Origin of the sequence: Corallococcus sp. AS-1-12, from assembly GCF_020036995.1 — a bacterium.
Classification (GTDB): Bacteria; Myxococcota; Myxococcia; order Myxococcales; family Myxococcaceae; genus Corallococcus.
Map to the genome: position 1 here is coordinate 1 of NZ_JAIQDD010000025.1, position 54907 is coordinate 54907.

General features: G+C 69.6%; 62 protein-coding genes and 2 pseudogenes (1 of these 64 cut by a window edge). 50 read left to right on the forward strand and 14 right to left on the reverse strand.

Features of this window, described 5'->3' with window-relative positions:
* The 31 genes and pseudogenes from tuf to rplQ form a co-directional block, all read left to right on the forward strand.
* Positions 1-135 (forward strand): annotated as a pseudogene (gene tuf / locus K8556_RS29505) (elongation factor Tu); the annotation flags it as partial.
* 195 nt (positions 136-330) lie between these two features.
* Positions 331-639: a 30S ribosomal protein S10 gene (gene rpsJ / locus K8556_RS29510; protein WP_002633608.1), complete on the forward strand. Its 309-nt coding sequence runs from the start codon at positions 331-333 to the stop codon at positions 637-639.
* Between the two features lie 51 nt (positions 640-690).
* The gene (gene rplD / locus K8556_RS29515; protein ID WP_120523549.1) at positions 691-1314 is read left to right on the forward strand and encodes a 50S ribosomal protein L4; all 624 of its coding nucleotides are present in this window, start codon (positions 691-693) and stop codon (positions 1312-1314) included.
* Positions 1311-1604 carry a 50S ribosomal protein L23 gene (locus K8556_RS29520; protein ID WP_120523548.1) on the forward strand — a complete coding sequence of 98 codons (294 nt, stop codon included), beginning with the start codon at positions 1311-1313 and terminating at the stop codon, positions 1602-1604. Before rplD ends, K8556_RS29520 begins: the two co-directional genes overlap by 4 nt.
* Before the next feature lie 38 nt (positions 1605-1642).
* On the forward strand, positions 1643-2488 hold the full coding sequence (rplB, locus tag K8556_RS29525; RefSeq protein WP_120621648.1) for a 50S ribosomal protein L2: 846 nt from the start codon (positions 1643-1645) through the stop codon (positions 2486-2488).
* Between the two features lie 13 nt (positions 2489-2501).
* Positions 2502-2789, forward strand: coding sequence for a 30S ribosomal protein S19 (gene rpsS / locus K8556_RS29530; protein WP_014395864.1), 288 nt, complete (start codon positions 2502-2504; stop codon positions 2787-2789).
* A 35-nt stretch (positions 2790-2824) separates the two neighbouring features.
* A complete protein-coding gene (gene rplV, locus K8556_RS29535; RefSeq protein ID WP_223645251.1) occupies positions 2825-3169 on the forward strand; it encodes a 50S ribosomal protein L22 in 345 nt (114 codons plus the stop codon).
* A gap of 41 nt (positions 3170-3210) precedes the next feature.
* Positions 3211-3873 carry a 30S ribosomal protein S3 gene (gene rpsC / locus K8556_RS29540; protein WP_014395866.1) on the forward strand — a complete coding sequence of 221 codons (663 nt, stop codon included), beginning with the start codon at positions 3211-3213 and terminating at the stop codon, positions 3871-3873.
* 64 nt (positions 3874-3937) lie between these two features.
* A complete protein-coding gene (gene rplP / locus K8556_RS29545; RefSeq protein ID WP_014395867.1) occupies positions 3938-4357 on the forward strand; it encodes a 50S ribosomal protein L16 in 420 nt (139 codons plus the stop codon).
* Between the two features lie 74 nt (positions 4358-4431).
* Complete coding sequence (gene rpmC, locus K8556_RS29550; RefSeq protein ID WP_120523545.1) at positions 4432-4638, forward strand: 50S ribosomal protein L29; 207 nt, start codon at positions 4432-4434, stop codon at positions 4636-4638.
* 83 nt (positions 4639-4721) lie between these two features.
* Complete coding sequence (gene rpsQ, locus K8556_RS29555; protein ID WP_169821648.1) at positions 4722-5048, forward strand: 30S ribosomal protein S17; 327 nt, start codon at positions 4722-4724, stop codon at positions 5046-5048.
* Between the two features lie 65 nt (positions 5049-5113).
* On the forward strand, positions 5114-5482 hold the full coding sequence (gene rplN / locus K8556_RS29560) for a 50S ribosomal protein L14 (RefSeq protein ID WP_014395870.1): 369 nt from the start codon (positions 5114-5116) through the stop codon (positions 5480-5482).
* A gap of 42 nt (positions 5483-5524) precedes the next feature.
* Positions 5525-5854 (forward strand): 50S ribosomal protein L24, encoded by a 330-nt coding sequence (gene rplX, locus K8556_RS29565; protein WP_223743461.1) that lies wholly within the window; start codon positions 5525-5527, stop codon positions 5852-5854.
* A 175-nt stretch (positions 5855-6029) separates the two neighbouring features.
* A complete protein-coding gene (gene rplE / locus K8556_RS29570) occupies positions 6030-6683 on the forward strand; it encodes a 50S ribosomal protein L5 (protein ID WP_120552132.1) in 654 nt (217 codons plus the stop codon).
* A 24-nt stretch (positions 6684-6707) separates the two neighbouring features.
* On the forward strand, positions 6708-6893 hold the full coding sequence (locus K8556_RS29575; RefSeq protein WP_014395873.1) for a type Z 30S ribosomal protein S14: 186 nt from the start codon (positions 6708-6710) through the stop codon (positions 6891-6893).
* Positions 6894-7061: 168 nt separating this feature from the next.
* Entirely contained in the window at positions 7062-7460 is a 399-nt protein-coding gene (gene rpsH, locus K8556_RS29580; RefSeq protein ID WP_014395874.1) for a 30S ribosomal protein S8, read from the forward strand.
* A 64-nt stretch (positions 7461-7524) separates the two neighbouring features.
* Positions 7525-8091 (forward strand): 50S ribosomal protein L6, encoded by a 567-nt coding sequence (rplF, locus tag K8556_RS29585; protein ID WP_223743462.1) that lies wholly within the window; start codon positions 7525-7527, stop codon positions 8089-8091.
* 108 nt (positions 8092-8199) lie between these two features.
* Positions 8200-8556, forward strand: coding sequence for a 50S ribosomal protein L18 (gene rplR, locus K8556_RS29590; protein WP_014395876.1), 357 nt, complete (start codon positions 8200-8202; stop codon positions 8554-8556).
* A gap of 22 nt (positions 8557-8578) precedes the next feature.
* Positions 8579-9100 carry a 30S ribosomal protein S5 gene (rpsE, locus tag K8556_RS29595; protein ID WP_014395877.1) on the forward strand — a complete coding sequence of 174 codons (522 nt, stop codon included), beginning with the start codon at positions 8579-8581 and terminating at the stop codon, positions 9098-9100.
* A gap of 2 nt (positions 9101-9102) precedes the next feature.
* Positions 9103-9372 carry a 50S ribosomal protein L30 gene (gene rpmD / locus K8556_RS29600; RefSeq protein WP_120586475.1) on the forward strand — a complete coding sequence of 90 codons (270 nt, stop codon included), beginning with the start codon at positions 9103-9105 and terminating at the stop codon, positions 9370-9372.
* Between the two features lie 16 nt (positions 9373-9388).
* The gene (gene rplO / locus K8556_RS29605; protein WP_223743463.1) at positions 9389-9916 is read left to right on the forward strand and encodes a 50S ribosomal protein L15; all 528 of its coding nucleotides are present in this window, start codon (positions 9389-9391) and stop codon (positions 9914-9916) included.
* A gap of 131 nt (positions 9917-10047) precedes the next feature.
* On the forward strand, positions 10048-11394 hold the full coding sequence (secY, locus tag K8556_RS29610) for a preprotein translocase subunit SecY (RefSeq protein WP_121778770.1): 1347 nt from the start codon (positions 10048-10050) through the stop codon (positions 11392-11394).
* A 90-nt stretch (positions 11395-11484) separates the two neighbouring features.
* Positions 11485-12135 carry an adenylate kinase gene (locus K8556_RS29615; RefSeq protein WP_223743464.1) on the forward strand — a complete coding sequence of 217 codons (651 nt, stop codon included), beginning with the start codon at positions 11485-11487 and terminating at the stop codon, positions 12133-12135.
* A 101-nt stretch (positions 12136-12236) separates the two neighbouring features.
* A complete protein-coding gene (map, locus tag K8556_RS29620; RefSeq protein WP_223743465.1) occupies positions 12237-12995 on the forward strand; it encodes a type I methionyl aminopeptidase in 759 nt (252 codons plus the stop codon).
* Positions 12996-13145: 150 nt separating this feature from the next.
* Positions 13146-13364, forward strand: a complete 219-nt coding sequence (gene infA / locus K8556_RS29625; RefSeq protein ID WP_002614803.1) for a translation initiation factor IF-1 — start codon at positions 13146-13148, stop codon at positions 13362-13364.
* A 67-nt stretch (positions 13365-13431) separates the two neighbouring features.
* Positions 13432-13548: a 50S ribosomal protein L36 gene (gene rpmJ / locus K8556_RS29630; RefSeq protein WP_002633586.1), complete on the forward strand. Its 117-nt coding sequence runs from the start codon at positions 13432-13434 to the stop codon at positions 13546-13548.
* A 54-nt stretch (positions 13549-13602) separates the two neighbouring features.
* The gene (gene rpsM / locus K8556_RS29635; RefSeq protein WP_014395883.1) at positions 13603-13986 is read left to right on the forward strand and encodes a 30S ribosomal protein S13; all 384 of its coding nucleotides are present in this window, start codon (positions 13603-13605) and stop codon (positions 13984-13986) included.
* A gap of 75 nt (positions 13987-14061) precedes the next feature.
* On the forward strand, positions 14062-14502 hold the full coding sequence (gene rpsK / locus K8556_RS29640) for a 30S ribosomal protein S11 (protein ID WP_014395884.1): 441 nt from the start codon (positions 14062-14064) through the stop codon (positions 14500-14502).
* Positions 14503-14571: 69 nt separating this feature from the next.
* Entirely contained in the window at positions 14572-15198 is a 627-nt protein-coding gene (gene rpsD / locus K8556_RS29645; RefSeq protein ID WP_014395885.1) for a 30S ribosomal protein S4, read from the forward strand.
* 219 nt (positions 15199-15417) lie between these two features.
* Positions 15418-16440 carry a DNA-directed RNA polymerase subunit alpha gene (locus tag K8556_RS29650; RefSeq protein ID WP_014395886.1) on the forward strand — a complete coding sequence of 341 codons (1023 nt, stop codon included), beginning with the start codon at positions 15418-15420 and terminating at the stop codon, positions 16438-16440.
* A 192-nt stretch (positions 16441-16632) separates the two neighbouring features.
* A complete protein-coding gene (gene rplQ, locus K8556_RS29655; RefSeq protein WP_223743466.1) occupies positions 16633-17052 on the forward strand; it encodes a 50S ribosomal protein L17 in 420 nt (139 codons plus the stop codon).
* 134 nt (positions 17053-17186) lie between these two features.
* Here the strand turns inward: rplQ and K8556_RS29660 are convergent, their stop codons facing one another.
* From K8556_RS29660 to K8556_RS29670, 3 genes are read right to left on the reverse strand one after another with little or no spacing between them, the layout of a single operon-like run.
* Entirely contained in the window at positions 17187-17843 is a 657-nt protein-coding gene (locus tag K8556_RS29660; protein ID WP_223743467.1) for a hypothetical protein, read from the reverse strand.
* Between the two features lie 36 nt (positions 17844-17879).
* On the reverse strand, positions 17880-19262 hold the full coding sequence (locus K8556_RS29665; RefSeq protein WP_223743468.1) for a tetratricopeptide repeat protein: 1383 nt from the start codon (positions 19260-19262) through the stop codon (positions 17880-17882).
* A 7-nt stretch (positions 19263-19269) separates the two neighbouring features.
* On the reverse strand, positions 19270-20070 hold the full coding sequence (locus tag K8556_RS29670; protein WP_223743469.1) for a 1-acyl-sn-glycerol-3-phosphate acyltransferase: 801 nt from the start codon (positions 20068-20070) through the stop codon (positions 19270-19272).
* Between the two features lie 211 nt (positions 20071-20281).
* On the opposite strand from K8556_RS29670, the gene K8556_RS29675 reads away from it, so the two are divergent.
* The 3 genes from K8556_RS29675 (at position 20282) to K8556_RS29685 (ending at position 23871) form a co-directional block, all read left to right on the forward strand.
* The gene (locus K8556_RS29675; RefSeq protein WP_223743470.1) at positions 20282-20896 is read left to right on the forward strand and encodes a deoxynucleoside kinase; all 615 of its coding nucleotides are present in this window, start codon (positions 20282-20284) and stop codon (positions 20894-20896) included.
* The gene (locus tag K8556_RS29680; RefSeq protein WP_223743471.1) at positions 20893-22068 is read left to right on the forward strand and encodes a DUF2314 domain-containing protein; all 1176 of its coding nucleotides are present in this window, start codon (positions 20893-20895) and stop codon (positions 22066-22068) included. The genes K8556_RS29675 and K8556_RS29680 overlap by 4 nt, the downstream gene beginning before the upstream one ends.
* Positions 22069-22134: 66 nt before the next feature.
* Positions 22135-23871, forward strand: coding sequence for an FHA domain-containing protein (locus K8556_RS29685; RefSeq protein WP_223743472.1), 1737 nt, complete (start codon positions 22135-22137; stop codon positions 23869-23871).
* A 6-nt stretch (positions 23872-23877) separates the two neighbouring features.
* Here the strand turns inward: K8556_RS29685 and K8556_RS29690 are convergent, their stop codons facing one another.
* Positions 23878-24804 (reverse strand): EamA family transporter, encoded by a 927-nt coding sequence (locus K8556_RS29690; protein ID WP_223743473.1) that lies wholly within the window; start codon positions 24802-24804, stop codon positions 23878-23880.
* Between the two features lie 191 nt (positions 24805-24995).
* Between K8556_RS29690 and K8556_RS29695 the strand changes: the two genes are divergently transcribed.
* Positions 24996-25913, forward strand: coding sequence for a pseudouridine-5'-phosphate glycosidase (locus K8556_RS29695; protein WP_223743474.1), 918 nt, complete (start codon positions 24996-24998; stop codon positions 25911-25913).
* Positions 25914-25929: 16 nt separating this feature from the next.
* Here K8556_RS29695 and K8556_RS29700 read toward each other — a convergent pair whose 3' ends face one another.
* Positions 25930-26424 carry a GAF domain-containing protein gene (locus K8556_RS29700; RefSeq protein ID WP_223743475.1) on the reverse strand — a complete coding sequence of 165 codons (495 nt, stop codon included), beginning with the start codon at positions 26422-26424 and terminating at the stop codon, positions 25930-25932.
* Positions 26425-26499: 75 nt separating this feature from the next.
* On the opposite strand from K8556_RS29700, the gene K8556_RS29705 reads away from it, so the two are divergent.
* Positions 26500-27231 carry an NAD-dependent deacylase gene (locus tag K8556_RS29705; RefSeq protein ID WP_223743476.1) on the forward strand — a complete coding sequence of 244 codons (732 nt, stop codon included), beginning with the start codon at positions 26500-26502 and terminating at the stop codon, positions 27229-27231.
* A gap of 9 nt (positions 27232-27240) precedes the next feature.
* Here the strand turns inward: K8556_RS29705 and K8556_RS29710 are convergent, their stop codons facing one another.
* On the reverse strand, positions 27241-28722 hold the full coding sequence (locus K8556_RS29710; protein ID WP_223743477.1) for a two-component regulator propeller domain-containing protein: 1482 nt from the start codon (positions 28720-28722) through the stop codon (positions 27241-27243).
* A gap of 144 nt (positions 28723-28866) precedes the next feature.
* Here K8556_RS29710 and K8556_RS29715 point away from each other — a divergent pair, with 144 nt between their 5' ends.
* Positions 28867-31887 (forward strand): poly(A) polymerase, encoded by a 3021-nt coding sequence (locus K8556_RS29715; RefSeq protein ID WP_223743478.1) that lies wholly within the window; start codon positions 28867-28869, stop codon positions 31885-31887.
* Between the two features lie 56 nt (positions 31888-31943).
* Here K8556_RS29715 and K8556_RS29720 read toward each other — a convergent pair whose 3' ends face one another.
* Positions 31944-33125: a DUF6068 family protein gene (locus K8556_RS29720; RefSeq protein WP_223743479.1), complete on the reverse strand. Its 1182-nt coding sequence runs from the start codon at positions 33123-33125 to the stop codon at positions 31944-31946.
* Between the two features lie 375 nt (positions 33126-33500).
* Here K8556_RS29720 and K8556_RS29725 point away from each other — a divergent pair, with 375 nt between their 5' ends.
* Both K8556_RS29725 and K8556_RS29730 read left to right on the forward strand, forming a co-directional pair.
* Entirely contained in the window at positions 33501-34274 is a 774-nt protein-coding gene (locus K8556_RS29725; protein WP_223743480.1) for a zinc-dependent metalloprotease, read from the forward strand.
* A 3-nt stretch (positions 34275-34277) separates the two neighbouring features.
* Positions 34278-35078, forward strand: coding sequence for a serine protease (locus K8556_RS29730; protein ID WP_223743481.1), 801 nt, complete (start codon positions 34278-34280; stop codon positions 35076-35078).
* Between the two features lie 54 nt (positions 35079-35132).
* Here the strand turns inward: K8556_RS29730 and K8556_RS29735 are convergent, their stop codons facing one another.
* Complete coding sequence (locus tag K8556_RS29735; RefSeq protein WP_223743482.1) at positions 35133-35783, reverse strand: TetR/AcrR family transcriptional regulator; 651 nt, start codon at positions 35781-35783, stop codon at positions 35133-35135.
* Between the two features lie 96 nt (positions 35784-35879).
* Between K8556_RS29735 and K8556_RS29740 the strand changes: the two genes are divergently transcribed.
* From K8556_RS29740 to K8556_RS29770, 7 genes are read left to right on the forward strand one after another with little or no spacing between them, the layout of a single operon-like run.
* Positions 35880-37574, forward strand: a complete 1695-nt coding sequence (locus K8556_RS29740) for an acyclic terpene utilization AtuA family protein (protein WP_223743483.1) — start codon at positions 35880-35882, stop codon at positions 37572-37574.
* A gap of 36 nt (positions 37575-37610) precedes the next feature.
* Positions 37611-38777, forward strand: coding sequence for an acyl-CoA dehydrogenase family protein (locus tag K8556_RS29745; protein ID WP_223743484.1), 1167 nt, complete (start codon positions 37611-37613; stop codon positions 38775-38777).
* Between the two features lie 11 nt (positions 38778-38788).
* On the forward strand, positions 38789-39667 hold the full coding sequence (locus K8556_RS29750) for an SDR family oxidoreductase (protein ID WP_223743485.1): 879 nt from the start codon (positions 38789-38791) through the stop codon (positions 39665-39667).
* Between the two features lies 1 nt (position 39668).
* Positions 39669-41285, forward strand: a complete 1617-nt coding sequence (locus K8556_RS29755; protein ID WP_223743486.1) for a carboxyl transferase domain-containing protein — start codon at positions 39669-39671, stop codon at positions 41283-41285.
* An 11-nt stretch (positions 41286-41296) separates the two neighbouring features.
* The gene (locus tag K8556_RS29760) at positions 41297-43309 is read left to right on the forward strand and encodes an acetyl-CoA carboxylase biotin carboxylase subunit (protein WP_223743487.1); all 2013 of its coding nucleotides are present in this window, start codon (positions 41297-41299) and stop codon (positions 43307-43309) included.
* Entirely contained in the window at positions 43306-44079 is a 774-nt protein-coding gene (locus K8556_RS29765; RefSeq protein ID WP_223743488.1) for an enoyl-CoA hydratase family protein, read from the forward strand. Before K8556_RS29760 ends, K8556_RS29765 begins: the two co-directional genes overlap by 4 nt.
* Positions 44080-44131: 52 nt before the next feature.
* Positions 44132-45745: an AMP-binding protein gene (locus K8556_RS29770; protein ID WP_223743489.1), complete on the forward strand. Its 1614-nt coding sequence runs from the start codon at positions 44132-44134 to the stop codon at positions 45743-45745.
* A 6-nt stretch (positions 45746-45751) separates the two neighbouring features.
* Here the strand turns inward: K8556_RS29770 and K8556_RS29775 are convergent, their stop codons facing one another.
* On the reverse strand, positions 45752-47179 hold the full coding sequence (locus K8556_RS29775; protein WP_223743490.1) for a hypothetical protein: 1428 nt from the start codon (positions 47177-47179) through the stop codon (positions 45752-45754).
* Between the two features lie 153 nt (positions 47180-47332).
* On the opposite strand from K8556_RS29775, the gene K8556_RS29780 reads away from it, so the two are divergent.
* Positions 47333-47869, forward strand: a complete 537-nt coding sequence (locus K8556_RS29780; RefSeq protein WP_223743491.1) for a DUF3592 domain-containing protein — start codon at positions 47333-47335, stop codon at positions 47867-47869.
* Positions 47870-47935: 66 nt separating this feature from the next.
* Here the strand turns inward: K8556_RS29780 and K8556_RS29785 are convergent, their stop codons facing one another.
* Entirely contained in the window at positions 47936-48136 is a 201-nt protein-coding gene (locus K8556_RS29785; RefSeq protein ID WP_223743492.1) for a hypothetical protein, read from the reverse strand.
* A gap of 114 nt (positions 48137-48250) precedes the next feature.
* On the opposite strand from K8556_RS29785, the gene K8556_RS29790 reads away from it, so the two are divergent.
* A complete protein-coding gene (locus tag K8556_RS29790; protein WP_223743493.1) occupies positions 48251-50917 on the forward strand; it encodes a DEAD/DEAH box helicase in 2667 nt (888 codons plus the stop codon).
* Between the two features lie 45 nt (positions 50918-50962).
* Here K8556_RS29790 and K8556_RS29795 read toward each other — a convergent pair whose 3' ends face one another.
* Positions 50963-51817 (reverse strand): haloalkane dehalogenase, encoded by an 855-nt coding sequence (locus tag K8556_RS29795; RefSeq protein ID WP_223743494.1) that lies wholly within the window; start codon positions 51815-51817, stop codon positions 50963-50965.
* 85 nt (positions 51818-51902) lie between these two features.
* Between K8556_RS29795 and K8556_RS29800 the strand changes: the two genes are divergently transcribed.
* On the forward strand, positions 51903-52814 hold the full coding sequence (locus tag K8556_RS29800; RefSeq protein ID WP_223743495.1) for a LysR family transcriptional regulator: 912 nt from the start codon (positions 51903-51905) through the stop codon (positions 52812-52814).
* A gap of 45 nt (positions 52815-52859) precedes the next feature.
* Positions 52860-54329, forward strand: coding sequence for an endo alpha-1,4 polygalactosaminidase (locus tag K8556_RS29805; RefSeq protein ID WP_223743496.1), 1470 nt, complete (start codon positions 52860-52862; stop codon positions 54327-54329).
* A gap of 41 nt (positions 54330-54370) precedes the next feature.
* Here the strand turns inward: K8556_RS29805 and K8556_RS29810 are convergent.
* The 3 genes and pseudogenes from K8556_RS29810 to K8556_RS29820 form a co-directional block, all read right to left on the reverse strand.
* A pseudogene (locus K8556_RS29810) lies at positions 54371-54637 on the reverse strand (endonuclease/exonuclease/phosphatase family protein); the annotation flags it as partial.
* A 21-nt stretch (positions 54638-54658) separates the two neighbouring features.
* Entirely contained in the window at positions 54659-54892 is a 234-nt protein-coding gene (locus K8556_RS29815; RefSeq protein ID WP_223743498.1) for a hypothetical protein, read from the reverse strand.
* A gap of 13 nt (positions 54893-54905) precedes the next feature.
* A protein-coding gene (locus K8556_RS29820; protein ID WP_223743499.1) for a bestrophin family protein crosses the window boundary here: on the reverse strand, positions 54906-54907 show a 2-nt sliver of it. 934 nt of this gene lie beyond the right edge of the window; only 2 of the gene's 936 nt are visible here; its start codon lies off the right edge, out of view; the stop codon is cut by the window's right edge — 2 of its three bases fall inside, at positions 54906-54907.

Here is a 54907-nt window from a genome sequence, read left to right on the forward strand (position 1 = left end):
GTCATGCCGGGCGACAACATCGCCATCGAGGTGGAGCTCATCACCCCGGTCGCGATGGAGAAGGAGCTCCGGTTCGCGGTTCGTGAAGGTGGTCGTACGGTGGGCGCGGGCGTCGTGGCGGAAATCATCGCGTAGTTCCCACGCCACCAGCTCTCCGGTACGCCCCTGGTGGGCCGTTCCGGGGAGCCGGTGGAAATCCAGTTGCAACCCATGGGGTGTGGTGGTACACACCGCGCCCCTTCGTTCCGAAGAAACGGTTCTCTGAAATCCAGGCGTTGACGGGCGTACCGCCTCACGGTTCCCAGAGGTCGTTCAAAGAGGTTCTTGCGAATGGCGACACAGAAGATCCGCATCCGGCTGAAGGCGTACGACTCGAAGCTCCTGGACCAGAGTGCTGGGGAGATCGTCGAGACGGCCAAGCGCACGGGCGCCAAGGTGGCCGGTCCGATCCCCCTGCCGACGCGCATCAACAAGTTCACCGTGTTGCGTTCGCCGCACGTGGACAAGAAGAGCCGCGAGCAGTTCGAGATCCGCACGCACAAGCGCCTGCTCGATATCCTCGAGCCGACCCAGCAGACGCTGGACGCGCTGATGAAGCTGGATCTGTCTGCCGGCGTTGACGTCGAGATCAAGTCCTAGGAAGCGGGATGGCGTCGGAGTGGTTTCACTCTGACCCCCGAGGAAAGTGCCATGGCGAAGTTTGACGTAGTCGACCTGGATTTGAAGAAGGTGTCGGAGATCGAGCTCTCCGACGAGATCTTCGGCGCCGAGCCGAACACCCACCTGTTCTACGAGGTGGCGAAGATGCAGCAGATCAACCGGCGCCGCGGCACGGTCGGGGTGAAGAACACCTCGCTCGTCAGCGGCGGCGGCAAGAAGCCCTGGAAGCAGAAGGGCACCGGCCGCGCCCGCCAGGGCTCGATCCGCGCCTCCCACTGGGTGGGCGGCGGCAAGGCGATGGCCCCCAAGGCCCGTGACTACTTCTACCGGCCTCCCCGCAAGGTCCGCCGCGGTGCCCTGCGCGCCGTGCTGTCCCTGCGCGCCCGGGAGAAGCAGCTCATCATCCTGGACGGCTTCAAGCTGGACGCCCCGAAGTCCAAGCAGGCCTTCGAGGTGCTCACGCGCCGGATGAAGCTCCAGAACGCGCTGGTCATCGACGAGCGTGGCAACACCAACCTGCACCGCAGCGTGCGCAACCTGGCGAAGTTCGACGTGCTGCCGCCCGAGGGTCTCAACCTCGAGTCCGTGCTCAAGCACTCGCACATCGTCCTGACTTCCGCCGCCGCGAAGGCGCTCGAGGGGTCCCTGTCATGAACCTGAACGACGTCATCAAGGGCCCGCTCATCACGGAGAAGCTGGACAAGGCCCGGGAGAAGTTCCGCCAGTACTCGTTCATCGTGGACCGCAAGGCCACGAAGCACGACGTGTCCCGCGCGGTCCAGTCCCTGTTCAAGGTCACGGTGGAGGGTGTTCGCACCAACATCGTGCGTGGCAAGACGAAGCGGGTGGGCAAGAGCATCGGCCAGCGCCCCAACTTCAAGAAGGCGGTCGTCACCCTCAAGGAGGGTGACAAGATCGAACTCTTCGAAGGGGGAGCGGTCTGACGCCACTGGCGTCCGGATCCGCCTGAGAGGAACACACCATGGGCATCAAGAAGTACAAGCCGACCAGCGCCGCCCGCCGTCTGATGACGGTGTCCGACTTCGCGGACATCACCAAGGACTCCCCGGAGAAGTCGCTCACCGAGCCCATCAAGCGCTCCGGTGGCCGCAACGTCCACGGGCACATCACCCGCCGCCACCAGGGTGGCGGTCACAAGCGCCGCTACCGCGTCATCGACTTCAAGCGTCGGGACAAGGACGGCGTGCCGGCCAAGGTCGTCGCGGTCGAGTACGACCCGAACCGCACCGCCAACATCGCCCTCCTGCACTACGCGGACGGTGACAAGCGCTACATCCTGGCCCCCGTGGGCCTGAGCGTGGGCGACACCGTGTTCGCCGGCTCCACCGCCGACATCCGGCCGGGCAACAGCCTGCCGCTGCAGAACATCCCGGTGGGCACCATCATCCACAACGTGGAGCTGAAGCCGGGCCGTGGCGCCCAGGTCATCCGCTCCGCGGGGACCTCTGGCCAGCTCATGGCCAAGGAAGACCGTTACGCCCAGGTCCGCATGCCTTCCGGCGCCGTGCGCAAGGTGCTCATCGAGTGCCGCGCCACCGTCGGCCAGGTGGGCAACATCGAGCACGAAATCATTCGCATCGGTAAGGCGGGTAAGAGCCGTTGGCTGGGCATCCGGCCCACCGTCCGCGGTCTGGCCATGAACCCTGTCGACCACCCGCACGGTGGTGGTGAGGGTAAGTCCGGCCAGGGTAATCCGCACCCGGTGTCTCCGTGGGGCAAGAAGACCAAGGGCCTCACCACGCGCACCAACAAGCGCACCGACAAGTTCATCGTGAGCGGCCGCCGCCAGGGCGCGCGCAGCCAGTAAGAGGATTTGAAACATGGCTCGTTCGATCAAGAAGGGTCCGTTCGTCGACGATCACCTCCTCAAGAAGATCGAGGGGATGATTGCCGCGAACAAGAAGGCGGTCGTCAAGACCTGGTCCCGGCGCTCCACGATTCTCCCTGAGTTCGTGGGTCACACCTTCGCCGTGCACAACGGCAAGAAGTTCATTCCGGTGTTCGTGACGGAGAACATGGTGGGCCACAAGCTCGGCGAGTTCGCTCCCACGCGCACCTTCGGCGGGCACTCGGCGGAGAAGAAGGTCGCCAAGGCCCCGGGCAAGTAGCCCGTACCTACGCCTGAGAGCCTGAGGAGATGACCATGGAGTCGACTGCACATCTGCGTCACCTGCGCATGAGCCCGCGCAAGCTGTCCCTCGTCGCGGCGCTCGTCCGGGGCAAGCCTGTCGAGGCCGCCCTGAACATCCTGAAGTTCACCCCGCGCGCCGCCGCGCGGCCGGTGGAGAAGCTCATCAAGAGCGCCGTCGCGAACGCGACGGACCTGTCCAAGGGTCAGGTCGACGTGGATACCCTCTACGTCAAGACCATCTCCGTGGACCAGGCCGCCACCCAGCGCCGCTTCATGCCGCGCGCCATGGGGCGCGCGACGCCCATCCAGAAGAAGTCTGCCCACGTCCACGTCGTGCTGGCCGAGGCCAAGAAGTAGGACCCGTCGGGCCCCGCCCGGACGCACCAAGGAGATTCAGTTTGGGACAGAAAGTACATCCGATCGGGTTCCGGCTCGGCGTCATCAAGACCTGGGACTCCAAGTGGTTCGAGCACAAGAACTACGCCCAGTGGCTCCACGAGGACATCCGCATCCGCGAGTTCGTGAAGAAGTCGCTGAACCACGCGGGCGTGTCCAAGGTGGAGATTGAGCGCGCCGCCAACAAGGTGAAGGTCAACGTCCACACCGCGCGTCCGGGCATCGTCATCGGCAAGCGCGGCGCTGGCATCGAGACCGTCAAGAAGGACCTCCAGCAGTTCACCAAGAACGAGGTCTTCCTGAACATCGTCGAGGTCCGCAAGGCCGAGACCGACGCGCAGCTCGTGGCGGAGAACATCGCCACGCAGCTCGAGCGCCGCATCGCCTTCCGCCGCGCCATGAAGAAGGCGCTGCAGACCGCGATGAAGTTCGGGGCCAAGGGCATCCGCGTGGCCTGCTCGGGCCGCCTGGGTGGCGCCGAGATGGCCCGCTACGAGTGGTACCGCGAGGGCCGCGTGCCCCTGCACACCCTCCGTGCGGACATCGACTTCGGCTTCGCCGAGGCCAAGACGACCTACGGCAAGATTGGCTGCAAGGTCTGGATCTGCAAGGGCGAGGTCCTCCCCGGCAAGGGTGGCCAGGCCCCCCAGGCCACCAACCGGTAAGACGCCCCTGTGGGGCGGGCCCTAAGAAGCCCGCCCTGCACGCGAGGCACGAAGGACATCGACCATGCTTCAGCCTGCTCGAACCAAGTACCGCAAGATGCAGAAGGGCCGCATGTTCGGCTCGGCCCACCGCGGCAGCGACCTCACCTACGGTGAGTTCGGCCTGGTGAGCCTCCAGCCGGGATGGATCACCTCGCGCCAGATCGAGGCGGCCCGTATCGCGATGACCCGCCACGTGAAGCGCGGCGGCAAGATCTGGATCCGGATCTTCCCGGACAAGCCCATCACGAAGAAGCCCGCCGAAACCCGTATGGGTACCGGTAAGGGTGGCGTGGAGTACTACGTCGCGGTCGTCAAGCCGGGACGCGTTCTCTACGAGATGGAGGGCATGACGCAGGAGATCGCCACCGGTGCGCTGAAGCTGGCGCAGGCGAAGCTGCCGGTGCTCACCAAGATCGTGCGCCGCAGCGAGCTCTCGCTGTAGTCACGCACCGCCGGGACGGGCGCTCCACCTGGTGACAGGGGAGGGCGCCCGCATCCCGCGCCGAGGAGACCAAGATGGCGACTGCGAAGGAACTGAAGGACCTGTCGACGGACGACCTGCAGAACCGCGCGAAGGAACTGCGCGACACGCTGGTCCAGGATCGGCTCAAGCGTCGGACCGGCTCGCTGGACAGCCCCGCTGAGGGTGTGCAGCACCGCCGTGATCTGGCCCGCATCCTCACCGTCCTGGGCCAGAAGGCCCGGGCCGCGAAGGCGGGGTAGTAGTAGCAGTGCATCTGCGGGCATCCGGGCTCACCCGGGTGTCCGTGGCCATCCGGGCAGAGGGCCCGGGTGCATGACAGACAGTGAGAACCAACATGGCTGAAGCGACCGAAACGCCCGCTGCCGAGACCTCCACCCGGGGTCGTCCCAAGACCCGCGTGGGCATCGTCACCTCCAACAAGATGCAGAAGACGGTGGTCGTCACCGTCCAGCGTCGTGCTCCCCACCCGAAGTACGGGAAGATCATGAGCCTGCGCGAGAAGTACAAGGCGCACGTCGAGGATCACGACTACCCGAAGAAGGTCACCATCAACGAGGGTGACCGGGTGCGCATCGCCGAGACCAAGCCCGCTTCGAAGGACAAGCGTTGGCGCGTGGTCGAGGTGTTGGAGAAGAGCAAGAACGTCTAGGTAGGCCACACCACGTCCGTGCGCCATGAAGCGCGTGGACGGGTTCGAGCAAGAGGAGACTTCACATGATTCAGATGCAGAGTGTGCTCGATGTGGCCGACAACTCGGGCGCCAAGAAGGTGTTTTGCATCAAGGTTCTCGGCGGCTCCAAGCGCAAGTACGCCTCCATCGGCGACGTCATCGTCGTGTCGATCCGCGAGGCCCTGCCCAACTCCAAGGTGAAGAAGGGTGACGTGGCCAAGGCCGTCATCGTCCGCACCCGTCGCGAGGTGGGTCGTGCGGATGGCAGCTACATCAAGTTCGACGGCAACTCGGCGGTCCTCATCAACAAGGACCTGGAGCCCATCGGGACGCGCATCTTTGGGCCGGTCGCCCGTGAGCTGCGTGCCCGCAAGTTCATGAAGATCATCTCGCTGGCGCCCGAGGTCCTCTAAGAGGACGCAGGCCTGACGGCGAACAGCCAGAGTGAGGAAGCCATGCAGAAGCTGAAAGTCGGTGACACCATCCAGGTCATCTCCGGGTCCGAGCGCTCGGAGAAGACGCCGGCGACCAAGCGCGGCAAGGTGCTGAAGGTTGACCGGGAGGCGGGCCGCGTGACGGTCGAGGGCCTGCGCCTGGTCAAGCGCCACCTGCGCAAGACGCCGCAGTCCCCCGAGGGCGGCATCATCGAGAAGCCGGGTACCATCGCGCTCTCGAACGTCCAGGTGGTCTGCGCCAAGTGCGACAAGCCGACCCGCGTCGGCATCCGCAAGGAGGGGGAGACCTCCAAGCGGTTCTGCAAGCAGTGTGACGCCCTGATTGACTAGGGGTCGTTGTTCGGGCATGTATGCGCGCCCCTTGCCTCACCCGGTGGTGAGGCAAGCGGGCGTGCACGTCCAGAGGGCTGAAATCGTTGTGCCTTCTGGGTGTTTCCACGTTCTAGACGCAGGACTGATCGGGCGCGCTGGGTCATGACGGCGTTCCGAAGCAGAGGACTGAAAGATGGCTGACGAGAAGAAGGCCGACTCGAAGGAAAAGAAGAGCAAGAAGCGCGGCAAGGAAGAAGCCAAGAAGGTCGGCTTCGCCGCGAACATCGAGGAGGGCCTGAAGGCGCGCTCGGCGCGGCTCAAGGACCGCTTCCGCGCGGAAGGCGTTCCTTCGCTGATGAAGGAGCTGGGGCTCAAGAACCCCATGGAAGTGCCGCGGCTGGAGAAGATCGTCGTCAACATGGGTCTGGGCGAGGCGCTCGCCAACAACAAGATCCTGGAGTCGGCGGTGGACCAGTTGGCGGCCATCACCGGTCAGAAGCCGGTCGTGACCCGCGCGCGCAAGTCCATCGCGAACTTCAAGCTGCGCCAGGGCCAGGCCATCGGTGCCGCCGTCACGCTGCGCGGCGACCGCATGTTCGAGTTCATGGACCGCCTCATCACCGTCGCGCTGCCGCGCGTGCGTGACTTCAAGGGCGTGTCCCCGAAGGCCTTCGACGGGAAGGGCAACTACACGCTCGGCGTGCGCGAGCAGATCATCTTCCCGGAAATCAACTACGATCAGATCGAAAAGGTGAAGGGGCTCAACATCAGCTTCGTCACCACCGCCCGGAACGACGAGCAGGGCCTCGCGCTGATGCGTCACTTCGGCATGCCGTTCCGTCAGTAACCGAGCCCAGGACTCCCATCGATCATGGCCAAGCTCTCCAAGATTGCCCAGGCGAAGCGCAAGCTGAAGTTCCCCGTGCGTCAGTACAACCGCTGCGGTCTCTGCGGTCGTCCTCGCGCCTTCCTGCGCAAGTTCAAGATGTGCCGTATCTGCCTGCGTCACCGCGCCCTGCGCGGTGAGATCACCGGCGTCACCAAGTCGTCCTGGTAGGCGCTGGACCCGGAACATCGTCCCTGCCCTGAAGAGGGCAGGGCGGTGCCCGGTTGAAGTAGAAGGGAAGTGGCGGTCGTCGCGAACCCCCGGGATGGGCCCGGCAGGCGCGGTGGCCGCAAATGCGGTGAGTCCCCAGGGGACCGCTGCTTTGCTTGAAGGTGCTTCATGCCGGTCAATGATCCCGTCGGCGACATGCTGACCCGCCTGCGCAACGCCTCGCGTGCGCGGCACGACAAGGTCGTCATCCCCCACTCGAAGCTCAAGGTGGAGATCGTCAAGGTCCTCAAGGACGAGGGCTACATCGGGGATTTCACCATCCACGAGGTCGCGCCGCAGAACGAGATCACCGTCCAGTTGAAGTACGGCCCGGATCGCAGCCCGGCCATCACCGGCATCCGCCGCGTGTCCAAGCCTGGCCTGCGCCGCTATGTCGCGGTGCGCGACATCCAGCCGGTGCTCGGCGGCATGGGCATCTCCATCCTCTCCACCTCGCGCGGCATCCTGGTGGACACCGAGGCCCGGAAGCAGAAGGTCGGCGGCGAGCTGCTCTGCACGGTCTACTAGCCAGGAGCCTGGGTGAGGCGCCCCGCGAGGAGCGCGCCCCGGGCGACGACAGCACGAGGCAATCATGAGTCGGATTGGAAAACTGGCGATCAAGCTCGGCGACAAGACGAAGGTCAACGTCGCCAACCAGCAGGTCAACTTCGAAGGCCCCAAGGGCAAGCTGTCCGTCAAGCTCCCCGCCAAGGTGAAGGTGGAGGTGAAGGACGGCCAGGTGACGGTGCAGCGCGCGGATGACTCGCGCGAGGCCCGCAGCCTGCACGGCCTGACGCGGACGATCCTCGCCAACGCGGCGAAGGGCGTGTCCACGGGCTTCGAGAAGCGTTTGGACATCCGCGGCGTCGGTTTCCGCGCGGAAGTGAAGGGCAAGGCCATCCACTTCTCGCTCGGCTACTCCCACCCGGTGGTGTTCAACCTGCCGGAGGGTGTGACGGCGGAAGTCGACAAGACCTCCCGCACCGAGGACAGCCTTCCCACGGTGGGGCTCACGCTCCGCTCGGCGGACAAGGAAGTCCTGGGCGCCACGGCGGTCAACATCCGCTCGCTGCGTCCGCCGGAGCCCTACAAGGGCAAGGGCATCAAGTACGCCGAGGAGCGCATCCGTCGCAAGGAGGGCAAGACCGGTACGACCTAGTCGTCGCCGCGTCTTCGCCGAGCATTCAACCCCGCCGGGCCTTGAGGTCTGGCGGAATCATCCGGCGGCGGAAGGCCGCATCGCCGCCGGACGGAAAAGGAAGCAGCCATGTCCAAGACTGTCGATCAGCGCCTCAAGAGGAAGAACCGCATCCGCAAGAAGCTCTCCGGAACCACGGAGCGTCCGCGGCTGTCGGTCTACAAGAGCCTCAAGCACATCTACGCGCAGGTGGTGGACGACTCCACCGGTCGCACGCTGGCGTTCGCGTCGTCCCTGTCCAAGGAGCTGAAGGGCAAGGACGAGGGCGACAAGAAGGCCGACGCGAAGCGCGTGGGCTCCCTCATCGCGGAGAAGTGCAAGGCCGCCAACGTCGATGCGGTGGTGTTCGACCGCAACGGCTTCCCTTACCATGGGCGCATCGCCGCCGTGGCTGACGCCGCGCGCGAGGCCGGCCTGAAGTTCTAGGTACCAGAAAGGAATTCCTCAAGTGGCAACTCCGATCAATCCGAACGATCTGGACCTGACCGACCGCGTGGTGAATATCAACCGCGTGGCCAAGGTGGTGAAGGGTGGCCGCCGTTTCTCGTTCGCCGCGCTCGTCGTGGTGGGCGATGGCAACGGGCACGTGGGCGTGGGCCTGGGCAAGGCCAACGAAGTCCCCGAGGCCATCCGCAAGGGCGGCGAGAACGCGAAGAAGAACCTGTTCCGCGTTCCGCGCATGGGCCACACCATCCCTCACGAGATCCTGGGGCACTTCGGTGCCGGCTGGGTGCTCCTGAAGCCGGCCTCCGAAGGTACGGGCGTCATCGCCGGTGGCGCGGTGCGCGCGGTGCTGGAGGCGGCGGGCATTCGCAACATCCTGACCAAGAGCCAGGGTTCGCGGAATCCGCACAACGTGCTGAAGGCCACGGTCGCTGGCCTGAAGCTGCTGCGCAGTGCGGAGCAGGTCGCGCGGCTGCGTGGCAAGGACGTCGAGACCCAGAAGCTCGCGGGCGAGGCGAGGGGCTAGTCATGGCGCTCAAGGTTAAGCTGACGAAGAGCTTCTCGGGGTCTTCCGAGGACATGCTGGCCACCATCAAGGGCCTCGGTCTGAAGAAGTTCGGCGACGAGCGGCTGTTGAAGGACACCCCGGCGGTGCGCGGCATGGTGTTCAAGGTGAAGCACCTGGTCTCCCTGGAGACGGTCAGCCAGGAGGCCCCGGCGCCCAAGCGCCGCAAGCCCCGGAAGATTGTCGCCCGGGACCGCGCCCTGGAGCGCCTGGCCGCCACGGCCAAGGCCTGAGAACTGAGGACCCAACATGAGCATCCTGACCAATCTGAAGCGCCCTGAGGGCTCCTGGCACCGCAAGAAGCGCGTGGGCCGTGGCCAGGGTAGCGGCCTGGGCAAGACGGCCGGCCGCGGCGGCAAGGGCCAGAAGGCCCGCTCCGGCAACATGCGGTTCGAGGGCTTCGAAGGCGGCCAGAGCCCGCTGCAGCGCCGTCTGCCGAAGTTCGGCTTCAACCCGCCCAACCGCACCGCGTACGCCATCGTGAACCTGGGTGACCTGGAGCACGTGTTCGACGCGGGCGCCACGGTGGACGAGGCCGCGCTGAAGCAGGCGGGCCTGGTCAAGGGCCGTTATGACGGCATCAAGGTCCTGGCGCACGGCGAACTCGCCAAGAAGCTCACCGTGAAGGTGAACAAGGTGTCCGCGGCGGCTCGCGAGAACATCGAGAAGGCGGGCGGCTCCGTGGAGGAGCTCCCCCTGATGGCGCACAAGCCGGAGTCGGCCGCCAAGGCCCACGCCGGCAAGGGCGTCAAGGCTCCTCGCCAGCCCCGGGCGTAGGCGTGACCGGCGCGCATCACGGTGATGTGGTGCGCGCCCCCAGCCTTGTGTAGGCTTCCGCGCCCCTTTCCGGAACCGGAGAGGGGCGTTTGTTGTTGCTGGCAGAACCTCTTGAAGAGGATGGCATTACCGTGGCCCTGAACGCCTTCGCCAACGTCTTCCGCATCGCGGAGCTGCGCAGCCGGCTTGCGTACACGCTCGTGCTGCTGTCCGTCTACCGCATCGGCATCTTCATCAACACGCCGGGCGTGGACCGCTCCGCGATGAACGCGTTCATGGACGCCCAGAAACAATCGGGCGGTCTGGTGTCGCTGTTCAACCTCTTCTCCGGCGGCGCGCTGGAGCAGATGTCCATCTTCGGCCTGGGCATCATGCCGTACGTGAGCGCCTCCATCATCATCCAGCTCCTGGCGGTGGTGGTGCCCAGCCTGGAGCGCCTGCAGAAGGAAGGCGCCGCGGGCCGCCAGAAGATCAACCAGTACACGCGCTACGGCAGCATCGCGCTGTCCATCGTGCAGGGCGTGGGCATCTCGCGGTGGCTGGCCTCGCTGGGCCGCTCCGACGCGGGGCAGGGCGGCTTCAACCAGGTGGTGGTGCCCAACGACAACCTCTGGTTCACCTTCATGACGGTGGTGAGCCTCACGGCGGGCACGGCCTTCATCATGTGGCTGGGCGAGCGCATCACCGAGCGCGGAATCGGCAACGGCATCTCGCTCATCATCTTCGCGGGCATCGTGGCGCGCGTGCTGCCCGGCGCGAAGACGCTGCTGGACCTGACGACGCAGGAAGTGGTGAACGTGGCCGCGGTGCTGGGCCTGCTCTTCTTCATGCTCCTCATCATCGGCGTGGTGGTCTACGTGGAGCGAGGCATGCGGCGCGTGCCCATCCAGTACGCCAAGCGCATGGCGGGCCGGCGCATGTTCGCGGGCCAGGCCACGTACTTCCCCATGAAGGTGAACGCCTCGGGCGTGATTCCCCCCATCTTCGCCGGCGCGGTGCTGTCCTTCCCGGCGACGCTGGGTGCGTGGTTCCCCTTCCTGCAGGGCTTCCAGCGCAGCATCGAGGGCAACCTCTGGGTCTACAACGGCCTGTTCGTGCTGCTGGTGGTGTTCTTCTCCTACTTCTACACGGCGCTCACGTTCCGGCCGGATGACGTGGCGGACAACATCAAGAAGCAGGGCGGCTACATCCCCGGCATCCGCCCGGGTCGTCAGACGGCGGAGTTCATCGAGCGCACGCTCAACCGCCTGACGTTCGGTGGCGCCATCTACCTGGCCATCATCTGCGTGATTCCGTCCGTCATCAGCAGTGTGCTCGGGGTGCGCTTCACCTTCGGCGGCACGGCGCTCCTCATCGTGGTGGGCGTGGCGCTGGACACGGTGCAGCAGATCGAGGGTCACCTCATCAGCCGCAACTACGAAGGCTTCGCGGGTCCGCGCGGTCCGCGCATCCGTGGTCGGGTCCGCGTGGCGGCCTGACAGCGGTCCGTTGTGTTCCGGGCGCCTCTCCCCAATGGTGGGGAGGGGCGCCTCGTCGTTCAAGGGTGGACGCTGGTGCAAAGGAGCGACATGAACCTCATCCTCTTGGGGCCGCCGAACGCCGGGAAGGGAACCCAGGCGAAGAAGCTCTACGCGGACTTCCAGATCCCGCAGATCTCCACCGGCGACATCCTGCGCAAGGCCGTCAAGGATGGCACGCCGCTGGGCCAGGTGGCTGGGCCGCTGATGGCCGCGGGGCAGTACGTCCCGGACGATGTCGTCATCGGCATCGTGGAGGAGCGGCTGAAGGAGCCGGACGTGGCCAAGGGCTTCGTGCTCGATGGCTTCCCCCGCACCCCGGGACAGGCGGACGCGCTGGACCGGATGCTGGAGCGGCTGGGCAAGCAGTTGAACGCCGTGGTGTCGCTCGAGGTCCCGCACTCGACCCTGGTCGAGCGTGGCTCCGGCCGGCGCGTGTGCCCCAATGACGGGGCCGTCTACCACGTCACCCAGAGCCCGCCGAAGCGGGCGGGCCTGTGCGACAAGTGCGGCACGGAGCTCGTGCAGCGTCCGGATGACACGCCGGAGGTCATCGAGAAGCGCCTGCAGAAGTACGACGCCGAGACGTCCCCCCTGAAGGACTTCTACGCGAACAAGGGGCTGCTCAAGAGCGTGGACGGGGTCGGCTCTCCAGAGGGCATCTACGAGGAGATCAAGAAGGCCGCGGGCCGTCCTGCCTGAGCGTGGGGCAGCCAGCGGGTCGAGGGCAGGGCCGGTCTGGACTGCCGCCCCACCGGTCCCGGGTTCCCGACAGAGCCGCAGGCCGGTAGGGAAAGGGGCGCATGAACCCGGTGGAGCTCAAGAGCCCGGATGAGATCGCCCTGATGCGGGAGGCGGGGCGGATCGTCTGTGAGATCCTGGACGAGTTGGAGAAGGCCGTGGCTCCCGGTGTCTCCACCTGGGACCTGGATGCCCTGGCGGAGCAGCTCATCGCCAAGAAGGGCGCCCGGTCGGCGTTCAAGGGCTACCACGGCTTTCCGGGCGTCCTCTGCGCCTCCGTGAATGAGGAGGTCGTCCACGGCATCCCAAGCCGCAAGCGGCGGTTGGAGGCCGGGGACCTGATGAAGCTGGACTTCGGGGTGGTCTACCGGGGCTTCTTCGGGGACTCGGCGCGCACGGTGCCGGTGGGGAAGGTGACGCCAGAAGCCCAGGCCCTGGTGGACACCACCCGGCAGTCCCTGGAGAAGGCCATCCAGGTGATGCAGCCGGGCAACCGGATTGGCGACATTGGCCACGCGGTGCAGAGTCACGTGGAGGCGCGGGGGTTCTTCGTGGTCCGGGATTTCACGGGACACGGGATTGGCAGGAAGCTACACGAGCCACCGCAGGTGCCCAACTACGGGCAGGCGGGGTCCGGGATGAAGCTGCAGCCAGGCATGGTCCTGGCGGTGGAACCGATGGTGAACCAGGGGACGCCCGACGTGGAGGTCCTGGAGGACGAGTGGACGGCAGTCACCGTGGACGGCAAGTTGTCCGCCCACTTCGAGCACACCATCCTGATCTCGGAGCGGGGGCCGGAAGTGCTGACCCGGCGTCGATGAGGGCCCTCGGACCCCGGGTGAAATAGGGTGATGTCAGAAGGTGTTGATAGAGGTCCAGATTTCAGATCGCGCGGCGCTTGCTACTTACGGACCAAAGTGTTATCCCGCCGCGCTTCCAGAAGGTTCGTGGTCCGGGAAGAAGGTTGACGCTTGCCGAAGGATGATTCCATCGAAGTCGAGGGGACCGTTATGGAACCCCTACCGAACGCGATGTTCCGCGTGGTGCTGGACAACGGCCACAAGGTGCTCGCGCACATCTCGGGCAAGATGCGGATGCACTTCATCCGTATCCTCCCGGGCGACAAGGTGAAGGTCGAGTTGTCGCCGTATGACCTGACCCGTGGACGGATCACGTACCGGGCCAAGTAAATCGCGCCGGCCGCCTGTGCGGACCGGCTGTTGTGCTTTTCACCGCTGAAGGAAGGAAGTTCGCTCCATGAAGGTTCGGGCGTCCGTCAAGAAGATCTGCGACAAGTGCAAGGTCGTTCGCCGCAAGGGCATCGTGCGCGTCATCTGCGCCTCCAACCCCCGGCACAAGCAGCGCCAGGGCTAAGAGTCCCCAGGGACTCTTGCCTCAGACCAACTCCACAACGAAGGAAGACCGAAGATGGCTCGTATCGCCGGCATCGATCTGCCGCCCAACAAGCGTGCGGTGATCTCGCTTCAGTACATCTACGGGATCGGTAACAAGACCGCGCACGACATCATCGAGGCGGCGGGCATCGATCTCACCACCCGGACCAAGGACCTCACCGAGGACCAGGCTCGAAAGATCCGCGAGATCATCGAGGCCAACTACAAGGTCGAGGGTGACCTCCGGCGCGAGGTGACCATGAACATCAAGCGGCTGATGGACCTGGGTTGCTACCGGGGTCTGCGTCACCGCAAGGGTCTTCCGGTCCGCGGCCAGCGCACCCACACCAACGCGCGCACCCGCAAGGGCCCCAAGCGCGGCATCGTTCGCGCGAAGCCGGCCGCTCCGGCCCGCTAAACCCTCTGGCGCCCGCTGCCTCGCTTCGTGTGAGGCGCGGGCGTTGATCACCTACTCCCAGGAGCAGCGATTCACATGGCTGACGAGATCAATACCGCCGCCGCGCCGGCCGGTGCCGAGGGTGGCGAGACCCCTGCGGCGAAGAAGAGCAAGCGCAAGGGCAAGAAGAACATCCTCAACGGCGTGGTCCACATCCAGTCCACGTTCAACAACACCATCATCACGATCACGGACGTGTCCGGGAACGTGATCTCCTGGTCGTCCGCCGGAGCGCGCGGCTTCAAGGGCAGCCGCAAGTCCACGCCGTTCGCGGCGCAGGTGGCCGCTGGCGACGCCGCGGCGAAGGCGATGGAGCACGGCCTGAAGACCGTGACGGTGTTCGTGAAGGGCCCGGGCGCGGGCCGTGAGTCGGCGCTGCGCGCGCTGGCCGCCGCCGGCCTGAAGATCAGCCTCATCCGCGACGTGACGCCCATCCCGCACAACGGCTGCCGTCAGCCCAAGCGCCGCCGCGTCTAATCACCGCTTCGGGCCGGGGACCCGCCTCGCGGCGGGCCCGGCTCCAGACCATCTGCAAGGAGAGTTTCCGTGGCTCGTTATACCGCGAGCGCCTGCCGTATCTGCCGGCGCGAGAACCTGAAGATGTACCTCAAGGGCGACCGTTGCTACACGGACAAGTGCGCCATCGAGCGCCGCCCCTATCCCCCCGGTCAGCACGGCCAGGGCCGCGTGAAGTTCTCCGGCTACGGCGTGCAGCTGCGCGAGAAGCAGAAGGTCAAGCGCATGTACGGCCTGCTCGAGAACCAGTTCCGCGGGTACTACCACCGCGCGTCCGCGGCCAAGGGCAAGACGGGTGAGAACCTGCTGCAGCAGCTTGAGCTCCGCCTGGACAACGTGGTGTTCCGCATGGGCTTCGCGGACACGCGCAACGAGGCGCGCCAGTTGGTGCGTCACGGTCACTTCCAGGTCAACGGCCGCCGGGTGAACATCCCGTCGTTCGCCGTGAAGCCGGGCAGCGCGGTGGAAGTGGCGGAGAAGAGCCGCAAGGTGCTCCGCATCTCCGAGGCGCTGGAGACGGTGGACCGCCGTGGCGTTCCGCAGTGGATCGACCTGGACAAGAAGGCGTTCAAGGGCACGGTCAAGACGGTCCCGAACCGCGAGGACCTGACGATGCCCATCCAGGAGCAGCTCATCGTCGAACTGTACTCGAAGTAAGCAGGGGTGCCGGGCCCGCCTTCCGGTGGGCCCCTCCCGCGGTGGACGCCCTGGCCGACGAGGCCGGGGCGTTGTCGCTTTGTCGCCTGTCGTTTCTCCGCCTGGAGGGCGCGTCCTGCGTGCGCCAGGCGAGGTTGTTAGCAGTCCCCCCGCGTGCCCGTCCTCCCGTCACCCTGACGGGGAAGTGGGTGATGGCGCACGACCAGAGGAGCAGTCCCCATGGCCGACACGTTTGTTGCGAAGAACTGGCGCGACCTCATCAAGCCGCGCCGCATGGAAGTGGACCAGGACTCGCTGAGCCCCACGTACGGCAAGTTCGTGGCGGAGCCGCTGGAGCGCGGCTTCGGGACGACGCTGGGCAACTCGCTGCGGCGGGTGCTGCTGTCGTCGCTGCAGGGCGCGGCCATCACCTCCGTGAAGATTGAAGGCGTGGACCACGAGTTCACGACCATCCCCGAGGTGGCCGAGGACGTCACGGACGTCGTGTTGAACCTGAAGGAGGTCCTCCTCCGGATGCACACGAACGAGACGAAGACGCTGCGCATCGAGGTGGAGGGCCCCAAGGAAGTGAAGGCGGGCGACCTCATCGCGGACCAGGACGTGGAGATCCTGAACCCGGGTCACCACATCTGCACCGTGTCCGAGGGTGGCAAGGTGCGCATGGAGCTGACGTGCCGCCGGGGCCGGGGCTACGTGCCGGCGTCCACCAACAAGGTGCCGGGCGCGCCCATCGGGACCATCCCCATCGACTCGCTCTTCTCGCCCATCCGCAAGGTGAACTACCAGGTCACCAACGCGCGCGTCGGTCAGGTCACGGACTACGACAAGCTGTCGCTCGAGGTCTGGACGGACGGCTCCGTGGTGCCGCAGGACGCGGTGGCGTACGCGGCGAAGATCATCAAGGAGCAGCTCACGGTATTCGTGAACTTCGACGAGACCGAGGAGCCGGTCGTCGCCGAGGCGCCGAAGGAAGAGGCCAAGCTCAACGAGAACCTGTTCCGCTCGGTGGACGAGTTGGAGCTGTCGGTGCGCTCGGCCAACTGCCTGCAGCAGGCGAACATCAAGTCCATCGGTGACCTGGTCCAGCGCACCGAGGCGGAGATGCTCAAGACGAAGAACTTCGGCCGCAAGTCCTTGAAGGAGATCAAGGAGATCCTCGCGGAGATGGGCCTTTCGCTGGGCATGAAACTGGAGAACTGGCCGCCGAAGAACGCGCCGGCTCCCGCGGCCCCCAAGGCCTGAAGCGCCGTCGTTTCCTGAAGCACCTGCCTTGGCTCCCCACCGACACGGCTTCACGGTGGCGCGAAGGCAGGGGGCCCTGGTACACAGGGCCCGATTCAATGGCGGCCCCCGGTGTCGGGGCCGTCCTTCCCACCCGGTACCTGATACGGCCGGAGTGGTGGGGCACTCCAGAAGAGGCCCCGGAGCACGCGCATGCGCCATAAGGTCGGACAGAGGAAGCTGCACCGCACCACGAGCCACCGTCTCGCGATGCTGAACAACATGGTCACGTCCCTGCTGGAGCACGGGGCCATCCGCACCACCGTTCCCAAGGCGAAGGAAGTCCGTCCGCTGGCCGAGCGCATCATCACGCTCGCCAAGCGCGGTGGCCTGTCCAACGTGCGCCTTGCTGCCCGCACCGTGAAGGACCGCGCGGTTCTCCAGAAGGTGTTCAGCGAGTACAAGGAGCGTTACGCCTCCCGTCCGGGTGGCTACACCCGCATCGTGCGCCTGGGCTTCCGCCGGGGCGACGCCGCGGAGATGGCCCTCATCGAGCTGGTGGACCGTCCCGCGAAGGCCCCGGCCGCCGCCGAGACGACCGAGGCTCCCGCCGAGGCGAAGACCGAGGGTTGAGCCGTTCCCCGTGCCCGGGTCTCACGTGAGTGAGGCCCGGACGGGCTGAAGCAGCATAAAGGGCGCCTTCCTGCTTCAGGAGGGCGCCCTTCGTGTTTCCGGCGTCTGGCGGGGCTCCCCCGCTCGCGGCCGGGCTACTTCTTCGGCGCGAGGAGGCGCTGCCACTCCTCCTGGAGGGAGGGCGTGAGGTCGGCCTTGTCGTCCGCGCTCTTCATCGTCAGCGCCTGGAAGCGCAGGTCCGCGGGCGCGGCGCCGCCGGTCTTCCCCAGGAGCTGCTTGGGCGTGATGGTGATGAAGTTGCCGGGCTGCACCTCCGCCACCACCGCCTTGTACTCGTTGTTCACGGTGATGATGACGTCGCGCCAGACGTCCTTGCTCTCGTTCCAGATGGTGACGGAGGGCCGGTCCAGCTTGTCGCTGAGCACCAGGCGCGCGTCCATGTCACCCGTGTCCATCGAGCGGCCCGGGCACGCGATGCCGAGGCTGGCGATGGACAGCACGAGCCAGCCCGCGACGATGCCGGCCTTGTACTTGAAGAAGCGGTCGCTCGCGCGGAAGTCCGCGAACTGCTCCTTCAGGATGGAGAAGGCGTTGAGGACGACGTTGGACGTCTCCGCGGCGACGCGCTTGCCCAGGGGGCCTTCCGGCTTCGCCTTCTCCAGGGGGGCCGCGCGGGCGGCGCTCACGGCGCGCATGCCGGAGCTGGTGGCCGCCCGGGGCTGGGTGCCGGGGTTGGACGGCGTCCGGGGCGGAGGGGTGCTGGGAGGGGCGGGTTTGCGCGCGTCGCTCATCGAAGGTCGAGTGTAGAGGGCGCGGTGCGCCGGTGGCTACTGGCCCTTGAGCACCTGCAGGGCCTTGCTGGCCACCGCGTTGTCGGGCTGGGTCTCCAGCACCTTCCCCAGCCAGCGCTCCGCTTCGCTCGCGGCCTTCTGGCGGTCCTCGGGGCGGCGGGCCTTCTGGGCCTCCTCGGTGTAGAGCAGGCCCAGGCGCAGGGCGAACTCGGTGTTCTCCGGGTCCTTGTCCGCCACGACCTTCAGCTCGCGCTGCGCGGCCGCGTAGTCCCCCTGCAACTGGTACACGAGCGACAGCTTGCCGCGCGCGGCCGCCGAGTCCGGCGCCAGCGTCACCGCCACCTGGAAGGCCTCCTTCGCGGTGTCCAGGTCCCGGGCCTCCAGGCGCAGGTCGCCCAGGCGGAACCAGGCCAGGTCCAGCAGCGGGTTGAGCGCCACGGCCTTCTCGAAGGCGGTGCGCGCCGCGTCCGTGCGCTGGCGCGTCAGGTACAGCTCCCCCAGGTAGAGCTGGTTCTTGCCGTCCTGGGGGGCGCGCTCGATGGCCTGCTTGAACTCGTCCACGGCGCGGCCGGCGTCATCCAGGCGCTGGTAGGCCAGCCCCAGCAGGGCGTGCACCACGGCCAGGTCCGGGTAGTCGTGGAGGATCTCCTCGAAGGCGATGAGGGCGTGCTGGGGCGCGTCCATCTCGTGCAGGTAGCGCATGCCCTCCTCGAGCTTCGCCTCCGCCGCCTTGGGGAAGTTCTGGAACGGGTCCGCCAGCGGGTTCATCAGCGCCCGCGCGGTGGCGACCTCCGCCGGCGTGGGGTTGCCGCGCACGACGGTGCCCAGGGCCGCCACGGCGCCCGCCGTGTCGCCCGTGCGAGCCAGGGCCTTGGCCAGGGGCAGCTTCCAGCCCGCGCGCTCCGGGGCCAGCTCCACGGCCTTGCGCAGCGGGCCCAGCGCGGCGGTGTACTGCTCCGACTCCAGGCGCGCCACGCCCAGGCGGTAATGGAACTCCGCGGTCGTGGGGGACAGCGTGATGGCGCGCTCGAAGGCGGCCACGGTGGGAGCGCCCGCGTCCCGGGCCCGCGAGAAGAGCGTCAGGCCCAGCATGTACTGGTCCACGGCGCGCTCGTCCTTCGCGATGGCCTGGCGCAGCTCCTCCGCCCAGGCGTCCGCGCGGCCCGCCTTCACCTGGGCCTCCGTGAGGGCGCGGGCCACGTCCACGTCGTCCGGCGTGCGCGTGTGCAGCTCCCTCAGGAGCTTCACCGCCTCATCCGGCTGGTTGCCGTCCAGGTACGCGCGCGCCTGGGCTTTGGGGGACAGCGCGGGGGCCTGGGCCTGGCCGTGGCCGCAGCCGGTGGCGAGGAGCCCCAACCCCAGGAGGGCGGCGGGCCAGCGGAGCGTGCGGAGGCGGTTCGAGGGAAGCGTCAGGGGCACGGGGAGCTCAGGAGGCCTTGGAGGTGACGGAGGCGGCACGCTGCGCGACGCCCTCGCGGTTCGGCGGGGCGACGGCCGTGTCGGGGTCACCGCCCTTGCCACCCAGGGAGAGGCTGTCGGCGATGATCTGCGCGCGCACCGCGCGGGCCAGGCCCTCGCGGTCGTTGTCCGCGAAGCCGGTGGTGTCGATGGGGCGGCCCACCTTCACGCGCACCACACCCGGGGTGATGTTCCACGAGTTCTTGGGCATCACGTTGTCGGTGCCCTCGATGGTGACGGGGCAGATGGGCACGCGGGCCTTCAGCGCGAGCGCGAAGGGGCCCTTCTTGAAGGGCAGCACGCGGCCGTCCGGGGAGCGGGTGCCCTCCGGGTACAGGAAGATGCTGGTGCCCGCGCGGATCTTCCGGGCGGCCTTCTCCAATGACGCGATGGCGGACGCGCGGTCCCCGCGGTCGATGAAGATGTGGCCCGCGAGCCAGAGGTACCAGCCGATGAACGGCACGAAGCGCAACTGCGACTTGGCGACGAAACGGAAGTCCACCGGCACGGCGAGGAAGTGGGCCGGGATGTCGAGCGTGGACAGGTGGTTGCCGACGTAGATGGTGGGCCGCTTCGGGTCCACGTTCTCCCCGCCAAGGACCTCCAGCTTCGCGCCCCCGGCCCAGAGGAGCACGGGCGACCAGAGCCTGCGGGCGACGGCGACCGAACGCGACGGGTTGAGCGTCACCAGCATGGCGAGGCAGGCCACCGGGAAGCAGACCATGGACCAGACCGTGACCACGAAGATGCACCACAGCTTGCGCAGCATGCGTCGCCTTTCCTCCTACCGGGGGACCTGAGTGCCGGAAGGACCCCGGGGGTGCCGCTCCCCCGTCGTGCAGGCAGGCGGCGCGGCATGGGCGCCGGCTCGGGCTCCTGGACGTGCGGAACGGGGCGGGGGCATGCACTTTATCTACCATGGCTCCCCTCGCCATTGTTTCTGGTGAATGCCGCTCGCTGGGGTTACAAGCAAGGGTGGCGTGGCCAGGAAAAAGTTCATCGCCATCGCGGGCAACATCGGAGCCGGAAAGACGGAGCTCACGTCCTTCCTGTGCCGGAAGTACGGCCTCACGCCGTCCTTCGAGCCCAATGACCAGAACCCCTACCTCGCGGATTTCTACAAGGACATGAAGACGTGGGCGTTCCGCTCGCAGCTCTTCTTCCTCACGCACAAGTTCCGTCTGCACCGGGAGCTGGAGCGCACGCCGGGCACCGTGCTCCAGGACCGGACCCTCTACGAAGACGCGGAAATCTTCGCCAAGAACCTCCACCGGCAGCGGCTCATCGACAAGCGCGACTGGTCCACCTACTGGGAGCTGTACCAGACCATCTCCCAGTCGCTCCGGCCGCCCGACCTGATGATCTACCTGCGCTGCCCGGTGGTGACGCTGAAGGAGCGCATCCGCCTGCGCGGGCGGGCCATGGAGAAGGACATCCCGACCGCCTACCTGAAGCGCCTCAACGCCCTCTACGAGGAGTGGTTCGAGGGCTACTCGCTGTCACCGGTGCTGGTGCTGGGGACGGACAAGCTGGACTACCTCACCAACCTGGTGGACCGCGTGGACCTCTTCCGACAGATTGAGAAGCACCTGTGAAGGAGGTCTACGTCCTGGCCACCGAGCAGTCCGTGCCGCCCTCTCTTGACGCGCTGCGCGCGGCGTTCGCCACGGACGAGGTGGAGTTCGTGCCGCACGAGGGCGACTGGGGCTTCACCGTGCGCGCGGACGGCTCGGAGGTGAAGGTGGTGCTCAAGCCCCTGAGCGACGGCCGTCCCCGCGTCCCCCAGGAGCTGTTCAGCGGCAGCCCGGAGGCCTTCGCGCGCGTGGAGAAGTCGCAGGCCTGCTACGCGTTCCTCCTGGAGCCGGGCGGCGCGCAGCCCACGCTGCCCGTCTTCGAGGCGCTGTGGACCGTGCGCACGCTGATGGAGCAGGCGCCGGGCGTGCTCGTGGACCTGACGGCGTTCAAGCTGCACGAGCCCGAGGACGTGGTCGAGATCACCGAGCTGGACTTCGACATCCGCGACCACGTGCACCTGCACGCCATCGAGCTGGCGGAAGGGGACACGCCGCTGTGGGTGCACTCGCACGGGATGGAGAAGTTCGGCGCGCGCGACGTGGAAATCTTCCACCTGGGCGAGGGCGACCTGCTGGCCGCGGAGAGCTTCCTCCACGAGCTGTGCACGGACCTGGCGTTCGCGCAGGGGCCCGCGCTGCGCTCGGAGGTAGCCACCAGCGAGGGCCAGAGCTTCACCCTGGTGCCGTCGGAGGAGGCCCGCGCGAACCTGCTGGGGGTGCCGCTGGACGCCTTCGAGGGCCACGAGGGGCTGTTCCTCACGGTGGTGTCGCCCCTGGGCCGGCACAACACGGCGGAGCTGCTGGCGACGTACCGGGAGCGCTTCGCCAAGGAGCCGGCCGAGCAGACCCAGGCCATGCACGAGGAGGCGCAGGCGCTGCTGCCGGCGTTCCTGGCGCGCTTCCAGCGCAAGGGGTTGATGGAGCCCCTCACGTTCCTGGTGCGGGCCCCCTTCGAGACGCACCCGGAGGGCGAGGTGGTGGTGGAGAACCTGTGGCTGGAGGCGGTGGCCCGGGACGAGGGCTCCGTCGTGGGCCGGCTGGTGGATGGCGCGGTGCACACCACGGAGTGGCGCAAGGGGGCCCACGTGGAGGTGGAGGAGAAGCAGATCAACGCCCTGGCCATCGCCCGGGAGGGCCGCGCGCTCAACGAGTCCGAGCTGCGCGCGCTCTTGAACGCCGAACGCCCCATGTAGCGCCGCGCGTCCAACCCGACGCGTCTTGCGAGCGCCCCGAGGGGCACTGCTAGGCTGCCCGTCCGCATGCCGGCATTGCTGCTGCTCACGGGCCCCTCGGCGGGGCGCCGGTACGAGGTCGTCTCCCAGCTCACCCTCGGCCGCAGCCCCTCCTGCGACATCCCGCTGGAAGACGACCAGGTGTCGCGCCGCCACGCGCAGCTCTTCCTGGACACCGTCGCGGGACAGGTGCGGCTGCGCGACCTGGGCTCCACCAACGGCACGCTGCTCAACGGGCAGCGGCTGGCGCTCCAGGAAGAGGCGGTGCTGCGGCCGGGGGACCGGATGCGCGTGGGCGCCACCATCGCGGTGTACGAGCCTCCGCCGGTGTCCATCGTCGACGAGCCCTCGGGCGTCGTGGCGCCGGAGCCGGAGCACGTGCCCATCGAGGAGGTGCTGCCGCACGTGGGCGCGGCCGCGGCGATGTACTCGGCGGGGACGGCGCTCTTGGGGGCCACCAGCGAGGCCATGGTGCTGCGGCGGCTGTCGGAGGAGACGGCGCACGCGCTCAACGCGGACCGCGCCGCGGCGCTCCTCAGCGGGCCAGAGGGGCTTCGCACGGCGGCGGTGTCTGGCGCGGCGTCCGTGGAGGTGCCCCGCGCGCTGGTGCAGGCGGCGCTGGAGCGCAAGGAGTTGGGGCGGACGGACACGGCGCTGTGCTCTCCGCTGGTGGCTTCGGGCGGGATGCCCTTCGGCGTGCTGTACGTGGAGCGCGAGGAGTCGCCGTTCACCGAGGGCGAGGGCCAACTGCTCGCGTCGCTGGGGCGGCTGGGCGGCGAGGCCTATACGGCGGTGCGCTCGCGCGGCGAGGCGGAGGCCGCGGAGACGCCGTGGGTGACGCCGCTGGGGACGTCGCGGGCGTTCCGGGGCGTGGTGGAGGAGGCGCGGCGTGCGGCGGGCAGCGCCGCTCCGGTGGTGCTGTTCGGCGAGCCGGGCACGGGCAAGGCGCTGCTCGCGCATTTCCTTCATGGGAAGTCCCCGCGCGCGCTGGGGCCGTGGGTGACGGTGGAGTGCCGTCAGTCCCTGGAGGCGGTGGAGGTGGCGCTCTTCGGCCGTGCGGGCGCGCCCGGCCAGCCTCCGGTGACGTCCGCGGTGCTGCGCGCGGACGCGGGCACGCTGCTGCTTCGCCATGTGGAGGCGCTGCCCCGGCCGGCGGCGGAGCGGCTGGCGCGGATGCTGGCCCGGCGCGCGGCTCCGGCCCGGCAGGGCGGCGAGGAGCCCGTGGACGTGCGCATCGTCGCCACCTGTGCTTCGCCGGTGTCGCGGCTCGCGTCCCGGGGCGAGTTCGACGCGGCGCTGGCCCGGGGGCTCACGGGCTTCGAGCTGGAGGTCCCTCCCCTGCGCGAGCGGCGGGGGGACGTGCCGGTGCTGCTGGAGCACTTCGTGCTGCGCGGCGCCCGGCACGGCGGGCGGGAGGCTCCGGTGCTGGGACCGGAGGCCCGGCGCCTCCTGGCCGAGTATCCGTGGCCGCAGAACGTGCGCGAGCTGGAGCTGGTCGCGGAGCGGCTGGGGCGCGTGTACGCGGCGGGCCACGTGGGCATCCCGCAGTTGCCTCCCGAGGTGCGCGAGGGCGCGGTGGGGCACGCGCCTCGCACGTTGCAGGAGCAGGTGGCCCGGCTGGAGCGCGACGCCATCGCGGAGGCGCTCCGCGAGTCCGGCTGGAAGAAGGTCCGCGCGGCGGAGCTGCTGGGCATCAGCCGGCCCACGCTCGACCGGAAGATGGAGGAGTACGGGCTGACGCTGGAGCGGGGGACTCGCGGCTGAGCGCGCTCAGGCCTTCGTGATGGCGCTGTCCTTGCGGCGGCTGATCAACACGCCCGTGAGGATGAGCGCCGCGCCGAGCGTCTGGAAGAGGGTGGGGCGCTCGCCGCGGACGGCCCAGGCGGTGAGGGCGGCGACCACGGGGATGCCGGTGCCATAGAGCGTCGTGCGGTTGGTGCCCACCTGCTGCACGCTGCGGAACCAGACGAAGTAGGCGAGTACCAGCGGCACCAGCGCCGAGTACACGAGCGCCACCCAGCCCGCGGCACCCACGCGCGACGCGTCCATTTCGATGACCTGGGACGCGCCGGCCAGCACGACGCCCGGGGCGCCCGTGAGCATGGTGATGGCGGTGACGCGCAGCGCGGACACGCCTTCTCCCACCGCGCGCGTGCCCACCGTGTAGATGGACCAGCACAGCGAGCTGCCGACAATCAGCGCGTCGCCCGTCCACGTCGCCGCGCCCAGGTTCGGGCCTCGCGCGCTCACGACCAGCAGCGTGCCCACCACCGCGAGCGAGAGCCCCGCGACGACCGGGCGCCGCAGCTTTTCGATGCCCAGCGCCGCGCCCAGCGCCGCCGTCACCACAGGGCTCACCGCCGTGAGCATGCCGCTGTTGGCGGCCGTGGTGCGCGCGAGGCCTTCGATGAAGCACAACTGGTACAGCGTGTTGCCCACGAACCCCAGCGCGGTGAGCCGCAGGAACGTCTTCCACGGCATCGGCTTGCGGCCTTCCACCGCGAGCAACACGAGCCCCATCGCGAGCGCCGCGAGCCCGAAGCGCAGCGACATGAAGGCCCGCGCCGGCATGCCCTCCAGCGCGTCCTTCACCAGGGTGTAGTTCGTCCCCCAGACGACCACGACGGCGATCATCGCCAGGTCGGAGGCGGAGAGGAGACGGGCAGGCGCTGCGACCGCGGGCGACGAGGTGCTCACGGCGGCGGGGCATAGGGCGGCGCGGGTCTGGATGCAACCGACGGGGCTGCAACGAACATGTGGGCCCGCGCCGCTTCCCTGGCAGGCGACACGCACGCGCGGTGCTCTCCCAAGGGGCGGCGGCACCGGGCCGACGTTTCCCCACGCCCGTGCTTGTCCGGCCGCCCCGGCCATGGCGTAAATGCCCGCCCATGGACTTCCGCTATTCGGACGAGGTGCGGCGCGCGAAGGACTCCGGGCAGCCGCTGGTGGCGCTGGAGACGAGCGTCGTCGCGCAGGGCCTGCCGTACCCAGACAACCTGGCCGCCGCTCGCGCGTGCGAAGAGGCCGTGCGCCGCGCCGGCGCCGTGCCCGCGCCCATCGCGCTCGTGGACGGCGAGGTGTGGATTGGCCTGGAGGACGCCACGCTGCGCCGCCTGGCCGAGGGCAAGGAGAAGCTCCTCAAGGTGGGCTCGCGCGACCTGGCCGTGGCGGTGGCCACCCGGGCCAGCGGCGGCACCACCGTGAGCGCCACGTGTGAGCTGGCCGCTGCGGCGGGCATCCGCGTCTTCTCCACCGGCGGCATCGGCGGCGTGCACCGGGGCGCTTCCGAGCACTGGGACATCTCGCAGGACATCGCGGCCCTGTCGCGCTACCCGGTCGCCGTGGTGTGCGCGGGCGCCAAGTCCGTGCTGGACCTGCCCAAGACGATGGAGCTGCTGGAGACGGCGGGCGTGCCCGTCATCGGCGTGGGCACGAACGAGCTGCCGTCCTTCTACAGCCGCGAGTCCGGCCTCTCCCTGGAGCACCGCGCGGACGACGCGGAGACCGCCGCGCGCATCGCCCACGCCCGCTTCGAGCTGCTGGGGCAGGGCGGCGTGCTCTACACGGTGCCGCCTCCGGTGGAGGCCGCGCTGGCTCGCAACGACGTGGAGCTGCACATCGCGTCGGCGCTGGCGGACGCGGACCGGCAGGGCGTGCGCGGCAAGGCCGTGACGCCGTTCCTCCTGGGCGAGATGGCGAAGCGCACCGGGGGCAAGACCCTCAAGACGAACCTGGCGCTCCTGGAGAACAACGCGCGCTTCGCGGGGGCGCTGGCCGTGGCCTACGCCCGCCTCGCGAAGCGCTGAGCGACGAGGACGGCTCTCAGGCCGTGCGGTGCTGGAACCAGGACATCAGGTCCTCCAGCGCCGCGCGGTCCACGTCGTCGAAGGTGTTCTTGTGCTCGGAGTCGATGTCGAGCACCGCGATGAGCTCGTTGTCGCGCCCGTACACCGGCACCACGATTTCAGACGCGGAGCGCCCGTCGCAGGTGATGTGGCCCGGGAACGCGTGCACGTCCGGCACCACCACCGTCTCGCCCTTCGCCGCGGACGTGCCGCACACGCCCTTGCCGAAGGTGATCTCCAGGCACCCGAGCGTCCCCTGGTAGGGGCCCACGCGCAGCAGCTTCCCGGGCGTCACCACCCGGTAGAAGCCGGTCCACAGGTGGCCGAAGGCGTGGTGCAGCAGGCAGCTCATCGTCGCCATCGCGCAGATGTCGTCATCCACGCCTTCGAGGATGGCGAGCGCGTGCGTCTTCAGCTCGGCATATGCCTCGGTCTTGGGCTGACCGCGCAGATCCAGGGTGACTTCGGCCATGATGGGGTCCTCTGTCAGGAAATCAGTCCCGCCCCTTCTAACAACCCTCGTGCCGGCTGGCACTCGGGAGGTCGTGTGGAACCGCTCGTCCTGGATTCGAAAACCCGCCTGCTCGTGCTCACCGGCGCCGGAGTCTCCGCGGAGAGCGGGGTGCCCACCTTCCGGGGCATGAACGGGCTGTGGGAGAACCACCCCGTGGAGGCGGTGGCGTCCCCGCAGGGCTTCGAGGCGGACCCCGCGCTCGTCTGGCGCTTCTATTCGCAGCGGCGGACGGGAGCGGCGGACGTGAAGCCCAACCCGGGCCACGACGCGCTGGTGCGTTGGGAGCAGCACCTGGGGGACCGCTTCCTGCTGGCCACGCAGAACGTGGACGGCCTGCACATGAAGGCGGGCAGCCAGCGCGTGGTGGACATGCACGGCAACCTCTTCCGCACGAAGTGCGCGGACTGCCAGCGCGCGCCCTTCGCCGACACCACCGTGCACCCGTCGGGCACGGTGCCGAAGTGCGACGCTTGCGGAGGCCGGCTGCGGCCGGACATCGTCTGGTTCGGGGAGATGCTGGACCCCAACGACCTGGCGCGCATTGGCGAGTTCATCACGCGCAAGGACGGCACGCGGCTGGTGTTCCTGGCCGCGGGCACGTCCGGAGCGGTGTGGCCCGCGGCGGGCATCGTGGACGAGGTGCGCTCCGTGCGCGGGGACACGTGGCTCGTGAACTACGAGTCCGCCGCGAACACGGAGCGCTTCCACCACTTCGTCCAGGGGATGAGCGGGCAGGTGCTGCCCACCCTGGCGAAGCTAGTCTGAGGGCCGGGCCTACGGTCCCCGGAGGACCGTGAGCCCCTTGTCGGTGAGGACGAGCAGCATGCTCGGCGTCACGGTGGGCTCGTAGACGAGCTGCTTCACCTGCTGGCCGGACACCTCACGCACCTGGGCCAGCGTGGTGCCGTCCGCCTCCAGCCGCCAGAGGCCGGCGCCGTCCGTGCCGATGTAGAGGGCCCCGTCGTCGGTCGCCTTGAGCGAGAGGATGCGGTTGGACGGCAGCCCCGCGAGCTTCGACCAGTTCCCCGTGGAGCGGTTCTTCGGCGTCAGCGCCCAGACGCCGTAGCGCTCGCTGCCCAGGTAGTAGCGGCCCGAGCGGACCTGCTCGAAGGCGCGCCAGTAGTCGTCGGTGGCCTGGCCGTTGAGCGCGTCGTTGTAGCTCTTGAACGACCAGGGCGTGGGGCCCTCCCAGGTGAACTCGCGGTCCCACTCCTCCAGCTTGGGGCTGGGCACGAGCACGCCGACCATCTGCTCGTTGGCGACGAGGACGTCACCGTTCTGCCCGATGCCCAGGCCGTGCATGTACGGGCACTGCAGCGAGCCCCACTCCGAGCCGTCCTCGTAGAGGTACCAGCCCGGGTGGCGGTGGCTGTTGTAGGTGAGCCCCTGGATGCGCGTCACGCCGTGGTTGGTGGTGATGTAGAGGTCGCCGCGGTCGCGGCCGCGCGTCACGCGGGCGCAGTTGAGGACGGTGCGGTCCTCCTCGTAGTGGAAGTCATTGGTGTTGTGGATGCCCGCCTGGCGGCCCGCGTTCGACGCGCCGGTGGTGCGCCAGAGGTGCTCCTCGAGTTTGACGCTGCCGTCCGGCTGGAGGCGGACCGCGTCCAGGTCTCCCTTCCGGTACTCGGCGAAGCGCTCGGGGGAGTAGCCCGCCTCTCCCCGCCAGGGGATGTACGTGCGCTGCTCGATGCCCTCCGCGCGCTTCATCTCGTTGGCGGAGTAGCCCACGTACGCGCGTCCGGCCTCACCGCCGCAGATGACCGTGGAGCCGGTCGCGAGCGCGTCCGGGCCGAACGGCTCGGCCGCCTGCCCGACGTTGGTGCTCCACGTGGGCTGGGTGTCGCCCGGGCGCAGCACGCCGATGCGGCGGCCGTCGAGGAGCCAGAGGTTGAGTCCTTCATCGAGCCCGACGCTCTGGGGTTTGTCGACGCCGAACACGCGCGTGTAGTCGAGCACCGCGTCCGTGGGCCAGGGCCCTGCGTCGGGCGTCTGACCCGTGCCGGCATCGGAGTCCGGTGGCGTCCCCGCGTCCGGGGTGTCGCCGGCATCGGGTGTCCCGCCATCTTCACCCGGAGGGGGCGTGCCGGCGTCCGGAATGGAACCCGGAGGGGGAAGCGAGGGAACTTCGTTTCCATCGGACGGATCCGTGATGGGCCCGTCCTGCGGATCGACTGTCGGAGACTGGTCGCTGCAACCCGACGACAACAAAGAGATGACCACCAACCCCGTCCCCACCATGCCTGCGCGAATACCCATTCCGTGTCTTCCTCCATGAGGGCTTCATGGCAAGACACGGGCCAGCGGGTTTCGCGTCAGGCTCGTTCAATCCCTTGCGTCAACGCGGCGCGTGCGCGGCCCATCCTGGCGTGCCTTCCCGTTCCCTTCGCCACGAGCCCCGCCATGTCCCAGGAACGCTTCACGACCAGCCGCGAGGTGTATCACCGGATCCGGTGGGACTCGCGGCATGACGCCCGCGAGTTCGTCGTCGGTTACGACTCGCACCGTGGCGCGCTGGAGGAGATGCCCTTCGAGGCGTTCATCCCCGACGGCGAGATTCCGTGGCACCGCGTCTGGTACTTCAAGCGCGGACCCCAGGTGGTGTGGGACCGCAAGGCGCGCATCGACCTGCTGAGCAACACCCGGCCCTCGGAGGAGCCCGCGCCACCTCCGCCTCACGCGGTGCCGGGCTTCACCCCCTTGCCCGCGTGGCGGTACGACGCGAGTTTGGGCTCGTGGACCCAGGCCTCCCTGGAGCCGGAGCGCCCGCTTCCCGCCGCGACGGCGCTCACCGTCGCCACCTTCAACGTCCTCTTCGACCTGTACGACGCGCACCTGCTGGCGACGGAGCGGAGGACACCCGCGGCCCTCGCGCTGCTCCGTGAAACCCACGCGGACGTCATCGCTCTTCAAGAAGTCACCCCGTCGTTTCTCAAGGCCCTGATCGCGGAACCCTGGGTGCGTGAGCACTGCTGGCTCTCGGATGGGCCCAGTGCACGGACGGTGACGCCCTATGGGCAGGTGCTCCTGTCACGTGTGCCGCTCGCCTCCGTGTGGCAGCGCGTCTTCTCCCGCGACAAGCGCATCATCACGGCCGAGCTGCACCTCCCGGGCGGCACGCTGTGGGTGGCCACTCCGCACCTGACGAGCGACCGGGACGCGTCCGGCGCCTCCGCGCGCGCCGTGCAGGTCGAAGCCCTCCTCGAATGGGCTCGCGTGCTTGGTTCCGAGCGCGATACCGAGGCGCCGGACCTGGTGCTGGCCGGTGACTTCAACTTCGGCGACGGTGCGCCGGAAGCCGAGTCCTTCGCGCGCGCCGGCTTCGTGGATGCGTGGCCCACGCTGAGACCTTCGGAAGCAGGGGAGACGTTCAACCCCAAGTTGAACAGCCTGGCGGCGGTCACCACCGTCTCGGGAGTGCTCCGGCGGTTGGACCGGGTGCTGGTGGCGTCTCCTTCAGGCCGGCTCGTTCCTGAGTCCGTGGAGCTCTTCGGCGAAGCGCCCCTGTCGGGACCGCCCGGGCCCACCGGACAGGCCCTCTTCGCTTCGGATCACTTCGGCCTGCGCTGCGTCCTGCGCCGTGAGGTCATCGCGTCTCGCGAGGCGCCCTCCGCGCGCGCCTCCACGGCGCTGGTCCACCACACGGCCCTGGTGCTCATCCCTCCGGATGACGTCTGGGGTCCCATCCAGGCACTTCGCAAGAAGCACGACGCGAAGTTCCAGCGGTGGATGCCTCACATCACGCTGCTGTATCCCTTCGTTCCGGAGGAGGACTTCGAGACGGCGGAGGCCATCCTCGTGGATGCCCTCCAGGACGTTGAGCCCTTCGATGTGACGCTCTCCGCGTTCGGCCACTTCGAGCACCGCGCCAACGCGACCGCGTGGCTCCGCCCCGATGTTCAGCCCTCCGGCGCGCTGTCGGCCCTGCACGCGAAGCTCGTGGCGGCCCTTCCGGAGTGTGCCTCGTCCGCGCACGGCGGCTTCACGCCCCACCTCTCCGTGGGACAGCTCCCGCTCTCCGCGGACATCGCCCGCACGCTGGCGGAGTGGCAGCGCGCATGGCGGCCCCTGAAGTTCCATGTGGGCGAGCTCTGTCTCATCCGAAGGAAGGGGGACACGCCCTTCGAAGTCATCCGGCGCATCCCCCTGGCACAGGCTCCCCGAGCGACCCCGGAGCACGAGGATGCTCCGCTTCGCGAGGCTCTGGCCTCCATCGGCGCCATCGCGTCACACGAAGGACACGCCGGCAGGACCGCGGCGGTGGAGCAACTGCGCCAGCATTGCGAACGGATCGGCACCACGCTGCACCCGTATGGCTCCTATCTCCTGGGCACGGATGGCGCGGGCAGTGACGTGGACGCGGTCGCCATCGGACCGGCGAACCTGCCCCGCGATGACTTCGCGCGAGCGCTCCTCCAGGAGCTGGCACCGGGCACGGCCCGCTACGTGGCGGACGCCGCCATCCCGCTGGTGAAGCTGTCCCTCGGAGGCGTGAGCTTCGACCTGGCCTATGCGAGCCGCCCGGAGGGCGTGCCTCCGGAGGAACCGCTGACGCTGCTCGCGCGGCACGGCGAGCGGCTCGACCCCGCGGGCCTCCGCGCCGTGTTGGGGCTGGCGGACACGTTGGGCCTGATGGACGCCGTCACCCGTGACGCCGAACGGGCCGCGAGGTTCCGGACCCTGCTGCACGCGGTGAAGGCCTGGGCCCGGGCCCGGGGCATCTACTCGCACGCGCTGGGATACCTGGGGGGGCTGTCGTGGACGCTGCTCGCGGCCTGGGCCTGCACGCGAGCACCCTCGGACGCCCTGCGGTCCGACGCGTCGCTGCTCGTGCACTTCTTCGGGACCTTCGCCTCGTGGCCGTGGCCCCAGCCCGTGACGCTCACGCCCGAGACCGCGCGCTATCGGCCTGAAGGCAAGCGCGACCTCCTGCCCGTCATTGCCCCCGCGCTCCCGGCTCGCAACACCGCGCGCAACGTGTCGCGCTCCACGTTCCGCATCATCCGCGAGGAGCTCCTCCGTGCCCGCGAACTCGTGGCCAGGGCCCGCGCTTCACGCACGCCCGGCGCGTGGGCGGAGCTCTTCCAGCCCCTGACCGCCAACGAGGTTCCAACGCTCTCGCTGCGCCTGTCCGCCGATGCTCCCACCGCCGAGGCGCGCGAGGTCGTCGAGGGGTGGATCCTCGGTCACGTCACGGCGCTGGTGTACCGGCTGGAAGGGGACCGGCGGCTCTCCGTGCGCCCGCTCCAGCCTCCACGGGCGGGAGGTGCGCTGCTCATCGGCCTGGAGGTGCGCGAGGCGCGGGACATGGCCGCGTTGTCATGGCGGCCCTCGGGTCCCCTGTTCGCGGCCGTGGAGGCGTTCCGCGCGTCCTTCCAGGAGTGGACGCACCGCCCTCCTGGCGCGGTGCTCCAGATCGACTGAGCGCGTGGCGATGACCACGCACGGGACGCCGCATCCGTTTCGTGAAGCCTCGCGCGTTACTTCGCTCCCGCGAGCCACGAGCCCCAGCGCACGAGCCGCGTGCCGCCCTCGGGCTCGCGCTTGCCTCCCGTCACCACGCGCTCGGTGCTGTTGGCGAGCGGCTGGAAGCGCGCTTCATACGGCAGGCCCGCGAGCCCCGGCGCCCACGGGTCGGCCGCGTAGGTATCGGAGAAGACGCGCTGGGTGCCTTCGACGTCCTCGTTGCTCTGGGTGATGAGGGCCGGCACGTCGCGGCCCTCCGCGCTGAACGTGCCCCGGGTGCCGTTGGCCGCCGCGGCGGGCGGCCAGTCCTCCGTGAACACCACCTCCGAGGGCAGCCCCATCAGCAGCTCCTCCAGGGGCTCCGGCTCGGCCTGGGAGAAGTCGGAGCAGGGGGCCGCGTTGGCGTCGACGGGGCCCTCGGCGCGCAGGAGGTAGCCGCGCTCGGCGGTGAAGCACACGCGCTGCACGCCGGGCGAGGGGCCGACGTCCACGAAGCGCTCGTAGTACGCCCCCGGGCCCAGCGGCCGCTCCAGCGCGGGCACCGGAGCGCTGGCCTCGCCCGAGCCCTCCCGGACCTCTCGCAGCTTCAGTTGGTATCCGCCCGGCACGCGGAAGCCGGCGGACTCCGTGCTCGCTTCAATCAGGCCACGGGCGAGGTACAGCGGGCCCGGCGCGTTGGCGTACACGCGCGTGCGCAGGGGGCCGTCGAAGGAGCGCTGGTCGCTGACGTAGCGCATGGCCTCCCAGGTGCGGCCCGCGCTGGACGCGACCTCGGCGGTGGCCGTGCCTCCGTGCGGCACGTCGAGCGGGCGCGACGTGTCCGCGCGCACGGGGATGATCAGATCCCGCGCCAGCCGCGCCTGTGACAGCGGCTTGCCGCTTTCATCACTGTAGGCCGCGCGCACCCAGACCCAGGGTTGCTGCACGGCCACCACCTCCAGCGTCAGTTGTCCCTGGAGCGTGCGCGCGGTGCCGCCACCGCGAGGCTCGGGGCCCCGCGTCGCGTTGAAGGAGTAGGTGACGCGGTCTCCCACCCGGGCCCGCGCCCAGGCTTCGGAGGCCTGCACGGACGCCGCGTCCTGGGAGCGCGTGTCGGAAGCAGAGGGGCCGCTCGACTTCGTGCTCTCGCAGCCGGGGAGGAACGACAGGGCCGCACCCAACAGCGCGGCAAGGGGAAGGGAAGGGCGCATGGACATGGGGACGGGAAATACCGAGAGTGGATTCAACTCGCAGTTATCGCGCGCTCTCCGTGTATTTCCAGGATTGTGGGAGTAAATCCGACCCTGGGGAGGGTGACTGATGAGAAGACACCCCTGTCCGAAAATCAGTGGGTCGTGGGGTGCCGGGTAAAAACCACGTCACAACAGGCACTTGCGGCACAAAGCGTTACGTTTCGTTACGCTTACATTCTTGGAAGCTGGAGTGCTGGTGCTCCAAGCAAATCAACAAAACCCGGTTATTCCCTCTGGGGCGCGGCTGGCCCGGCAGTTGCTCAGTGGCTGGGCAAGCTGTCCGCGGCTGACGGGAAGGTCAGGCGGCGGCGGATCTCCCCCGAACCAGAGGAACGACGAATGTTCAAGAAGGCGGCAGTCCTCGTGGCGAGCTGTGGTGCGTTGCTGTCTGGCTGCGGTAACGACGTCGAGGCCGAGAACCAGGAGATCGTCTCGAACCTGATCGAGGCCGGCTTCCCCGCGGACGACATCATGGTCGCTGACGGCCAGGTGTACGTGGGCCGTGACGCGCACGTGAGCCTGGAGGCCTCGCGCGAGATGCTCCAGCCGGCGACGAAGGACACCCAGGAGCAGTACCGCACGACGAACCTCGTCAGCTCCACCAAGACGAAGATCTGCATCAACCCCACGTCGACGTTCAACAGCTACAGCCGCCTGAGCCAGGGCCTGGATCTGGCGATCCAGAACTACAACCAGCGCGGTCTGAGCTTCACGATGGCGCGCGGCCCCACCACGGGCTGCAGCGCGAACATCACCGCGACGGTCATGTCCGGCGCCGGCGGCTCCGCGGGCTTCCCGTCGGGCGGCAACCCCTACGGCACCATCAACATCGGCACCGGCCTGCAGAGCTACAGCGTGGACGTGAACGAGCACGTCATCACGCACGAGCTCGGCCACTGCATCGGCTTCCGTCACTCGGACTACTACAACCGCTCCATCAGCTGCGGCGGCTCCGCCACCAACGAGGGCACCGCGGGCGTGGGCGCCATCCTCATCAGCGGCACGCCGAGCACCGCGACGGTGGGCGGCTCCATCATGAACTCCTGCTTCCGCTCGACGGAGTCCGGTGAGTTCACCAGCACGGACATCACCGCGCTGAACGCCCTCTACTAAGCGATGGCGTCGCGACCCCTTGAGTCCTTCATGAGTCCGAGGGGTCGCATCCTCGCGGGCACCTTCATCCTCCTGGGCCTTGTGGCCTGTGGAAAGGAGGAGGTGCCCGCTGTTTCCCATCCGTTGGTGTGTGAAAGCCCCGCGGCGTCGCGGGTGCGCCCGCCTCCGGAGGTTCGCGGCCAGACGCAGTGTGGCCCGACCGAGGACTTCACCCCCATCAACAGCTACCAGGGCGAGTTCGCGGACGTCGCGCAGACGGCCGAGGACGCGGTCGTCCTGATTGACGGGCGCTGCACCGGAACACTGATTGAAGCGAGCGCGGGGCCCGTGGTGGTGACGGCGGGGCACTGTGTCGCGCTCGGTGACCGGCCGCTGCTCGTCTTCAACTTCGAGGCAGAGTCGGACGGGGACCCGCTCATCACCGAGGGCACCGTCATCGAGCAATCGCTCGAGCCCGACTACGCCCTCATCCAACTGGACGTGCTCCCCCAGGTCACGCCGGTCCTGCTGTCGGCCGTGCCTGGCGAGCGGCTGGCCATCATCCAGCACCCCCGGGGCAAGCCCAAGTCGATCGCCGTGGGCGACTACCTGGATGCCTGCGACTCGCTGATCTACTACGTGGACCTGGACACCCTGGTCGGGAGCTCCGGCGCGGGCGTGCTCAACCGCCAGGGCCACCTGGTCGGCGTCCACACCGACGGCGATTGCGACACGACCGGCCGCGGCGCCAACCGGGGTTGGACGACGGAAGCGATTGTCGCGGCGTCGCCGTACCTGGTGGACGCCGACATCGTCGCGCGCTGAAGCCAGACCGAGGCGTGAGTTCCCCAGCACGGACGTCACCGCGCTGACGTACCTCTACCGCTGCTGAGGGCTCGAGTCCGGCGGCGTCGCGCGCTTGGGCGTGAGCTGCGCTTCCAGCGTCCGCGCCCAGTGGGCCAGCACCTTGCGGCGCCGGGCCGTGTCGTCGTGGAGGAAGTTCGCCAGCGCCAGGCCGCGGAGCAGGTCCAGCGTCGCGCGCACGGCGTCGCGCACGTCGCGGTCGCGCTCATCGAGCCCCAGCAGCTCGACGGTGAGCCGGTGCACCTCGCGGCCGACCTGCGTCTCCAGCGGCAGCAGGAGCGCCTTCAGTTCCTCGTCCGCCACGGCCGCCACCCACAGGTGGGTCGCGGCGGTGAAGAGCGGGCCGGCGTAGACGTCGTGGAGCAGGTTCAACAGCGGCTCGACGCGCCGCCGGCTCTCCGGCAGGCCCTTCGCGCGCCGCACCAGCTCCTCGACCTGCTGGCGGAAGACGTGCTCGACGGCGGCCGCGACCAGGGCCGCGCGGGTGGGGAAGTGGTGCTGGCAGGCGCCGCGTGACACCCCCGCGCGCTCCGCGATGGCGCCCATGGTCGCCCCCGCCCAGCCCCTCTCCACCAGCACCTCGATGGCGGCCGTCATCAGCTTCTGCCGCGTCACCCGGCTGCGCTCCTGCTCCTGCCGTGTCGTTCCGCTCGCCGTGCCGCTCATGCGAGCACACTGTTGCGGCGGGAAGAAAAAAGCAATCGTGATTGCTTTATTTGGACATGGGGGACAGACTCGCGGCTCCCTGGCTCAGGAGGTGCGATGGACGCGCGTTCGCTGCGTATCGGCAATGCATCCGGCTTCTACGGCGACCGCTTCTCCGCGTTCCGGGAGATGCTGGAGGGCGGTCCCCTGGACGTCCTCACCGGCGACTACCTGGCGGAGTTGACGCTGCTCATCCTCGGCCGGGACCGGATGAAGAACCCGGCGGGCGGGTACGCGAAGACGTTCCTGCGCCAGTTGGAGGAGACGCTCGGCATCGCGGTGGAGCGCAAGGTGCGCATCGTCGCGAACGCCGGGGGCCTCAACCCCGCGGGGCTCGCGCACGACCTGCGCGCGCTCGCCGCGAAGCTGGGGCTGACCGTCCACATCGCGCACGTCGAAGGCGATGACCTGGTGGGGCGCGCGGATGAGCTGGGCTTCGACCAGCCCCTCACGGCGAACGCGTACCTGGGCGGCTGGGGCATCGCCGCGTGCCTGGACGCGGGCGCGGACATCGTCGTCACCGGGCGCGTGACGGACGCCTCGCTCGTGGTCGGCCCCGCGGCGGCCCACTTCGGCTGGAAGCGCGACGACTGGGACCGGCTCGCGGGCGCCATGGTCGCGGGCCACGTCCTGGAGTGCGGAGCGCAGGCGACCGGCGGCAACTTCGCGCGCTTCGGTGAGATCGACGTGCGCCGGCCCGGCTTCCCGCTCGCGGAGATCTTCGCGGACGGCTCCAGCATCATCACCAAGCATCCGCACACCGGCGGTGCCGTCACCGTCGACACGGTGAAGGCCCAGCTCGTCTATGAGATTGGCGGGGCCCGCTACGCCGGCCCGGACGCGACGGCGCGCTTCGACACCATCGTGGTGGAGGCCGACGGCACGGACCGGGTGCGCCTGTCGGGCGTGCGCGGCGAGCCGCCTCCTCCGGACGTGAAGGTGTGCCTCAACCGCCTGGGTGGCTTCCGCAACGAGGCCTCGTTCATGCTGGTCGGCCTGGACATCGAGGAGAAGGCCGCGCTCGTGCGGGCGCAGCTCGACGCGACGCTCAAGCCCCGTCCCGCGGAGGTCCTCTACACGCTCGCGCGCACCGACCACGCCGACGCTCCGAGCGAGGAGCAGGCGTCGGCGACGCTGCGGGTCGCCGTGAAGGACTCCGACCCGAAGGTCGCGGGCCGTTCCTTCAGCGGCGCCGTGGTGGAGCTGGCCCTGTCCAGCTACCCCGGCTTCTTCCTGCCCGCGCTGCCCGGCGACGCTTCGCCCTTCGGCGTCTACACCCCGGGCTATGTGGATGCGCGCAAGGTGCCGCACGTCGCGGTGCTCCCGGATGGCCGGCAACTCGACGTGCATCCCACGGAGCAGACGCGGCGGCTCGAAGCGGTCCCCGCGCCGCCGCTGCCCGCGATGCTGCTGGCGGGCCCCACCCGGCGCGTGCCGCTCGGGCAGGTGGCCCTGGCCCGCAGCGGAGACAAGGGCGGGGACGCGAACATCGGCGTCTGGGTCCGCACCGACGAGGCCTGGCGCTGGCTGGTGCACACGCTCACGGAGGAGCGGCTGCGCGCGCTGCTTCCGGAGGCGCGCGAGCTCAAGGTCCAGCGGCACGTGCTCCCGAACCTGCGCGCCCTGAACTTCGTCATCGAGGGCCTGCTGGGCGAGGGCGTCTCGTCGTCCACCCGCTTCGATCAACAGGCCAAGGCGCTCGGCGAGTGGCTGCGCTCGCGCCACGTCGACGTCCCTGAATCGCTTCTGTAGCGCCTTCGCACGCGCCCGAGTCCACCGAGGAAGCCCATGCAGCAGACCCAGGAACACCGCGCCATCCGCCAGACCGTCCGCAAGTTCGTGGAGCAGGAGCTGAACCCGCACATCGACTCCTGGGAGGCCGCGGAGATCTTCCCGGCCCGGGAGGTCTTCCAGAAGCTGGGCGGGCTCGGGCTGCTGGGCATCACCAAGCCCACCGAGTTCGGCGGGCTGGGGCTGGACGCGTCGTTCTCCGTCGCCTTCGCGGAGGAGCTGGGCCACTGCACCTGCGGCGCGCTGCCCATGGCCATCGGCGTCGTGACGGACATGGCCACGCCCGCGCTGGCGCGCTTCGGCAGCGACGAGCTGCGGCGGGAGTTCCTGGCGCCCACGCTCACGGGCGAGCGCGTCTGTTCCATCGCGGTGAGCGAGCCGGGCGCCGGCTCCGACGTGGCGAGCGTGACGACCACCGCGCGCCGCGACGGCGACGACTACGTCATCGACGGCAGCAAGATGTGGATCACCAACGGCATGCAGGCGGACTGGGTCTGCCTGCTCGCGAACACGGGGGACGGGCCCGCGCACGCGAACAAGTCGCTCATCCTCGTGCCCATGGACCGCCCCGGCATCACGCGCTCGAAGATCCGCAAGCTCGGCATGTGGGCGTCCGACACGGCGCAGCTCTTCTTCGACGGCGTGCGCGTCCCGGCGCGCTTCCGCATCGGCGACGAGGGGCGCGGCTTCGCGATGCAGATGCAGCAGTTCCAGGAGGAGCGGCTGTTCGTGTCGGCGAGCACGCTGGTCACCTTCGACCGGCTCATCGCGCAGACGGCGGAGTACACGCGGCAGCGCAAGGCCTTTGGCCAGTCCATCCTCGACAATCAGAGCGTGCACTTCCGGCTCGCGGAGCTGCAGACGGAGGTGGAGGCGCTCCGGGCGCTCATCTACCGGACCGTGGGCCTGTACATCGAGAACAAGGACGACCCGGAGGTCGTGAAGCTCGCCTCGATGTGCAAGCTCAAGTCGGGCCGGCTGGCCCGCGAGCTCGTCGACGGCTGCCTCCAGTACTGGGGCGGCATGGGCTTCACCTGGGACAACCCCGTCGCCCGCGCCTACCGGGACCTGCGCCTGGGGTCCATTGGCGGCGGCGCCGACGAGGTGATGCTCGGAATCATCAGCAAGGCCATGGGAACGCTGCCCCGCAAGGCGCGCGGCTGAGGAGCAACACGATGGGATACCGTTCAGTCTTCGCCCCGAACTCCTTCGCGGGCCGCACCATCATCGTCACCGGCGCCGGCAGCGGCATTGGCCGGTGCACCGCGCACGAGCTCGCGTCGCTCGGCGCGCACATCGTCCTCGTGGGCCGCAAGCCGGAGAAGCTGGCGAAGGTGGCCGGGGAGCTCTCCGCCGAGGGCTACGCGTCCACGCAGCACGCCGTGGACATCCGGGACGAGGCCGCGGTGCGCGACATGGTCGCCGCCGTCGTCCAGGCGCACGGCCGCATCCATGGGCTCGTGAACAACGCGGGCGGGCAGTTCCCGTCGCCGCTGGCGCAGATCTCCAAGAAGGGCTTCGAGGCGGTCGTCTCGACGAACCTCACCGGCGGCTTCCTGGTCGCGCGCGAGGTGTTCACCCAGTCCATGAGCGAGCACGGCGGCGCCATCGTGAACATGCTCGCGGACGCCTGGAACGGCATGCCGGGCATGGGGCACTCGGGCGCGGCGCGCGCCGGCATGTTCAACCTGACGCAGACGGCCGCCGTCGAGTGGGCGGCCTCCGGGGTCCGCGTCAACGCCGTCGCGCCCGGCTGGGTCGCGTCCAGCGGCCTGGACACCTACGAGGACCCCTTCGTGCGGGAGATGATCCCCTTCCTGCGCAAGCAGGTGCCCCTGCACCGGCTGGCCACCGAGGCGGAGGTGAGCGGCGCCATCGTGTTCCTGCTCTCCGACGTGGCGGCGTTCATCACCGGCGAGGTCATCCGCATCGACGGCGGCGCGTCCTGCAACACCAAGGCCTTCCCGCTGTCGGAGCACTCCAACTCGAAGCCCTACGACGGGTTCCACCTGGCCAAGGGGCCCGCCATCCTCGACGGCCCGAAGGAGAAGTGACGTGCCCACGCTCGTCTCCCAGGTCGAACCCGCCTCCGCCACCTTCACCACGCAGCGCCAGGAGATGCTCGCGCGCGTCGCGGAGCTGCGCGCCATCGAGCAGAAGTCGCGCGACACCGAGCAACTGGCCCGGGACAAGTTCAAGCAGCGCGGGCAGTTGCTGCCGCGGGAGCGGCTGGCGTTGCTGCTCGACCGGGGCTCGCCCTTCCTGGAGCTCTCCACGCTCTGCGGCTACAAGCACCACGACGACACCGACGGCTCGCTGGCGGGCGGGAACACCCTCATCGGCATCGGCTTCGTGTCCGGCGTGCGCTGCCTGGTGTTCGTGAGCAACTCCGCCGTGAAGGGCGGCACCGCGACGCCCTGGGGCGTCCAGAAGGCGCTGCGCGCGCAGGAGATCGCCCTCCAGAACCGGCTGCCCGTGGTGTCGCTCGTGGAGAGCGGCGGGGCGAACCTGCTCTATCAGCAGGAGATCTTCATCCCGGGCGGGGAGACCTTCTACAACCAGGCGAAGCTGTCCGCGGCCGGCATCCCCCAGGTCACCGTCGTCCACGGCTCCAGCACGGCGGGCGGCGCGTACATCCCGGGCCTGTCCGACCACGTCGTCATGGTGCGCGGCAAGGCGAAGGTGTTCCTCGCCGGCCCGCCGCTGTTGCTCGCGGCCACGGGCGAGGTCGCCACGGACGAGGACCTGGGCGGCGCGGAGATGCACACCACCGTGGCCGGCACCTCGGACCACCTCGCCGAGGACGACGCCGACGGCATCCGCATCGCGCGGGAGATCGTCGCGTCGCTCGGGTGGAATGACGCCCTGCCGGCGTCGGCGCGTCCCGCCTTCGAGCCGCCGCGCTACCCGGTGGAGGAGCTGTGCGGCGTCGTGCCCATGGACCACCGCAAGCCCTATGACTGCCGGGAGGTGATTGCCCGGATCGTGGACGGCTCGGACTTCTCGCCGTTCAAGGACGACTACGACGCGCTCACCGTGTGCGGCTGGGCGCGCATCGAGGGCCGGGCGGTGGGGCTCATCGGCAACAACGGGCCCATCACCGCGAAGGGCGCGACGAAGGCGGGGCAGTTCATCCAGCTCTGCTGCCAGGCGCGCACGCCCATCATCTACCTGCAGAACACCACGGGCTACATGGTGGGCACGCAGTCGGAGCAGGGCGGCATCGTGAAGCACGGCGCGAAGATGCTCCAGGCGGTGGCCAACGCGACCGTGCCGCAGATGACCCTCCTGCTGGGCGGTGCGTTCGGCGCGGGCAACTACGGCATGTGCGGCCGTGCGTTCCACCCGCGCTTCATCTTCGCCTGGCCCAACGCTCGCACGGCGGTGATGGGCGGTGAGCAGGCGGCGAAGGTGCTCACCATCGTCGCCACGGAGAAGGCCCGGCGCGCGGGGCTGCCGCCCGACCAGGAGTTCCTGGACGGCATGGCGAAGCCGCTCATCGAGCAGTTCGACCGCGAGTCGGATGCCTTCCAGTGCAGCGCGCGGCTGTTCGACGACGGCGTCATCGACCCCCGGGACACGCGGCGGGTGCTCGGGTTCATCCTGGCCACGTGCGACGAGGCTTCGCGCCGCACGCTGTCGCCCAACTCCTTTGGCGTCGCCCGGCTGTAGCGAGGGGAATCATGAAACGCATCCACAAGGTGCTGGTGGCGAACCGGGGTGAGATCGCCGTGCGCGTGCTGCGCACGTGCCGCCGGCTGGGCCTGCGCACGGTCGCGGTCTTCTCCGACGCGGACCGGGACGCCCCGCACGTGCGGCTCGCGGACGAGGCCATTCACCTGGGGCCGCCGCCCGCTCGGGAGTCCTACCTGTCCATCGAGCGGGTGCTCGCCGCGGCGAAGGCGTCCGGCGCGGACGCCATCCATCCGGGCTACGGCTTCCTGTCGGAGAACGAGGACTTCGCGCGCGCGTGCGCGGACGCGGGCTTCGTGTTCGTGGGGCCTCCGGCGGAGGCCATCGAGCTGATGGGGAACAAGCGGCAGGCGAAGCTGCGCATGCAGGCCGCGGACGTGCCCTGCATCCCCGGCTACGAGGCGGCGCGCCCGGGTGAGTCCCTGGAGGACGAGGCCCTGGTCCGCGAGGGCCAGCGCGTCGGGTTCCCCCTCATGGTGAAGGCGGCGGCGGGCGGTGGCGGGCGCGGCATGCGGCTCGTCCGCGAGCCGGGCGCGCTGCTCGACGCCATCCGCTCGGCGCGCTCGGAGGCGACGAACGCCTTTGGCAGCGGCGAGCTCATCCTGGAGCGGGCCATCGAAGGCGCGCGTCACGTGGAGGTGCAGGTCTTCGCGGACGAACATGGGAACGCCGTGCACCTGGGCGAGCGCGACTGCTCCGTGCAGCGCCGGCACCAGAAGGTGATTGAAGAGAGCCCGTCACCGGCCGTGACGCCCGAGCTGCGCGAGCGCATGGGGGCCGTGGCGGTGCAGGCCATCCGCGCCATCGGGTATCGCGGCGCGGGCACCATCGAGTTCCTCCTGGCGCCCAACGGCGACTTCTTCTTCATGGAGATGAACACGCGGCTTCAGGTGGAGCACCCGGTGACGGAGCTCATCACCGGGCTCGACCTGGTCGAGTGGCAGCTTCGCGTCGCGGACGGCGAGCGGCTCCCGCTGACGCAGCCGGAGATTGCCTGGCGCGGGCACGCCATCGAGGCGCGCCTGTGCGCGGAGGACCCGGCCAGGGGCTTCCTCCCGCAGACGGGCCGGCTCCTCGCGTGGGAGCCTCCGGCGGGGGAGGGCATCCGCGTGGACCATGGCGTGCGGGAGGGGCAGGACATCACGCCCTTCTATGACTCCATGCAGGCGAAGCTCATCGCGTACGGGCCGGACCGCGAGACGGCGCGCGAGCGGCTGGCCGCGGCGCTGCGCGAGCTGACGGTGTTCGGCGTCACGACGAACAGCGTGTTCATCCAGCACGTCCTCGGGCACGAGGCGTTCCGCTCCGGCCGGTACGACACGGGCTTCGTCGGCGCGCACACGCCGCCGGAGACGCTGCAAGCGCTGGGGAAGGCGTCCCCGGAGGACCAGGCCATCCTGGCCGCCTTGCTCTTCCACGACGACGCGCAGGCGCTGGCCCGGAAGGGCGGCTTCGACGCGACGCTCACGGGCTGGAGCAGCTCCTACGCCCTGCCGGTGCCGGTCAGCCTGCATGACGGGGCCTCGGAGTTCCGCGCTTCGGTGCGTCCGGTCGCGCCGGAGGCCTATGAAGTCCAGGTTGGCGACACCCGGGTCCCGCTGTCCTTGCGCGCCCTCTCCGCCGAACGCGCCGAGGTGGAGGTGGCGGGGCGCCGCCGCGCGGTCCGCTACCGCCGGGCGGGTGGCACGCTGTGGTGCACGCTCGACGGCGTCACGCGCCAGCTTCGCGACGTGTCCTTCCGGCTGCCCTCCGAACGCGAGCGCGCCAGCGACGGCCGCCTGCGCGCGCCCATGGATGGCCGCATCATCCGGGTGAGCACCGAGGCCGGCGCGACCGTGAAGAAGGGCGACGTGCTGGTGGTGCTCGAGGCGATGAAGATGGAGTCGTCCCTCATCGCGCCCACGGATGGCGTGGTCACGGCGGTGAACGTCACGGTCGGGGCGCAGGTGCCCGCGCGGCACGTCGTCGCGGTCGTCTCCCCCGCAGCGAAGGAGGCAGCATGAGTGAAGCACCGCTCGTCCGGTACGAAGTCTCTCGTGGCGTCGCGACCCTGACGCTCGACTCGCCGCGCAACCGCAACGCGCTGTCGCGGGCGCTCGTCACGCAGTTGATGGAGCGGCTGAACGCCGTGGGCTCCGACCCGGGCGTGCGCGCGGTCGTCCTCGCGGCCACGGGGCCGGCGTTCTGCGCGGGGGCGGACCTGTCGGAGATGGCGGACGGAGGCGCCGCGAAGGCGCCGGCCGTGCTGCTCGACGTGCTGCGCACGATCGTGACGCTGCCGCAGCCTGTCGTGGCGAAGGTCGCCGGGCAGGTGAGGGCGGGCGGCATCGGCATCGTGGGCGCGTGCGACGTGGCGGTTGTCGCGGAGTCCGTGAAGTTCGCCTTCACGGAGGCGCGCATCGGCGTGACGCCCGCGGTCATCTCCCTCACCACGCTGCCGCACCTGACCAGCCGGGCGGCGAGCCGCTACTTCCTCACCGGTGAGGCCTTCGACGCGACCGAGGCCGCGCGCATCGGGCTCATCACCTCCGCGGTGCCGGACGCGTCGCTGGAGGGCGCCGTCGAGCAGATCCTGGAGACGTTCCGGGTGTCGTCTCCGCAGGGCCTGCGTGAGACGAAGCAACTGGTGTCCGCCGGGCTGCGCGCGCGCATCGACTCCGGGGGCGCCGAGATGGTCGCGCTCTCCGGCCGGCTGTTCGCCTCCGAGGAGGCCCAGGAGGGGATGCTCGCCTTCCTGGAGCGCCGGCCTCCCGCGTGGGCCGCGCCGAAATAGGCTGCGGGGGTAGCTGGTTCGACCCGACGCCCGAACGGGCGGAATGGAGCACATGATGACCGCGATCCAGGCACCCCGGTCCCCGCGCATCAGCCGCGTCTCGCTGGGAGACATCGTCCACCGGTCGGCGCTGCGCTGGCCGGAGCGGACGGCGCTCGTGGATGGGGACCTCGAGTTCTCCTACGCGGAGCTCGACCGGCGCTCGAACGCGTTCGCGCACTACCTGCGCGCGCAGGGGCTGCCCCAGGGCGCGCGCATCGCGATGCTCTGCGGCAACTCGGCGCAGATGCTCACCGCGTTCGTGGGCATCTACAAGTCGGGGTTCGTCTGGGTGCCCATCAACACCGGCCTCTCCGTGGAGGCGGTCCGGTACATCGTCGAACACGCCGAGGCGACGCACGCCGTCGTCGACGCCGAGCTCCTCGCGAAGCCCGGGCTGCGGGCGATGCTCGACGCGCTGGGCACCCGCGTCATCGTCTGCGTGCCGGAAGGGCAGGAGGCGCCGGGCGGGGACACGGTCGCCTTCCTGGACACGCTCAAGGGGCAGCACGGCACGCTGCCGGACGTGGACATCCAGAGCGGCCAGTTGGCGCAGATCATGTACACCAGCGGCACCACCGGCCAGCAGAAGGGCGTCATGCACTCGCATGCGTCGGTGCAGGCGGCGCTGAGCGGGAACCTGTTCGAGCTGGGCATGCGCCCGTCGGACTCCACCATCTGCGTGCTCCCGATGTTCCACTGCGCGCAGCACGCCATCGTGATGACGTTCCTGCTGGCCGGGGCGACCATCGTCGTGCGGCGGGCGTTCGACCCGGGCGCGATGCTCGCGACCGTCGAGCAGCGCGGCATCACGTTCCTGATGGGCCTGCCGGTGATGTACGGCGCGATGCTGGCGCACCCGGCGCGGCCGGCCACGAAGCTGTCCAGTCTGCGCCTGTGCCTCTACGTGATGGCGCCCATGGCGCGCACGATGCTCGTGGAGCTCATCGAGCACTTCTGCCCGGGCGGCTTCGCGCTCGCGTCAGGGCAGACGGAGATGTACCCGGCGACGACGATGTTCAAGCCGGAGCAGCAGCTCAAGCGGTTCGGCTCGTACTGGGGCGACTCGGTGGTGACGAACGAGACGGCCATCATGGACGACGAGGGCCGGCTGCTCGGGCGCGGCGAGGTGGGGGAGATCGTCCACCGCGGACCGAACGTGATGCTCGGCTACTACAAGGACCCGGAGGCCACCGCGAAGGCGAGCGCCTTCGGCTGGCACCACACCGGCGACCTGGGCATGTTCGACGCGGACGGCCAGCTCCTCTTCGTGGACCGCAAGAAGGACATGATCAAGACGGGCGGAGAGAACGTCCCGTCCATCAAGGTCGAGGAGGTCCTCCTGCGTCACCCGGCCGTGCTCCAGGTCGCGGTGGTGGGCCTGCCGCACGCGCGCTGGACGGAGGCGGTGACAGGCTTCGTAGTGCTCAAGCCCGGCGCCTCCGCGACGGAGGCGGAGATCAACGCCCACTGCCGCCAGCACCTGGGTGGGTTCGAGGTGCCCAAGGCCATCGTCCTGCTCCAGGCCATGCCGCAGACCAGCACCGGCAAGGCCCAGAAGTTCGTGCTCCGGCAGCAGTTCGCCACGCATTACGACGAGGGCCGTGGCGACCGCGAGAGCGCCTGAGTCCGCCTACCGTCCGCCCAGGAGGCCGAAGGGCTTCCACTCCAGGATCTTCAGGTCGAACCCCGCCTGTCGTTTCCCGGCGATCCAATCCTCGAGGGCGCTCAGCGCGGAGGCCTCGTCATCGAAGCGCTGGCGCTCGCCGTCGCGGGTGACCAGCGTGGTGCCGTCCACGATGGCTGACGTGTACTCCGTCTTGGGACCTCCGTAGTTCGCGAGCTCGCGCTCGAGCGGACCCCGGCCGGGGACCCCGGATGTGACGCGCAGGAAGTCTCCCTCGTAGCGGGTCTCCAGCCGCCTCACCTCCCGTGCGGCGGCGTCGGGCGTCTCGAAGGCGAAGCGGAACGTGCGCATCGACCCGTTGTTGTAGCCCGCGTGCAACTGCACGACGGCGCCGAAGCGTTCAATCTCCAGGAACAGGTCGCCCCGCTTGCGCCAGAACGTGACGCGCTCGGAGGCCCGCTGCTTCACGTCGAGCTCCGGGGGCGGCTCCTTCCCGAGGAACTGCTCCCCGTCGAAGATCTGCAGCGGCAGGCTCCCCGGGCGCATCAGCCACACCTCGCCTGTCTTGCGCTGCGCGTAGACGACGTCCTTCGCGCGCGCGTTCTCCGACGCCCGGGCCGCGATGCCTTCGATGTCCAGGCCCTGGAGCTCCTCGGCCGTGGGCGCATCCGGCTCGCGGACCCGCGGGGGCTGGGGCGTGGCCGTGAAGACGGGCTCGCCCCGTTGGATGCGCTCGAACAGGGCGTCGTGGTGCAGCTCCCCCAGGTCGACGTCCCACAGCTCCGGGAGGAGGAAGGTGGACGCGAGCGAGGCGGCCTTGTCGCCGGAGCGGCCGTTCTTCAGGTGGTGCTCGGCGTGGACCTCGCCGTAGCAGGCGACGTCGTGATCGTTCTCGTCGAGGAAGCGCGTGGTGAGGTCGCCGGCCACGACGAGGCTGTCGTCGTTGTAGATGCCCTGGATGACGTCCCGGACCACGAGGTCGCCGAGCACCAGGAAGTTCCCCGACGTCTGGAGTCCCCACGCCGAGCAACGGCCCACGACCACGACCGTCGAGTCCGGCCCGCAGTCCTCCAGCACGCCCGCCACCTCCAGGTCCCCGAGGACGACGAGGGGCGCGGTGACCCGCAGCGCGCCGGCGGCCCTCGCGTTGCCCGTGATGACCCGGGCCTCGGAGACGGTCCCTTCGAGCACCGCGTCCTCGGGCGCCAGCAGCTCACGCATGACCAGGGCCGCGAAGCCGATGGGCGACAGGGGGCCGGGACACAGCGCCTTCGCGACCTGCGCTGGCGACCGCTGCGCGCTCTTGCGGAAGACACCGGCGAGGTCCGGGACCGAAGGCTCACCGTGATGGGAGAGCGCTTCGAGGACGGCGCCTTCGAGCCGGGCGCGCACGGCCTCCGCGCGCGGGACGAATTCGTTCTGGGACAGGATCATGGGCGCGCATGCTACCCACGCGCCGCGCCGGAGGAAGCGCGAGGAGTTTTCCGGGGAGCCCTCGCGACAAGGCGTGGCGGTGCACGGCCGCTGCTGTTTTCATACGGGTCCCCGGCCGTTTAAAGGTCGCGAGGGGCGCTTCGAGGTGGGGTGATGAGCAAGGATGCGATGATCATGGCGTTCGTGGCGGCGAGCTGGGCCCTGACGCTGCTCGGGATTGGCGCGCTCGTCGCTTACTTTGCCCGCCGGGTATGGAAGCAGTCCCAGGTCCGTCAACACGGGCTGCCGGGCGAGGCCACGGTGCGGAGGTTCACGCCCACGCGGATGTACATCAACCGCAGGCAGATCTTCGAGTTCGTGCTCGAGGTGCGGCTGCCCGGTCAGGCGCCGTACCCGGTGTCGTTGAGCAGCACGATACAAGACTGGAACGTGCAGGTGATGGACGTGGGGCTGCGGCTCAAGGTCAAGGTCGACCCGAAGGATCCACAGCGCGTCGTCGTCCTGGGGCCGGTCGTCGAGCAGGACCTGACCGGGTTCCTCCTCCAGGGAATGGGCGCGATGACGAAGGGACCGCCGGCGCAGGGTGACCCCGTGAAGGCCCTGGCGGACCTCCAGCGGATGGCCGACGCGGGCCTCGTCTCGGAGGAGGAGTTCGCGAGGAAGCGGGCGGAGATCCTAGGCCGGCTCTGAGCAGGCCCTGGCGTGACTGGAACGGCCGGGCCCACGACGGGGGCCCGGCCGCGATTCACCCGCTGCCTACTGGCAGATGGTCTCGGGCGAACACACGCACTGCCCACCGCCCACGCCGGCACACTGGCGGAAGCACGAGCAGTCTTCGTTCATGCAGAGGTTGGAGCAGAGGCCAATGGCCTCCGAGTTGGTGGGCATCAGCGCCCCGACGGCGCCACCGGCCACGACGCCCAGCATGAACACGAACTTCGCGATTCCCTTGCGCATGTACGACCTCCCGGGTTGAACAGCCGGACGCATTCTAGTCCGGCCCGCGTCCTTCCGGGCTCGCCGGTTTGAATTGCTTCCACTGGCCGTCCCTCGTGCGTATCACTGGCCTTCGTGCGCACGCCCACCGACCGCTTCCTGCCGCCCCGCACCGACGCTTCCCCCTCCACGGCGCCCCAGCGCGGGCGGGTGGTGGTCATCGCGCCCACGCGGGCCGCGTGCGAGACCATCGAGCTGGCGCTCGGGCTGGAGCTTCGCACGCACCTGGAGGAGCACCACGGCGAGCGGCTCCATGCGCTGGCGCGGAGCGGGCAGGGGTTCGGCATCGTCGCGGGCACCGGCACGGGCAAGACGCTGGCCATCCGCCCCATCGCGGAGGTGCTCACGGGCCAGCGGCCCCTGCGGGTGGCGGTGGTCAACCGGGAGCGGGAGGCCACCGCGGAGACGCCGCTCGCGGACGTGGCCATCGTCACCACCGGCATCGCGCGGCGCTGGTTCCAGGGCGGCGTCATCCGGCGCGAGGACACGCTCATCGTGGATGAAATCCACCAGACCTCCGCGGAGCTGGAGCTGTGCCTGGCGCTGGGCAAGCGCGTGGGCTGCCGCTTCATCTGGCTGTCCGCCACGGTGGACCCGGCCTTCTACGCGCGCTACCTGGACAGCGCGGACGTGCTCCAGGTGTCCACCTTCGACCCGGGCAAGGCGGCGACGGTGGAGGTGGAGCGCCGGCAGCCGCTGTCCTTCCTCGACGACGCCTTCCTGCGGGACGTGCAGCGGCGGGGGCGAGGCGTGGGCGTGTTCCTGGCCACGCGCGCGGGCGTGGAGGAGGTCGCGGCCCGCGTGCGCGCGAACGCGCCGGAGGTGCACGCGGCGCACTACCACGGCGGCGAGCCGCTGCGCGCCATCCGCCCCTTCCTGGAGGGCACGGCGCCCCGGCCCTTCGTGCTCGCGATGACGGCGGCGGGGCAGAGCGCGCTCAACGTGCCCGGACTGGACACCGTCGTCATCGACGACCTGCGCTTCTCCAACGTGGTGGAGGGCGGCCGCAACGTGCTCACCCGCGTGCACCTGGGCAACAACGAGCTCTTGCAGATGGCGGGGCGCGTGCACGGGCGGGTGGCGGGCGGGCGCGTCTTCATCCTCAGCGACCGGCCCATCCACTTCGCCTCGCTGCGGCCCACCGAGCCGGAGTTCCAGCTCGCGGGCGAGCCGGAGCGGGTGGCGCTCACCGCGGCGGCGCTGGGCGTGCGGGCGGATGAGCTGGACCTGCCCGTGCCGTTGGACCGCGTCGCCTACCGCCGGGCGCTCGCGAAGCTGGAGGCGCGCGGCATCGTGGACGCGGACGGGCGGCTGTCCGACTACGGCCGCGCGGTGGAGGCCCTGCCCGTGGAGCGCCCGTGGGCGGAGCTCATCGTCAACGCGGAGGACGCGCTCCTGCCGTTCCTCGCGGTGTGCAGCGCGGTGGAGTCCCTGCACCGGATGACGCGCGAGGAGCGGAACCTGGAGGAGGCGCTCGTCCCCGGCAGCGACCACCTGACCGCGTACAACCTGTACGCCGAGGCCTTCCGCGTGGCGGGCACGGTGGGGGAGGTGCAGGGGCTTCCGCGCCACGTCTTCGACCCGGAGAAGCTCGCGGCGTGGGCCGAGGCGCGCGGGGTGCTGGTGAAGGCCCTGGAGGATGCGGCGCTCGCGATGGCGAGCGTGTACCGGAGCGTGGGGCTGGCGCTGCCCTCGCGCATGCCCTTCGCGAACTCCGGCGTCTACCAGCGCTTCTGCGACCTGCTCGCGCGCCTCATGCCCTTCGACCTGGTCATCGACGAGCGCACGGCCTGGGGCGAGCTCGCGCGCGTGTCGAAGACGAGCGTCTGCGGCAACCTGGGCGCGGTGGTGGGCTCGCTGCGCTACTTCGCTGACCGCAACTGTGAGTCACAGGCGGCCATCGAAGGCACGCAACTGCCCCAGGCGCTGCTGCGCCGCCATGCCCGGCGTCACTCGGCGGCGCCCGCGTACGACGCGCGCTTCCGCTCGGTCGTGCTCGTCACGCGGCTGGAGTTCTTCGGCTTCGCGCTGGAGCAGGAAGTGGAGGTCCTGCGCGCCTGGGGACCGGAGCTCGCCAGGGCGGCACGGCGCGCGCTCGCGGAGGCGCTGGCGCGGGGCGAAGCGCCGCATCCCGCGGTGGACCGGCACCGGGTCGCCATCGCCGAGGTCCGCGAGCTGTGGCGGCGCTCGGGCGGCATCACCGCGCCGCTGGGAGAACCGGAGCTCACCGCGCTCTACGAGGCGCAGCTCGAAGGCGTCGACACCCTCGACGACTTCCGGGCGCGCCCGCTGCGGCTGGACCTGGACGCGCTCGTGCCGCCCGCGACACGGCGGGCCCTCCTGGCGCTCCCGGACACGGTGGAGGTCCGCGAACAGGCGGTGCCGCTCGAATACGACGTGGAGGAGCTGTCGGACGGGGCTCCGCGGGGCGTGGTGCGCTTGCACCTGCCGGAGAAGCTCGCCCGCACGTTGGTGGAGGAGGAGCTGCCGCTGTTGGATCGCCCCCAGCGCTTCAGCGTGGCCCGGGGCCGGCGGGGTGTGCTCCAGGCCCGGTCGCTCCTCGAACTCCAGGACCGGCTCGACCAGCCCTGGATGCCGGACGAGGTCGCCGAGGCCACCCGCGAGCGTCCGCCCCCGGTGCAGGAGCGCGAACGCGGCGCCCCCAGGCCTGGAGGCCACCGGGGCCACCACGGCAAGCCACCCAGGAACGGAGGCCCGCGAGGAGGCAGGCGGCGGCGCTGAGGCGGCGGGCGCCGACGCTCGGAGGAGGGCCCCTGGGCCGTGGGTTCACCCCGAATGGCGCTCCAGCCATCCCCGGAGGGCGCGGGCGATGTCCTCCGGCGCGTCCTCCGGCGCATGGTGCCCCGCGCGTCCCAACGGCACGATTTCGAGGGCCGGGAGGTTGGCTCGCGCCCACTCGATGATGCGCGGCGCGTTGAGCCCGGTGTCGCCGAAGGTCAGCAGCAGCGCCGGCTTCGCGGACGGCTGCGCGAGCCACGCGTCGTAGCGTTCGATCACCGCGGCGACGTCCGCGGGCTCGCCATCGATTGGGATCTCCCGGGGCCACTGGAGCACCGGGCGTCGCGACGCCGCGTCTGGATACGGGGCCTGGTAGATGGCCCGCTCCTCCTCCGTGAGGCCACGGTGGACGCCGTTCGCGAAGGACCTCTCCAGGAACGCGTTCTGTTCGAGCACGAGCCCCTCACCGACCCCCGGGGTGCGCAGGGCGCGGAACAGTTGCTCGCCCTGGGGAGGCCAGTCGCTCCAGTGCATGGGACGGAGGAACGTCTCGAACACGGCCACGCCGCGCACGCGGTCCGGATGCCGCCGTGCCCAATCCAGGGCCAGCACTCCGCCCCAGTCGTAGCCGACAAGCACGACGTCCCGCAGTCCGAGCGTGTCGAACCACGCGTCGAGGTACCTCGCGTGGTCCGCGAACCGGTACGGGAGGTCCGGCTTGCCCGAGTCCCCCATGCCAATGAGGTCGGGCGCGAGGCAGCGGCCCCGGTCGGCGAGCCGCGGAATGACGTTGCGCCACACGTATGAGGACGTGGGGTTGCCGTGCAGGAACACGATGGGCGAGCCCGTCCCGGCCTCGCGGTAGGAGATGAAAGAGTCCAGGACGTGGACCCGCCGAACCATGGGTGGAAATCCGTGCATGCACCCATGATGGGGAAGGAGACACCTCGCTGGTAGTGATGGTTCGTGAGGTCTAGGCTCACCAGCCGTGAGCATTTCGATCGCGGCGCTCGACCTCAATCTCCTCCTGGTGCTCCACACCGTCCTCACCGAGCGCAGCGTGGCGCGCGCGGCCGAGCGGCTCCACGTCACGCCCTCCGCCATCAGCAACAGCCTGGCGCGCCTCAGGTCCGTGTTGGGTGACCCGCTGGTCACGCGCAAGGGCCGTGGCATCGTCCCCACGCCCCGAGCGCTCGCGCTGGCCCCCGCCATCGCCCGAGGACTGCGCGAGCTGGAGTCCGGACTTCACGAGGCCCCCTTCGAGCCGGCCCGCTGCACGCGCACCTTCACGCTCGCCGTCGCCGATGCGGGGCAGGTGACGTGGGGCCCGCGAATCGCCGCCCGGATGGCCGCGGAGCTGCCGAACGCGCGCCTCTCCGTGGTCGGAATCGCCTCGCTCGTGGCGCTCGGGGACCTGACCTCGTCCCAGGTCGACCTGCACATCGGACTCGCCGGGCGGGGCGCGGGCCTGCACGTCGAACCGCTGCTGGACGAGCGCACCGTCCTCGTGGCCCGCGAAGGCCACCCCGCGCTCGCGAAGCGCCTGTCCCCGCGTGCGCTCGGCGCGCTCCGCCACGTGGGCGTGGAGATGGTGCCGGGCAAGGGCTTCCGGGATCTCGTCGGCGCCGCGTACTCGCGCGCGGGCATCCGCCGGGAGGTCGCCATGACGGTGCCTTCCTTCCTGACGGCCGCCGCGGTCGTGGCCGCGACCGACCTTGTCGCCACGTTGCCGGAGTCACTCGTCGCCGCGCAGGGCGCGCGCCTGGGGGTGCGTGTCGTCAACGCGCAGATTCCCGCGCACACCGTCAAGCTGGCCCTGTGCTGGCATGACCGCACCCATGCCGACCCGGCGGCGCGGTATTTCCGTGAACTGGTCCGGCGCGCGGTCCTGGGTGCGTGAATGACAGGCCATTTGTGATAGCCGGGGGCAAACCCAGGAGGCGCAATGTCGAAATGGAGTGCCTGTCTGTCCTTGCTGCTGTCCGCATGTCTGTCATCGGAAGGGGAGTCCGCGCTGGCGCCGGTGGACCAGCAGCAGGCCCTGCCTGCCTCGGAGGTCATCGACTTCGCTTCCGCGAGCACGCTGGCGAACACGGACGCGTCGGGGAAGAGCGGCGGCATGACCGTGCTCAAGACGAACAGCTCGAACTGCACGGTCGGCGCGTACGCGGACTGCTATGCGCAGTACATCGAGTTCAGCCCCAGCTACACGGGCTATCTGTCCTTCAACCTCTCCAGCCTCACCCAGGCCGCGCCCACCCCGGCTCAAGTCACCCAGCTCAGCCTGCTGACGAAGTACCAGGGGCCCGGGGTCGCCACGTCCTACTACCAGTGGCAGCTTTACCGGTTCTCCACCTCCAGTTGGGTCAGCATCGCCAACTCGCAGGGGCGCGGTGACTGGGTGTGGACGCCGGCCCTGACGCTCGCGCTCCCCACCACCGAGGTCGCTTCGAACTTCGTGTCGAGCACCGGCGAAATCCGGGCGCGCCTCATCAAGGGGGCGGGGACGGACGCGGCGCAGCTCGACAGCCTCCGGCTCCAGGTGTCGTGGGACACGGGAGGCGAGGGCCCGGCCTGCACGCTGCCAGCCTTCCCCAAGGGCACCACCTGGATGTGGGACCTGGAGCATGCGTCCATTCCCACCAACCTCAACGCCCAGGTCTACGTCGTCGACCTCTTCAACACGACCCCCGCGAAGATCCAGGAGTACAAGGCCGCCGGCAAGAAGGTGGTCTGCTACTTCAGCGCGGGCTCCTATGAGGACTGGCGGGACGACGCGAACCAGTTCCCGCAGGACACGTACTGCACCCCCGGGGAGGACTGCGCGCAGTCCGTGCACATCATGGGCGACTGGTGCACGAGCGGCGGCGGCTGTGAGTGGTGGCTGGACCACCGCAAGCCGGCGGTGCGCACGGTGATGGCGACGCGCATGCAGTTGGCGAAGGACAAGGGCTGCGACGCGGTGGAGCCGGACAACATCGACGGCTATTCGCACGACGACGAGATTTCCTGCACCGACCAGTCCTGCTGGGGCCTCACGGCGGCGAACCAGCTCGACTACAACCGCTGGCTGGCCACCACCGCCCACTCCCTGTGCCTGGGCATCGCGCTCAAGAACGACGTGGATCAGGTCCCCGCGCTCGCGGACTCCTTCGACTTCGCCATCAACGAGGAGTGCCAGAAGTACAACGAGTGCGGCGCCTACAAGACGGGGTTCACGGACAAGAACAAGGCGGTCTTCAACGCCGAATACCGCGTGGACTCCGGCGGGGACACCACCGCCTGGACGACGTGCACGGGCACCGGGGCGACCTGCGCCTGCGGTGAGAGCGGCTTCGCCCAGGGCGACCTGCGCACCCTGGTCTTCCGCACCGCGTCGGTCCGCTACGACAACCTCCAGTTCACCTGCTGGTAGCGCGGGCGGGCCGGGGCCGTCATCCGCCCCGGCCCCCTCCATCAATACGAGACGGTCGCGGTGTAGGCGAAGTGGTCGGAGCCGTACTTCTCCAGGCGCTCGGCGGGGCCGGTGCCGATGCCACGGGTGACGTAGATCTGATCAATCGGCACGCCGCTGACGCCCGCCGTGCTCAGGTGGTTCATCCCGGGGATGTCCTGGGACAGCGCGCGGTTGAAGTCGCCCACCAGGACGACGGGCAGCCCCCGGCCGAGCAGCTCCGCGACGACCTCGCGCACCACGGCGTTGTGCGTGCGCCAGCGCTCCTGGCGCTCCGGGTGCTCGCCGTTCTAGGCGCCGGAGATGTAGTGCGTGTTGATGAACGCCAGCTTCTCGCCCGTCGCGAGGTTCTTCAGCACCACCCAGTTCACGAAGCGCGCGGGCGTCACCCCGGCCTCTCCTTCGTGCGTGAGCCGGGACCCGTCGCCCGTCTTCTCGAACTTGCTCTTGCGCCAGGAGATGGCGATGGAGTTGCGCGCGGCCAGCCGCTCTTCACCGGGCCGGAAGTGCGCATAGGCATCCACGGGGATGTTTCTGTC

Bases quoted from the DNA above. Each gene is read 5' to 3' on its own strand.
- rpmD (WP_120586475.1), top strand. From the start codon at position 9,103: ATGGCGCTCAAGGTTAAGCTGACGAAGAGCTTCTCGGGGTCTTCCGAG.
- K8556_RS29720 (WP_223743479.1), bottom strand. From the start codon at position 33,125: ATGTCCATGCGCCCTTCCCTTCCCCTTGCCGCGCTGTTGGGTGCGGCC.
- K8556_RS29750 (WP_223743485.1), top strand. From the start codon at position 38,789: ATGGGATACCGTTCAGTCTTCGCCCCGAACTCCTTCGCGGGCCGCACC.
- K8556_RS29760 (WP_223743487.1), top strand. From the start codon at position 41,297: ATGAAACGCATCCACAAGGTGCTGGTGGCGAACCGGGGTGAGATCGCC.
- rpsK (WP_014395884.1), top strand. From the start codon at position 14,062: ATGGCTGACGAGATCAATACCGCCGCCGCGCCGGCCGGTGCCGAGGGT.
- K8556_RS29785 (WP_223743492.1), bottom strand. From the start codon at position 48,136: ATGCGCAAGGGAATCGCGAAGTTCGTGTTCATGCTGGGCGTCGTGGCC.
- K8556_RS29745 (WP_223743484.1), top strand. From the start codon at position 37,611: ATGCAGCAGACCCAGGAACACCGCGCCATCCGCCAGACCGTCCGCAAG.
- rplB (WP_120621648.1), top strand. From the start codon at position 1,643: ATGGGCATCAAGAAGTACAAGCCGACCAGCGCCGCCCGCCGTCTGATG.
- rplR (WP_014395876.1), top strand. From the start codon at position 8,200: ATGTCCAAGACTGTCGATCAGCGCCTCAAGAGGAAGAACCGCATCCGC.
- K8556_RS29685 (WP_223743472.1), top strand. From the start codon at position 22,135: ATGCCGGCATTGCTGCTGCTCACGGGCCCCTCGGCGGGGCGCCGGTAC.
- K8556_RS29765 (WP_223743488.1), top strand. From the start codon at position 43,306: ATGAGTGAAGCACCGCTCGTCCGGTACGAAGTCTCTCGTGGCGTCGCG.
- K8556_RS29650 (WP_014395886.1), top strand. From the start codon at position 15,418: ATGGCCGACACGTTTGTTGCGAAGAACTGGCGCGACCTCATCAAGCCG.
- rplV (WP_223645251.1), top strand. From the start codon at position 2,825: ATGGAGTCGACTGCACATCTGCGTCACCTGCGCATGAGCCCGCGCAAG.
- K8556_RS29670 (WP_223743469.1), bottom strand. From the start codon at position 20,070: ATGCTGCGCAAGCTGTGGTGCATCTTCGTGGTCACGGTCTGGTCCATG.
- K8556_RS29775 (WP_223743490.1), bottom strand. From the start codon at position 47,179: ATGATCCTGTCCCAGAACGAATTCGTCCCGCGCGCGGAGGCCGTGCGC.
- K8556_RS29575 (WP_014395873.1), top strand. From the start codon at position 6,708: ATGGCCAAGCTCTCCAAGATTGCCCAGGCGAAGCGCAAGCTGAAGTTC.
- rplO (WP_223743463.1), top strand. From the start codon at position 9,389: ATGAGCATCCTGACCAATCTGAAGCGCCCTGAGGGCTCCTGGCACCGC.
- rplF (WP_223743462.1), top strand. From the start codon at position 7,525: ATGAGTCGGATTGGAAAACTGGCGATCAAGCTCGGCGACAAGACGAAG.
- rpsH (WP_014395874.1), top strand. From the start codon at position 7,062: ATGCCGGTCAATGATCCCGTCGGCGACATGCTGACCCGCCTGCGCAAC.
- rplP (WP_014395867.1), top strand. From the start codon at position 3,938: ATGCTTCAGCCTGCTCGAACCAAGTACCGCAAGATGCAGAAGGGCCGC.
- K8556_RS29710 (WP_223743477.1), bottom strand. From the start codon at position 28,722: ATGGGTATTCGCGCAGGCATGGTGGGGACGGGGTTGGTGGTCATCTCT.
- K8556_RS29700 (WP_223743475.1), bottom strand. From the start codon at position 26,424: ATGGCCGAAGTCACCCTGGATCTGCGCGGTCAGCCCAAGACCGAGGCA.
- K8556_RS29770 (WP_223743489.1), top strand. From the start codon at position 44,132: ATGATGACCGCGATCCAGGCACCCCGGTCCCCGCGCATCAGCCGCGTC.
- rplX (WP_223743461.1), top strand. From the start codon at position 5,525: ATGCAGAAGCTGAAAGTCGGTGACACCATCCAGGTCATCTCCGGGTCC.
- rplQ (WP_223743466.1), top strand. From the start codon at position 16,633: ATGCGCCATAAGGTCGGACAGAGGAAGCTGCACCGCACCACGAGCCAC.
- K8556_RS29735 (WP_223743482.1), bottom strand. From the start codon at position 35,783: ATGAGCGGCACGGCGAGCGGAACGACACGGCAGGAGCAGGAGCGCAGC.
- K8556_RS29660 (WP_223743467.1), bottom strand. From the start codon at position 17,843: ATGAGCGACGCGCGCAAACCCGCCCCTCCCAGCACCCCTCCGCCCCGG.
- K8556_RS29615 (WP_223743464.1), top strand. From the start codon at position 11,485: ATGAACCTCATCCTCTTGGGGCCGCCGAACGCCGGGAAGGGAACCCAG.
- K8556_RS29725 (WP_223743480.1), top strand. From the start codon at position 33,501: ATGTTCAAGAAGGCGGCAGTCCTCGTGGCGAGCTGTGGTGCGTTGCTG.
- K8556_RS29730 (WP_223743481.1), top strand. From the start codon at position 34,278: ATGGCGTCGCGACCCCTTGAGTCCTTCATGAGTCCGAGGGGTCGCATC.
- rpsM (WP_014395883.1), top strand. From the start codon at position 13,603: ATGGCTCGTATCGCCGGCATCGATCTGCCGCCCAACAAGCGTGCGGTG.
- rpsJ (WP_002633608.1), top strand. From the start codon at position 331: ATGGCGACACAGAAGATCCGCATCCGGCTGAAGGCGTACGACTCGAAG.
- rplD (WP_120523549.1), top strand. From the start codon at position 691: ATGGCGAAGTTTGACGTAGTCGACCTGGATTTGAAGAAGGTGTCGGAG.
- rpmJ (WP_002633586.1), top strand. From the start codon at position 13,432: ATGAAGGTTCGGGCGTCCGTCAAGAAGATCTGCGACAAGTGCAAGGTC.
- K8556_RS29805 (WP_223743496.1), top strand. From the start codon at position 52,860: ATGTCGAAATGGAGTGCCTGTCTGTCCTTGCTGCTGTCCGCATGTCTG.
- K8556_RS29740 (WP_223743483.1), top strand. From the start codon at position 35,880: ATGGACGCGCGTTCGCTGCGTATCGGCAATGCATCCGGCTTCTACGGC.
- rpsS (WP_014395864.1), top strand. From the start codon at position 2,502: ATGGCTCGTTCGATCAAGAAGGGTCCGTTCGTCGACGATCACCTCCTC.
- map (WP_223743465.1), top strand. From the start codon at position 12,237: ATGAACCCGGTGGAGCTCAAGAGCCCGGATGAGATCGCCCTGATGCGG.
- rpmC (WP_120523545.1), top strand. From the start codon at position 4,432: ATGGCGACTGCGAAGGAACTGAAGGACCTGTCGACGGACGACCTGCAG.
- K8556_RS29715 (WP_223743478.1), top strand. From the start codon at position 28,867: ATGTCCCAGGAACGCTTCACGACCAGCCGCGAGGTGTATCACCGGATC.
- rplN (WP_014395870.1), top strand. From the start codon at position 5,114: ATGATTCAGATGCAGAGTGTGCTCGATGTGGCCGACAACTCGGGCGCC.
- K8556_RS29795 (WP_223743494.1), bottom strand. From the start codon at position 51,817: ATGGTTCGGCGGGTCCACGTCCTGGACTCTTTCATCTCCTACCGCGAG.
- rplE (WP_120552132.1), top strand. From the start codon at position 6,030: ATGGCTGACGAGAAGAAGGCCGACTCGAAGGAAAAGAAGAGCAAGAAG.
- K8556_RS29695 (WP_223743474.1), top strand. From the start codon at position 24,996: ATGGACTTCCGCTATTCGGACGAGGTGCGGCGCGCGAAGGACTCCGGG.
- K8556_RS29520 (WP_120523548.1), top strand. From the start codon at position 1,311: ATGAACCTGAACGACGTCATCAAGGGCCCGCTCATCACGGAGAAGCTG.
- K8556_RS29780 (WP_223743491.1), top strand. From the start codon at position 47,333: ATGAGCAAGGATGCGATGATCATGGCGTTCGTGGCGGCGAGCTGGGCC.